The organism is Rheinheimera salexigens (assembly GCF_001752395.1).
Lineage (GTDB): Bacteria > Pseudomonadota > Gammaproteobacteria > Enterobacterales > Alteromonadaceae > Alishewanella > Alishewanella salexigens.
The window spans coordinates 2,352,138-2,409,808 of record NZ_MKEK01000001.1 but is presented as its reverse complement, the minus strand read 5'-3'; the positions used below and the strand labels follow the sequence as shown (position 1 = coordinate 2,409,808).

Here is a 57,671-nt window from a genome sequence, read left to right as displayed (position 1 = left end):
AGCTCGGCAAAAGGGCGGCTTTGACCAAAAGCAAACAAATTACCTGCCACAACGTTAAAGTTGGCGCTGGTATCACCCCAAAAACGTGCTATGGCTATCTTTTGCCGCTCAATGCGCTGCAACAGGGCGTCCCGCCCGATCTGAACCTGAGCCAGTTGCGCCTTTGCCCTCATGATTTCAGCATCTGACAAGGCACCGCTGGCGGCACGTTTTTCAGCGCTTTGCAGCAGGGCTTCTGAGAGCTCTACTGCCTCTTCTGTCAGTGTCAATTCCTGCTGGCTGGCTAGCAGATTAATGTAGTTGCGGGTAAGTTCGGCCAGCACATCGAGGGTTTGCGCTTGTTGCTGCCAATCAAGAGTATTGAGCCTGGCGTCTACTACCGCAGCGCGCCACTGAGCTTTGTTATCCAGCTCTATCACGGAAGATAAGGCGACTGTCAGCTCAGCACCGGCCAGCCCTCTGGCCTCTCCGGTGCCCGCAACGTTCTCAAGCTCTACACCGAGTTGATAACCGGGTTTAAGGCTTTGCACATCACGCTCTGCCAGCAGTCGCTGTTGGGTAAATTTAAACTGATGCAGCTGCGGGTTGTGTTGCAGTGTTTTATCTATTGCCTGTTGTAATGTCAGTGCTTGCGGCTCTGCACGTAGCGGAAGCGCGCAAAATACCGCCGCCAGTATTGCTGGCAGCATTAGTCTCATACGCATGGGTATGCTCCTGAAAGTTAATCGTTAATAAAAAAAGATAAACAAGCAGGATCAGATATTTGGCGGCGGCACCGGTGGGCGATAGCTAATGAGGTTTAACCCTGGTTGGGTAGCGGCTATAACACTGTCACGGAAGTTAAGCAGTTCCATGCCCTGAAAAAAAGCGATATAGCAGGTCACATGAGCATGATTACTGTGTTCGTCGGCATCATGCTCAGAGTTATGTGCAACGTTATGTGCAGTGACTTGCTCACTGCTTACGTCGAAAAGGGTATCTGAGTGGCAGTGTTCATGTTGCAGGTCAGTGTAGGCATGGGCATGATCAGGCAAATGCATAACTAACGCATCACAGGCCATCACGGCATGATCCAGCATAATCAGCAACAGTAATAATAAGCCTGATGTACGACCTAACATAAATCCCTCAGTAAGTTAGCGCTATGGTAGCGCTATTGCGACTTAACAACAAGCTACGCTTTTAGCTGTAAAATCCTGCGCGCACCATTGAGTACAACTAATCCAATGATGAACCCTATTACCAGATCCGGATAGCGTGACCCGGTCCAGGTGACTAATAATCCGGCCAAAATCACCCCAGCATTTGCGATAACGTCATTTGCAGAGAAAATCCAACTGGCTTTCATATGCGCGCCGCTTTCTTTTTGTTGATGAATTAACGAAAGACAGATCACATTAGCAACCAAAGCAATAGCGCCCATAATTAACATCAACGTCGACACTGGCTCGTTACCAAACAGGTAGCGCCGTATCACCTCACTGATCACCCCAAAAGCTAAAATTAATTGCAGCCAGCCGGCAAGCTGTGCGGCGTTTAATTGAACCTTGCTACTACGCCCGACTGCGTATAGCGCAACTCCGTATACCGCTGCATCGGCAAACATATCCAGAGAGTCGGCTATTAACCCGGTTGATTGAGCCAGCCAACCGGTCACAAACTCTACTGCAAACATCACCGCGTTAATGCCCAGCAACCATTTTAAAATTAACTCCTCACGCAGCGAACCTGATGCTGTGGATTGTCTGGCCTGCGTTACCTCTTCGGGTTTCACCGGCCCGGTCTTTGTCAGCGATGCGCCCAGCCCTAAGCTGTGCATTTTTGTTGTAATTTCATTGGCATTCACCGTGTGAAAAACGCGAACCTGCCTTTGTCGGATATCAAACTGTAACAGAACACCGGGCTCAACTGTTTCCAGCGCCATACGGATCAAACGCTCTTCGGCAGGGCAGTCCATTTTAGGCACCCTAAATTCACTAAGGTAGGCATATTTTGCATGCTTATCAGGTGCATCAACGGCGCTATTTTCACTGTTGCCCGTTTCGCTACACTTATCATTGGAACAGCATTTTGCATTCATAACCGATAAACCTTGGGTTGATATGAAACCTAGTTTAAACTCTGTAGTTACTATAGAGTCAATAGGCAGTATCGAGATGATCAAGATTGGAGAGCTGGCAAAAATCTCTGGCTGTTCTGTGCAAACCATCCGTCACTATGAAAAGGAGCAGCTTCTTGCGGCGAAATTACGTAGCGATGGTAATTTCCGCCTCTACGATCACGCTGATATCGAGCGGTTGCTATTTATTAAACACTGCCGGAGTTTAGATCTGAGTTTGGCAGAAATTCGTCAGTTACTGAGTTTGAATGACTCGCCAATGTCGCAGTGTGATGATGTTAATCAGATGATTGAACAGCATATCGAGCAGGTAGAACGTCGCATAGCGGATTTAACGCAGCTTAATAAACAACTAAAGGCTTTACGTCTTAGCTGCAACTCGAAGCGCACGGTAGAGCACTGTGGTATTTTAAAACAATTGAATGAAGCCGTTAGTCAAACCAACTAAGTTGTTATCAGCAATAAATAGGTGAGTCTTAATGCACCAGCACAACCATTCACATATCAAAGACGACAGCGACAACCGGATCGCTATGGCTTTTTTTCTTAATGTGGGTTTTACCCTAATTGAGTTTATCGGCGGTTGGTTAACCAACAGCACAGCAATTATGGCAGATGCAGTGCATGACCTGGGTGATAGCTTATCTATTGGCAGTGCATGGCTGTTGAACCGGCTTGGCCGAAAGTCTGCAAACCGACAATTTACTTACGGCTACCGCAGATTGTCATTGTTTGGCGCCTTAATTAACGGCTTGGTATTGATTGCCGGATCGGTTTGGGTACTGACTGAGGCAATACCGAGGCTGGCTAACCCGGTAATGCCAGTGACAGAGGGAATGCTGGCTTTAGCTGTGCTGGGTGTTGCAGTCAATGGCTTTGCCGCTTACCGCTTGAGCAAAGGAAATACACTGAATGAAAAAGTGCTGAATTGGCATTTGCTTGAAGACGTTCTTGGGTGGGTTGCAGTTTTGATTGTGGCTATTGTGCTGCAATTTGTGGATTGGCCTATCCTTGACCCTTTGCTTTCTATTGGTTTCACCTTATTTATTTTGGTTAATGTTTTACGAAACCTCAGCACAACTGCGCGTTTATTTCTGCAAGCCGCGCCAGATAGCAAATTGCAAAATGAAATCCAAGATACTTTGCTGAAAATTGATGAGTTAGACAGCATTCATCACCTGCATCTCTGGTCGCTTGATGGTGAACATCATGTACTCACCGCACATGTGGTAACCAATGCCAGCAAGGCATTTACTGCAAACCATTATGCCGATATTAAGCTGCGTATTGCTAACGCATTGGAGCAGTTTGATTTAGCACATACCACGATAGAACTGGAGTTAACACAAGAACATTGTCGGGATGAATTCCCGGATAAGGTACAGTGAAGTGACCGTCATTACAACGTTAGGTTTATTTATCATTACTGCAATAGCAGAAATTGTCGGTTGCTATTTGCCTTACTTGTGGCTGAAAAAAGGAGCTTCAGCCTGGGTGCTGTTACCTGCTGCAATCAGTCTGGCATTATTTGCCTGGTTGTTAACGCTTCACCCAACGGCTGCTGGACGTGTTTACGCGGCTTATGGCGGAGTATACGTAACAATAGCAATAGTCTGGTTGTGGGGAGTAGATGGCATTCAACCACACCGCTGGGATCTGACTGGCGTGGTGCTAATGCTCGCAGGCATGGCAGTGATCATGTTTGCGCCGAGATAAACAATTTGTTTTGAGCACGGTATTACGAAAAGAAAGACTTAGGTACTTTTATCATTTATAGCAATGGTTTTTCTGTTCTTGATTAAGAATTTTTCAGAATACATTGTGTATCAAATGTTAGTCGCCCACAAAAATGGTTACAGCAGTGCCTGATTTACCTATTTTTTTACAAGGTGTACGCTTTGTTACTATTTCAGTTAAAAAGCTGCACTTTAATCACTATTAAAGTGCAAAATGCTCTAATTCATTTCAAAAATATGAGCTCAAAGAATCATCAGTATTTCGCTCGTTCACAGTTATTAAGGAATTATTTTGCAGCAAGAAATTCTAGCCGTTTTGCTAGCGGTACTGCCCGCGAGTTTAGGTTATTGGGCAAAGGTGAGAACTGAATCATTAGCTTGCCGCAGGTTAATTTTGTCTTACCTGTTAGAAATCAGACATACGTTGATGTGTACTAGTTTGACTGCCGATAAATTATCAAAAGGCTTCGATAGTGCTTTGGAGAAAATTTTTGCAAAGTATCGCCAAGTTGATGATGAACCAATTATAGATGAAGCATTGGGAAAACTAAGGCCAATTGCTTATAAAATGTTCAATGATACAGTATGCGGTATGCGACCAAGCTTTGATGATGCATTTCTAGCTGAGTTTAATTCAACGCTTAGAGAATTTCGAAAAGAAGAACCACTTCTCGCTTTTCAATTGAAAGGCTGGGAAAAGGAGCAGACCTACCTTCAGATTAAACAGAATTATGCTAATACATTCAGCAATCTAGATGAAATGCAAGGTGCAACATCTTTTAAGCAGTTTTTAGAGAAAACGTTGACTGAAGATGAGGATAAAAGTCTTATCGAAAGTGTTCGTCTACTTGACGGTTTAATTAGCAAAATCGCAAGATCGTCAGGAATACTTACTCTCGTAAAGATTTCTTTTTATCTATACAAGCGTCCTGTAGTAGCCTTCTCAGTAAATGAAGCTGATTTCCTTAATGAGATGTCACCGATTTTAGATAAGCTGGGTGAGTTAATAGAGCAACATCTGGCGAATAATCATGACCGGTAACTACTGCTATCCATGAATAATTGGCAAGCAATCGACGAAGTGATGATGCATCTCTCTGATAGGCTCCATGGCTTCCTCATATCCTGCAAGAATTGACAGCATTTGCATATTTATAGCAGCAACGGCGTTGCAGTTTCGAAGAGAATCATAGATAACCTTGGGTTCATAACCTACGCCATTGCTGACAAGAGCTGCAAGACCACTGTGTGTAAAGCTATTAAACGCAGAATTGTTAATGCCTCTAAAGTCATTCAACTGACCGAGGATATGCTTTGGTGCTTCTGAATTATCAAGCGCTTTAAGCATATCTGCTATTAGTGGCGTTTCTAGCTTCTTGATTTGGTCTGGACCAACTTTACCTGCAGTTGCAAGTTTATTAAACCAAGCCTCAGTATTAGCGTACATGAGCCAAAATCCACGTATCAGGCTTTCGTATTGAGGGCGCATCAATGCAAAGCCCGATGATGTAAAGCCGTCAGCAATTAACTTAAGAGAAGAGAGACCATGTTCAAATGATAAAATGCCAGACTGAAAGGCCATTTGCCATTTAAGGTCCGGCATCGCTCCAAGATGTTGTAACTGCTCAACATGCTCGGCCATATAATCATACATTTCAAAGCAGCGCGGCAGCAGTGCTTCTAGTTCTTTTTCGTACAAAACTGTTCCTTAGTGCCTCAAAGCCAAAATTGAGCGGGAGCGCCAGAAGGCGGCAATCTGCCATGAATTGTTAGCTGTTTTAGTGTTAGGGTCAATAAAGGTTTTATGTGGTTTACCACCATGCTCAAGCATTAGCGAATATAGTTCTCCCTCATCTAACTCTGCGGCTAACATTAACGGGGTATAACCTTTGGCCGGGCTGTTGTGCTCTGCATTGACATCTGAGCCTTGTCTTATTAGTAGTCTTGCAATGTCTCTAAGTTCTTCGATGTTGGTATGCTTGCATACTCGCTCAATCATCAAATCGGCCATCAATTCTGATATTTCTTTGTAGAACTGCGTTTTTCTATGTTCAGATAATTGTGCCTGTAACTCCGAGAGGCTAAAGCCAAAATCTCCAGCTGACAACCTCCTACCCACGTCTATGAGTTCTGGCGTTATCGGGTGTTGCAACATGATTTCCCGGAATCTATTCGGATTTTTTTTAATGCCGACCAGTTTAACAATCTCATTTAGTGCAGTTTGGTTATCCGCTAAACCACGCCTACTAACATCCGCACCTAACTCTAAAATCTTACTTACTATTTCGAACTTGCCCGTTCTGACAGCTTGTATTAGTGCGAGGTGCTTTTGCTTTTCCGTTTTTTGATTTACTGTGCCTGGAGTCATCGGATTTTTGATTATCGCGTCGTAATAGCGCCTATCAAGAGACATATAGGGTACTTCGAGTAAATCGAGTTTATGGAGTGACAGCAGTAATGGTGTATCGCCAACCTTGGAGCAGACATTTACGTCAGTACCTTGCTGAAGAAGTTGGTTAACTGAAGATAAATCATCCATCATGATGAAATAATTAATTTGAGGCATTCTTCGCTGCCATGTACTGCCAACGTTGATTTTCTTGTCTGGATACCTTAAATCAGGCTTAAGCTCGCTATTAAGGTCTAGCATCAATGGACCATAGTTTGCTGTGAATGAATAAGAGACGCCTGGAAACAAAGTGCGAGGTAAGAACATCTGAGCAAACCCTTTTCGCCACATATCAACTTCCCACTTTTCCACAGTGTCTTTAAAGCGTAATTGTTTTTGCCCGGATTCGACCTCAGCTGAGGTAATGTCATAGCCGAACAGCACCTGAGCTGCTTTAAGCTTTTTAAGAAATACGTTATCGGGATTCTCTGCGGCACTTGTAACCAACAAGCTCTCATTTACTACTTGCTCAATGTACGCCCCGCCGCAGCATAGCAAAGCATCAAATGCTTTTTCATAGAGCTCTTTTGCAGGTTCTAAGTGACCTGACAGAACTAAAAATCTTGCTTCAAACCACTTGAGCAATCCCTCGCCACCCTTTGGAATTAGGGATGTAGGGATGTTTTTACAGACTTGTAGTTGTTTGGCGGCAGATTCAAAGTCATCTAATGTTTTCTGCCGTTTGACCAGAATTTTCTCTAAAGCTGATAGCACTTTTCGAAAACTAACAAATGCCGAGAAATAACGATTTGGCTGTCTATTCATCTTTGCTTGCAAATCGAAGCTGCCAGAAACGTGTATGTCGATGGCGCCTTTAATAAGTCGTTTGCCCCAACTTTTTTTCTTAAGTGCGTCAATGAATCGGGCTGTCAACAATAGTGGTAATGCATAAGATTGACTGCCTAGAGGGATTATCGCTCTCAGACTTTGGTTATCAGGAAGATGCTTTCCTGTGCGCCAATTTCTGATTTTATCTTTGTCTTCTTTGGTTGCCTCTTCAAATTTTTTCCAGTCCAAAAACGTATCACTGCACCACTGCCAAACCTGGTCAAAGGCTGAATGGGAACTCAATAAATCCAGAGCCGAAGGCGCATGATAACGTCTAAACGGGTAGAACACTTTTGTTAGTAAGGGCTCTAGCTGTATAGCGAAAAAATACCGGTTGATAGTAACAAGCGCTCTTTCACGGCTAGAGCCAATGAAAAATCCACAACCCGCCATTTTTTGACAGTATGTACTGATAACTGAATTTATCGTGTGTTTAGTAAATTCAGCAAAACCATTCAGATCGCTTTGGGCTAAGCCTTCATAAAATACGCTATTTATTAGTTCACTGATTTGAACGGGGTGAAGAACTGCTTCTCTAACTTTATCATCCAAGGACTTTGTTGATTTAGTATTTCGAATGCCAAAACAGCCAGCTGTTTCTCGAATGATTTCAACGGGTGTTGGTAGAATGAATCCCTTTGTCATACAGCCTCCGTGGCGCAGTAACGTCTAATATCGCGTTTAAAGTTATCCAAGGCTCTCTTGTCACTTGGTGAGCTTGGTACTACAACTCTTTTACCTGAAGGGGCTAAAAGCTTTGAATGCTTCTTTCCGTGGATAAAAGTACAGCCCGCTTTGCAAAGTTGCTTAATATACACATTAAAGTCTTTATTTGAGGTAAATTTTTTCATAGTCTAACCCTGAAGCGGGGGAAAGTTCCCCCGCTGATATGCACTAACGCTTTGCCGGTACTGGAACTGCAATGCCACGACCTTTACCAGATGGATTGCCGGTAGTGCTTGGCCAATTGCCGCCATTGCCAGGTTGGTTTGATACTGGGCGAGATGAACCTTGTTTACTCATTGCTTTTTCCTCAGTTAAGCCCTGAATTGGGCATAACCAAAAATACAATCTTGCTTACTAGATTACGGCAGTGTAGTTGGCGGGATTTTTTTAAATTTCACAAGTCATTGAATTTTATATTAAAAGAAGTTAATGCAAATAGGCGGTAGTGTTAGTGAATTTACATTGCACCAAAAAGCTTTTTGAACAACTGAGCATTTCACGTTTTGAGGCGGGCGAAACGAGTGCCTCGACCCAGGCGAATCCTTTGCTTAATTGGCATGCCAATATAGTTACCATTCAGCGTAAACAAAACTTGGTGTTTATAAACGATGCTACCCGGTACGCGGTGTTTATACCCTGTGTGATCAAAAGTGATCTGAACCGCTTACCCATTCTGTTTCAAGACGTTTTCATAAACAGTCTGATGAAAGCTGGATTGTCGAGTGAGCTTGTGGAAAAGGCCGCGCTATATTTACACGATTCGGAAGTGAGTCTGGATACAGAGTGCAGTCGCTCAGTACAAGGAACAATGAGGTTAATGGTCAGTGATGTAGAGATAACACTCGATTACAGAGGCCAGAAGATCAGTGATTTACTGCCATATTCAACATCAGTAATGCTATCTGACCGTCCATGCACAATCAAAGGTGTAAAGGGTGCTATTTGGCCAATCAGAGAAAAGGACAATTTACTAAGAGGCCTTCCAAGCATACAGGCGGTTGAATGAGCATAATAAATAGCATTGATGATGAGTTGCTAAACTCCGACCTGAAGCTTGACGGAAAACTACTAGATTTTCTGTCATGGGCTTATTCAGATTTATGCGACGACGTTAATAAAGGTATTTTTGCTGAGTGGTTGGTAGCAAAAATTTTAGGTATAAAAAGTCCCAGACGCTATTTATGGGCAAATAGTGATTTGGAAACAAGTAGCGGTGTTCGAATCGAAGTTAAAGCCAGCGCATATTGGCAGTCCTGGAAGGCACTTAATCCCGATGGGAGCCTAAAAGACTTATCAAAAGTCATCATCCAACCTGACAATAAAATTAGGTTTGGTGGATTAGTAGCAAGAGATACGATTGATAACAGCAAACAAGAATTTGGCTCATTGAAGTCCGATTATTACTGTTTCTGTTTTCACACTGAAAAGAACTACAAAGCATGGAATGCAATGGATATTTCAAAGTGGGAGTTTTATCTCGTAGCTGCTGAAGATATCAAGACAAAGAGCGTTAGTTTGAAGTGGCTCAGAGAAAACGGATATGGTTCTTATTCACCAGCGCAATTACGCAGTCATTGGGACACCCTGCAATCTTAGTAAGATTAATACACAGCACTACCTAAAGTTGCAATCATGTAAACTTTAACTAATATAGTGACAGCCTGCACAAAATTAACTAAGTTAGATACGCGAGAAGAACTTTGGCTCTAAGTCAGTGCAAATTCTGCACTTTAATGAGTATTAAAGTGCAGATTTAAGAAATGCCCTTATAGCAGCCGACATATTGACTCGCGTTAAAGTGCGTGTCGACCCGCCGAATAAGCCTCAGCTCCTATTTAGGTGTGTCACCATTTAATAAGGATGTATATAAATTGTCTCAATATCTAAAGTTAGGCGATGACCAATCTCCAGTGCAGTTGGATCCACATGGTGACAATGGTGCTTTTAAAGTTATGGGTGACTGTGTTTGGTCAAAAGCTGAAGATGAAATTACCCCAGACTTTTTACGCTCAAGAATAGAACCTTGGTTAACCGCTCTCTTTCAATCAGAACACCTTAATTTACTTCTCGGAGCAGGTCTTAGCACTGCGGTTCAACAGTCGGCAACAGAACAACCTCCAAAGGGTATGGGGTGGATTACTGATCTTAAAGTATGTAAAGCTGAGATTGATAGTTATGTTAATGCATCAGCCAAAGCGTCAGGAAGACAAGCCGGAAATATTGAAGATCAAATTCGCTCAATCAATGAGTTGATTAAGGGGTTAGAAATATTAACTGCGCCCAATTTACCTTTGCCACTACCACCTCCTGGTAGCCCCCCATATCGAAATTTTAATAATGAATTGGTAGCAATAAAAGAAGAGTTATCAAGGTGTTTGAAGTCGTTTTCTGACTCAGTTAGCAACGGTGAAAAATCAATCCGTGATGCAATACCTGAAAAAAAAATTAAAACATTTAATTATTTAGTTAGTTTCTTGATGAGTTTTTCAAGCAGAACTGCAACACGTGATAGATTACATATTTTCACAACTAATTATGATCGGATAATTGAAACGGGTGCCGAATTAGCAGGACTTAGATTAGTTGATCGATTTGTCGGTAGTATTGCGCCAATCTTCAGGTCATCACGTTTAGAGGTTGATTATCATTACAACCCACCTGGTATACGTGGTGAGCCAAGATATTTAGAAGGTGTCGCTCGTTTCACTAAACTTCATGGTTCATTAGACTGGTATGCAAACGAAGGAACTATAAGACGTTTTGGGCTCCCTTTTGGAGCGGCTTCTGTCGAACCATTTTTACAAGTCGAAGGTGCAGGTAAAGCTAACTACCAACAGTTGATGATTTATCCAAATTCAGTCAAGGATCGTGAAACTTCAGAATACCCCTATGTAGAGTTGTTTAGAGATTTAGCATCAGCAACGTGCCGTCCAAATAGCACCCTGATAACCTATGGCTACAGTTTTGGTGATGAGCATATAAATCGAGTTCTTACGGATATGCTAACAATACCCTCAACGCATATCGTAATTATTGCCTATGGCGATCCACTTGGAAGAATCATGAACTTTGTAAAAGATAGCGGACGTCAGGCTCAGATATCTTTATTACTGGGAGATCATTTCGGAGACCTAAAAACACTAGTGGACTACTACCTTCCTAAAGCAGCAATAGATCGCACTTCAATTCGTATGGCTGAGCTTCTGAAATCAAGAGGTTTATATCCAGCAGCAATTCAAAGCAAAATTGGTGGTGAAGAATGAGCTCACTACCCATTGAGCAAGGTGAGCAATTAAGAGTTGGTACTGTCGATTTTGTTTCACCAAACGAAATTAGAGCAGTTCTTGATATCGATTCACCAGATTCTGTTGCCTTAAATGCAGGAACGCCAAGAAACTTCCCAAGAGTAAATAGTTATGTATTAGTATCTTGTGATAATGGTTATTTGGTTGGGCAAATTGAGTGGCTTGCCGTTGAGCGTTCGCCTTATCCTAAGCAAAGGGATATCCAGGATTTTGGTTTAGTTAATCTACCTTTTCCACAGAAAAAAATCAGTATAAATCCTGTTGGAACTCTCAAGCGAGTTTCAAAAAAAGGTGTTGATTATTTTAAGTTTCAACGAGGCTCTGAATCATTTCCTTCAATTGGTTCTGCTATCTTGCTGCCGACGGATTTTCAGCTTAAATCTATTGTTGAGTCTGGTAATAATCGAAGAGTTATCATCGGGCAAAGTCCGCTTGCAAATAATGCTAACATCGCAGTAGATCCAGATCGATTATTTGGTAGGCATATTGCTGTGCTTGGCAATACTGGTAGTGGCAAATCCTGTTCAGTTGCAGGGCTTATTCAATGGTCCTTGGAAGCTGCAATGGAGTCAGAAACTAGACCAAATGCAAGATTTATTGTGCTCGATCCAAATGGTGAATATACCCGAGCTTTAGGTCCTTCAACAAAATTTAAAGGCCGAGTATTTAAAGTGGAAGCTGGCCAAGGCGAAAATCAACTGCAAGTACCTTCTTGGTTTTGGAACAGTGCAGAATGGGCATCATTCACGCAAGCAAGCCCTAAGGCGCAGCTGCCATTACTAAAGCGTTCGTTGAGGGCCATGAGAAATGAAGAGTTTGAATTACATACGAATTTGGATTTAGAGGTTAAAAAATATCTTGGTACTATACTTGTATCTTTGAGAGCTGATAAGTCTAAAGGCTCTACATCACTTAATGATTTTCCGGGTGCAAAAAACCTTTTAGCTAAAATAGATGTTTGGCGGCAAAGTCTTGAAGATTACCAAGCAAGTTTAGCTGTTCAGCACCCAAATTTAGACCAACTAATTATTGATATTCAAAGTTATTGTAATGATAGAAGCGGGAGATATCCTAATTACAATGCGACAGTGGCCGAAATAGATACCCTTATTAATGGAATAGTAAGTTCATTTCTTAGCTTTGGGGGCAATGAAGGTGAGCTTCTTCCTAAGAGTGAGGATATACCGGTACCTTTTGAGGGAGAAAATTTAGTAGCATATTTAGAAGCTTTAGCTCAAGAAAACGGTAGTGAGCAGTATGTAGAGTATTTAGTTGCTAGAATACGCACCATGCTCTCTGATACAAGAATGAAGCCAATTACTAATGATGCTGAGCAGAGAGTGGATTTAGCTAAGTGGTTAGAAAATTATATAGGTAAAAATGGAGCTGGTGAGAGTGACAGCTGTGTTTCGATTATTGACCTATCTTTAGTGCCAACAGAAATCACCCATCTTGTTACTGCTGTCATTTCTAGAATTATATTTGAGTCATTGCAACGCTATAGGCGACTATATAATAAATCCTTACCTACGGTACTTGTAGCTGAGGAGGCACATACATTTATTAAGCGCTATCGTGATGATTCTGAAAATCAGGATGTTGCAGCAGTTTGTTGTCAAGTATTTGAGAAAATAGCTCGTGAGGGAAGAAAGTTTGGCCTTGGTATGGTGATTTCTTCGCAGCGACCTTCGGAGTTGTCACCTACGGTTTTATCTCAATGCAATACTTTTCTGCTACATAGGATTAGTAATGATAGAGATCAAGAGCAAGTGCATAAAATGGTTCCAGATAATTTACGTGGACTACTCCGTGAGTTGCCGTCCTTGCCATCTCAACATGCGATTCTAATGGGCTGGGCATCTGAGCTTCCAGTCCTTGTTAAAATGAAGAATTTGACGAAAGAGCAACAACCACACTCTGACGATCCTGATTTTTGGGATGTTTGGATAAGAAAAGATGAAGATGGTTTGGTAGTTGAACGAAATGCTGATTGGGATGAAGTTGTTAGGGAGTGGCAGCAAAGCTAACCAGCCACTGCGCTAGGAATTTCTCACGCAATATTCCGCTGAGTGGAGTGCCAACGGCCGCTTCACGCACGCTCAAAGCTGTACGCATTAGCTATCAGATATTGCATATATAATGATCTATGCAGTGTTTATTCATATTTGTATCTGATTGCGTAGATTAGCAGTTCAGATGCTGAGTTTGTATCTATAATGGGTTCGAAAAAACACTTTAATAAGTGTTAAAGTGCAAATGAAAAAATAAAAAGCTTTGCATAACACAAAACAAAGGAATACTTATGTCTAACAGCAAAGAGTATGAAGAAGGCTTTTTATCAATTAAATATTCCAACCCATATAAAATAGGTACGCAAGCGTTTAATGATTTCGAGCGAGGTTGGGTCCAACGGTTGAAGCGAAATTTACCTGTAGAGCTCACCTTGAAAGCAGATGAACCAATTTACTCACAAAAAAGTCGAGAAGGTAAGGCTAGCGTATTACCGATAGAAAGTGACAAGCGTACTTTTAAATCACTACTTAAAAAATACGGTCTTAACTAAACAATATTCTATTTGAACGTGTTGTAGATCCCTAGACATGAATAAAACTCACAAAGTTGATGACCCACTCAAGCCCTTCGAACAGATTACATTGCCAGATCCAAGGCAGAAGTTCTTCACAGGTAGTTTAAGTGATCGCCATGGAATCCTTCGCAAAATTAATCTACACGATGGTGTCCCAATTGAAGTGCGGCAATCGTTTGAAACCGCAAAATTTTATAATTGTATACATGGTTTGTTTATAGATTCCATCAGGTATCAGAACTGATGGCGCACATTACACTAGAAATGGCATTGAGAAGTAAGTTTCTAATAGAGAATCCTCGTAGCAAGACTCCAACATTTGGTGAACTATTAAAGCTAGATGCCAAAAATAAGTGGATTGAAGATGAGAGGTTCCCAAGTTTGCTTGCAAAAGAGAAGCAGCATGCTTGGGACATGAAAAATTTTAAAGCAGCTCATGTGCATGATTTTCAGGAGCAGCCAGAAATGACATGTATTGAGCCTAATGAAACTGATATAAAAGAGGCGTTAGCTAAATTAGATTTAGTAACTGGGGTTACTAGTACGGCCAACAAATTACGTAATAATCTTGCCCATGGGGCTACTACGCTCCACCCACACAGCATATCAATACTTAAAACAGTATCAGAAGTAATAAACCAATTGTTTGAGGGGCTCTAAAATCAGGACATCCATGTCCGTTTAGCGTTATCTTGTATGACAGCTTAGACAGCAGTAATAACATCCATCGAATGTATTGTTAGGGTACTGACGCTTAGCTTCTTTTACAGCTGATTGACAAGTATCGTGATAACCCAAGTCAACTCTATTCTCTATATTTGGTAAGTACTTACATGTGTTCTCATTGTGAACTTCATGCTCACCAGTAGTTTGAGCATTTTTATTAAAAATATATTTGGGCATGATAGGCTCCTAAATTGTAGTAGCAAAATAAAGCCCCTAATGAAGAGGCTTTGGGTTTTGATCAGTTAGGTGTTGATCGGTAATGCTCACGAACCTTGCTACCATCACTTCTGGTATGCGCTGGGACATGAACTTTCTTTTTACCTTGTTGGGTCTTAGCCATGCTAATCACCTTCCATTTTGAAAGTTAATGTAAGGCTGCTACAATTTAGATCCTGTCAAAAGGGTAACAGCCGCCGATGGTTGATACTAAAACTTATGGCTGACTGAACCTCAGCCATAAGTTTATCTTAAAACACTAAATGTAGTGCTTTCCGCATTAATCAATCACAAGATAGTGTGTTCCTAAAATTAAATCAAGGCAAGTGTACTTTTTTAGAATAGTAAAATTTGTCAAGTGGTTTTGGTGGGTGATCACTTACTAGTTAACATATGTTCCTGATAGTGTATGTCGAAAACAAGTAAGGTTTAGCTAAAGTAGTGATCACTAACTCCTAGTCATTAAAGACTGGTATGCATTCCACGCTCTTCAAAAGAAATATAGCTAGCAGTAGATGTGCATGCCCTGAGTATTCGTTAGCGAGCAGTGGAGCAATTACTGGTTCGAAAGAAAAGCGGTGATCATCGAATGATTTTCGCTCAATATTCGTAACCAGTAAGCGCATACCCTGAAACACTATTAAGTGTAATAGACAGGGTGTGAAAGACTATAATTTGCTCGAAGCAGTCCAACAGAAGTAGTGAGAGCATACAGGCAATAAACTTCACACAGCGATGATTACGACAGATGAGTTTATTAAAGGTTTTTTATTATTGTTATTAACTACCTAAAGAAAAATATTATATTGGTTTTATTACCAATAAACATCAACTTAACTAATTTATAGATTATCTAATAAAGCTTCAAACGCGCTTCCATCTTGCCGTGTAATGTTTGGAACGTAACGACTATAACGTTCAAATAGCATCTTAGTTGAGCTGTGGCCTAATTGTTTAGCAATCCATTCAGGGTTTTCACCTGCTGCAAGCCAAAGAGTTGCTGCTGTATGCCGAGTTTCGTATGCGCGCCTGGGTTGCAAGCCTAATAGCTCTAGTGTTGGTCGCCAGACTCGCTTTGTAATATTACGATGATCTAGCGTATTACCATTGCCATTACAAAATACATATTCATTGTCGCGGGTAATTAGCTTTTGTGCCTGCAGCGCGTTATAAACAACTGAAGACATATGAACAGCACGATATGAGCCGCTATTTTTAGGCGTTTCCAACCTGCCATTTACTATCGTTTCATGAACGATAATTTGCCTACGATCAAAGTCGACATATTTCCATTTTAGGCCATCAATTTCGCCTGTTCTAAGTCCAGTAAAAAACCTGACATTATAATAGTTACGAAAGTCAGCTCTTACTCCTGCTAGAAATATGCGAACTTCTTGTAGTGTTAATGGATTAATAAGGGGTTTATCAATTTTTAATGGTTTGATATCTTGATAGGGGTTAGTAAACTCAAACCGTTTCGCTGCTTCTACCATAACTCGATGTAACTGAGTCATAATATGGTTTATCCAATCATTCGAAATTCGTTTACCCGAACTTTGGGGTTTTGTTAAAGTTGCTCGGAACTTGATTATGTCTGTTCGACTAATTTCATCAAGCCTTTGAGAGCCGAAGTAATCTAATAAATAATTATCATAAATACTCTTAACATTTTCGGCATAGCTAGTTTTCCAAACACCTTCATTTTCTGCCAGCCACTCAACAGAAAAAGTGCTAAAAAGAGGGCACTCGCTATACAACTGAGTATTTTGCTGTGAATGAGAGGCGGCAGTTTCCATCTTAGCTTTAATTGTTTTATCAATTAAAGTAAATGAGCTTGCCCTTGAACTACCAGGAAAGTAGTCAGAATAGATAAAGCTTCCTAATCGAATAGCCGCATCTATATCTATTAATAATTTCGCTAATTTAGCACGGTTACTCTTAGTGTCAGTAAGCGCGGTTTGCTCTCTACAACGAATACCTTGATAGCGAAAATCAAGCACCAGTTTTCCAGTTCGAACCGATATATTAGCCATGACACAGTCTCCCTGCAGCCATAGGAATTAATTGTCGTGGCCTAACAGTGTGAGAAAACAACTCCTTTTCAATTGCTTCCCAAATATAGAAAATCTTACGGCCTCCAAAAGGTCTGATATAGTGTATGCCTTCTAAAAATACAGTATCGCGAAGTACTCTGTTAATGTAACCTGAGCTAAACTGTATTTTTGTTGATAAATCTTTAGTGGTGAGTAGTGTTTTTGACATAACATATACCTCCAAATGTTCCCAGCAAGAACATTATTACAGGTTTACTTGGTTCTGTCAAAGAACATTTGTATTTTAAGGGGGAGCCTATTAATGATCCTGTTTAGGATAAAAGAATTAATCTCAAAAAAAGAGAAAGAAGAGAATCGTAAAATTACGCTTAACGAAGTATCAGAGAAAACAGGTGTTAATAGAACGTCACTTTCAAAAATGCAAAATCCACATATGAAACATTCTACAACCACTCAAGCCATAGATGCTTTGTGTATATATTTTAATTGCAAAGTAGAAGATGTGATGGTGCATGTGCCTGATAATGAGATTAAGTAATTATAGTACGATCTAAAAATTTTCTTCATATGTGGCCGCTAAGCGGCCATTTTTTATAAAAAATTAAAGTTGTGACAAACTTAGGTAGTGGTCATAAACATTTTAAATGTGGCGCGTCTATAATTTTATTGTGGTCACATATTGGTCACAAAACATGTTTTCTGCATAATACAAGAAACTTTTAACTGTTGCTCAAGCTAGCTTCTTGTTTGAAGTTTTAATTAACCAAGATAAATAATCAATAATATACAGTACGTTAAAAGCAAAAAAGCCGCTTTAATAAGCGGCTTTTTGTTTGAATTTATTGGTGCGTCCTAGTGGACTCGAACCACCGACCCCTACCATGTCAAGGTAGTGCTCTAACCAGCTGAGCTAAGGACGCACTCTGTGTTGCAGCGTAAGCTGGCAACCGCGGCTATGTTAGGGTGCTGCTGCGTTTATGGCAAGTGTTTTTGTTTAACTTTGGCTTGTTTGGTGTATTTTTAAGCATTAAGGCTTTAATTTTCGGTTGCTTGTAGTTTTATTGGACAGCTGTTGTTGAGCTGCTGCCACCAAGTAACGTGCTGTGTTAGCTGCTGGCGCATCTGTAGATGGCTGGCTACAAAGCGTTGCTCTAACATTGGCGTTATTGGGCTGTCGTTATATAAGTTATTGATTAGCGGCATTAGTTGCTGTTGATAATCGTTAAGCTGGCCAATATAGGGCTGTATTTTAGCGATGTAATATTTTTGAAATACATTGCTTAAAATAGAGAGTTGCTCAGTTTCGCGTTGATTGGCGCATAGAGAATCGGCAGATATAGGCTGTAAAAGGTTATTGATTTGCTGTAACTGATGCGCGCTTATGCGCAGGCTATATTGTAATCGACCAATAAAATTATAGTGATATAACTGCTGTAATTGCTGTTCAATATTAATGTCACTGGCCGCAGCCCAATTTTTGTCTGCAATATAGTCTGTGAGTTGGTTTAGGGTGGTTAAAGCTTGCCACGTTTCAGTAAAACCAGCCGCTTGTAATGGCAGCGTTTTCGCTGTGCCTATAAGCTCTTTGCGCAAAGCACTGTCGGTAAGTAACATGTTTTGTACTGATACATTAATATCGGCTTGTTTAGCTTTATAAGCGTCCTGCAAGGTTTGTTGCAGTGCAGTGTCTTGCCATGACTGGCTTAAACAGTTTTCAAGTGCGCTTAATAAGCGCAGTTCGTAATGTAATAACTTACTAGGGCTGTAAAGTCGGCCTAAACTGCTGTTGCGCTCACCGATTAATTGATCTAAGCCACATTGTCTGGTGGCATAGGCATCGGATAAATCAAGGCGAATATCAGTGGGTGTTTGCTTTAAATCACGTATAGCAATTAACGGTTGTACTGGCTTTAACCCTGTTGATTCAGCATCTAGATTTAATACCCGCTCTATTCTCTGCTGGTAATCTTTTAAAGCTTGTTCACCGCTGTTATCGCTACAGGCAACTACACTAATTAGCAGCAGTGGCAGTAGCAATGCCTTCATTCTCTAACCTTTTTAATGTTTTAATTAAGGTATAAGCCATTAATACAGCAGCAACGGTTAAGCCCGCGATAATGCCTATCCAAAAACCATGCGGTCCCATTGCCGGTACTATCCAATCGGTTAACCCTAATATAGCGCCTAAACCAAAACCGATAGGCCAATAGGAGATTAAGGTAATAAAAAACACTGGTTTAGTATGCTTTAAGCCCCGTAAAGCACAAGCCGAGACGACTTGAATAGCGTCAGATAGTTGATAAAAACAGGCCATTATAAGCAGGGAGCCTGCCAGAGATATAACGGTTGGATTTGGTGAGTAAAGGCCGGCAATTTTATAGCGAAATAAAAAGGTGCAAGTAACAATAACGAATGACATGGTCATAGCTAAAATAACAGCGGTAGAAATGGCTTTTTTTAATTCATTAAGGTTTCTCTGGCCTACTAAGTGGCCGACCCGAATAGTGGTCGCCATACCTAAGCTCAGCGGCAACATAAAGACGATAGCACTGTAGTTTTGGGCAATTTGTTGGCCGGCAACCATGATAGGGCCTAAGTGGACTATGGCTAGTGGGATACAGGCAAAGAGGGTGACTTCAAAGAAAAGCGAAAAGGCGATGGGCGTGCCAATAGTAATAATTTGCCAACAATCTTTTAGGTTAACACGGTAGCTTTCTGGGTGCTGGCGATATTTGCGAGCAGCTTTATTAAACCAACCATAAATCATCATAGCGCTAAACATAGCGACAAAGACCAAGGCGGTTGCAACACCACAACCGGCTCCGCCCATGGCAGGCATGCCCAACTTACCGTAAATAAAAATATAGTTGGCAGGAATATTCACTAAAATGCCCACAAAGCTAATCCACATGCTGGCTTTAGTGTTGCCCACGCCTTCAAAAAAGCTGCGCATTACCATATAGCCTGCAGCAGGAAACAAACCAAAGCTGACATAATATAAGTAGTCTAATGACTTTTGTCGCAACTCGGCTTCCATTTGCAACAGATCAATGGGGATATAAACGAAAAGCATGACTACAAATAACACCGCAGCTAGACTCATGGCTAAATACATGGCTTGAACAGTAAAATGAGTAACAGGTTTGTGCTGATTATTGCCATAATATTGCGCCACTATCGGCGTTAGCGCTAAGATTAATCCTTGCATGGTTAACACAACAGGCAGCCACAAACCCGATGCGACGGCAATGGCTGCCATATCTACAGCACTGTATCGTCCCGCCATAACGGTATCGACAAAATACATTAACGTCTGTGTTAGTTGGGCTAATACAATAGGGCCGGAGAGTTTTAAGATGGTTCTGGCTTCAAACCGAGAAAACGGTAACATAGTGACTTTGCTTAAGGCTTATAATAGCGCGCAATGTAGCACAATTGAGGGTATATGTTTACTGGAATAGTTCAAACTAAAGCTTTGGTTACAGAAATTAACGACCAAGAGCAGTTTCGTCGGCTTACGCTGAGTGTGGATGCAAAATTTTTAGCCCAGCTAACGCGTGGGGCTAGTATCGCTATTAATGGCGTGTGTTTAACGGCAACCGATTTTGACTCTGGTGCCGGTTGGGTGTGTTTTGATGTTATTGCTGAAACCTTAGCTAAAACTAACTTAGGCCAAGTTAAGCCAGAGCAAAAAGTTAACTTTGAGCGATCATTAACATTTGGTAGTGAAATAGGTGGCCATATTGTTTCGGGTCATATTCAAACCACGGCAACCTTAGTTGAGTTAGTTAAAGACAGTCATAACTGCTTTATGCGCTTAGCGGTTGCAGCTGAATTTATGCCGTATATTTTAAGCAAAGGTTTTATTGCTGTAGAAGGCTGTAGCTTAACAGTGGGAGAAGTGCACGCTGATGGTTTTAATCTGCATTTAATTCCAGAAACCTTAGCCATTACCACGCTGGGCGATATGCAATTAGGCGATAGCATTAATATCGAGTTAGATCAGCAAACCCAAACCATTATAAAAACGGTTGAGCGCATTATGGCTCAGCGTTATTTACAGGTTTAGCACGGTTAACCTGTTCGCAGTTTGCGGTTACATTTGAAACGAGCTATTTTTTAGCAATACTATTATAAGGTATTAATAGTTGTAAGGTATTAATAGTATTGCTCGTCATCAGCATCGATAAAGACTTGAATACTACGATGCTGCTCGTCTTTATGCACTTTTACATGAATAGGATTGCAGCAGTTAGTGCAATCCTCAATATAATCTTGGTCGATATCGGTTACTTCAATGGTTAACTGCATATGATAGCCACAAAATGGGCAATCGATGCTGCGATTTAACATCAGTATTCTCCTATCGTTGCTAGTTACGCTTTATTCGCACCGCCTAAACTACGGCCACCATCAACGGCTATAATTTGCCCGGTGATATAAGGTGCTTGCACTAAAAATAGCAGTGTTTGCGCAATATCCATTGGATCACCTAAACGATTTAGCGGTACTTGTTGTAAAATGGCAGCTTTATCGTGTTCAGTTAATTCTAGCGCATTGTCGCTGGGCCATAAAATTGCCCCTGGTGCTATACCGTTAACTCTAATTGTAGGCGCAAGTTCGCGCGCTAGCGACTTTGTCATCATTTTTAATGCCGCTTTTGCCATACAATATATACTGTGATCTTGCAGCGGTTTTTCGGCATGAATGTCCACCATGTTAACAATAACGCCTTGGCGTTTGGTTAACTCTGGCACTAGCGCTTGGCATAAGAAGTAGGGCGCTTTGACATTACTGCCAAATAAGTCATGCCAATGTTCTTGTGTAGCCTGGGCAATGGGGGTGGGATAAAAGCTGGAAGCATTATTAACTAATACATCTAAACGACCAAAACATACCAAACTTTGTTCGGCTAATGCCGTAATTTGTTTTTGATCAAGTAAGTTTACGCTGACGACTTTAGCGCTATTGGCACGTTGTTGATTTAAATTATCTGCAAGCTCATTAGCCGCATTTACCGAGTGATTACAGTGAATAATAACCCGATAGCCGGCATGATGCAGAGTCTCAACCATTTTGCGGCCGAGTCTTTTGGCACTGCCTGTGACTAGCGCAACAGGTTGCTGATTGTTTTGCATAAAATTGATCCATAGAAAGAGTGAATATTGCTTTAACAAATGCACGAGTGCGCTAATTAGTAAGTAGAATTAGAAAAATAGCTGTTTAATTACTTGCTGAGCTTGAACTAAATAGGCACCACGAAATAGATTAGCATGATTCAGAATATGGTACAGATTATAAAGTTCTTTACGCTGTTCGAAATTAGGATCAAGTGGCAGTAACGCATGATAATGGTTATAAAAGGCATCCGGGAAACGACCAAACAGTTGGCTATAAGCAATATCCGTTTCACGGTCGCCATAATAACAAGCGGGATCAAATAGCCAAGCTTCGTCAGCAGAAAAACCAACATTGCCGCGCCATAAATCACCATGCAGCAAACTTGGTGCCGGTTGATAGCCTTGTAAGCGTTGCCGGGTTTTTTCAACGATGGCGTCTACGTTACCAAAGCCGAACCCTTGCTCTACCAGTAACTGTAATTGCCAGCCAATGCGTTGCTCAGAAAAGAAACTGCTCCAATTGTTTTGCCATTTATTAGGTTGCAGAGTGTGACCTATATAGTTATCCCAATCAAAACCAAACATAGCTTGATCAAGCTGTTGATGCATATGGGCTATTTGCGTGGCTAATTGTTGCCAGTGGCTATCGGTGGGTTCAGTTAGCTTAAGGTAGTCTAAAATTAAAAACGCATTATCTAAGGTTTGGCCATAGCAAATTACGTTAGGCACGCTAAGGGCTTTGTGCTGGCGCAAGGTCTTTAAGCTTAAAGCTTCCTCTTTAAAGTGCTTAAAATAAGGGCGTTGATTAATTTTGGCGAAATAATGCTTAGTTTCACCTTGCAGTTTATAAATACGATTTAACTCAGAACCGGCTAATTGTTGTTTATCGACGAATATAAAGGGCTGCTCAACTTCATCATTAATCTGCTGAATAATTTGCTGCCACATAGTTAGCCCTCATACATTCCATTAAATTTAAGTATGGTCAACAATGTTAAAAACATCTATATAACCGCAATAAAACTCAACATTGTGTATACGCAGCAAAAAATTTAAAACGGGATTAAATACCAGTTAATCTAGCGGCTCACTGGCAAATATTGGCAAGTTGTGCTACTATGCGGCTTCTCCAATTCAACTGTTTTCAGTTAATATGCCCGGTTTATCTAATGGCTTTTTGTATAAGCCATCAATTGATTTACTGCATAGTAGCTGTTTTATTTTTCAACAAGTGACCCTTGGTTCGGGCCACCACTGTATTAAGGATGTAGCATGCCAGTTATTACCCTGCCTGATGGCAGCCAGCGCTCGTTTGATCACGCCGTTTCCGTTTTAGATGTTGCCACAGATATAGGTCCAGGTTTAGCTAAAGCCACTATTGCCGGTAAGGTAAATGGTCAATTAGTTGATGCTTGCGAGATGATCACCGCTGATGCTACGTTAAGTATTATTACCGCTAAAGATCAAGAGGGTGTTGAGATTATCCGCCACTCTTGTGCTCACTTATTAGGCCACGCGATTAAACAACTTTGGCCTAACGTTAAAATGGCGATTGGCCCAGTAATTGATAAGGGCTTTTATTACGATATCGATTTAGACCGCGCACTGACAGCTGAAGATTTAGCCGCGCTGGAACAGCGGATGAAAGAGCTGGCTAAAACCGAATATGAAGTGGTGAAGCACAAAGTAAGCTGGCAAGAAGCGTACGATACGTTTAAAGCCCGTGGTGAAAGCTATAAGCTAGAAATTCTTGAGCAAAATGTTAGTCGTGACGATCAGCCTGGTTTGTATCATCACCAAGAATATATTGATATGTGTCGTGGCCCCCATGTACCCAACATGCGTTTTTGCCAACACTTTAAACTAATGAAATTTGCCGGCGCTTACTGGCGTGGCGATTCAAAAAATAAAATGCTGCAGCGTGTCTATGGCACGGCTTGGGCAGATAAAAAACAATTAGCATCGTATTTACTGCAATTAGAAGAAGCAGAAAAACGCGACCACCGTAAAATTGGTAAAGCCTTAAACTTATTTCACTGGCAAGAAGAAGCGCCAGGCATGGTGTTTTGGCATAATGATGGCTGGACTATCTTTACTGAGCTAGAGCGCTATGTGCGTGAAAAGTTACGCTCGTTTGATTACGAAGAAGTAAAAGGGCCATTAATGATGGACCGCTCTTTGTGGGAAAAATCTGGCCACTGGGATAAGTTTGCCGGCGGCATGTTTACCACAGAATCAGAAAAGCGTGAATATGCCATTAAGCCCATGAATTGCCCAGGGCATGTGCAAATTTTTAATCAAGGCTTAAAGTCTTACCGTGACTTGCCGTTACGTATGGCTGAGTTTGGCTGTTGTCACCGTAACGAACCATCAGGCTCTTTGCATGGCTTAATGCGCGTTCGTGGATTTACTCAAGATGATGCCCATATCTTCTGTACAGAAGAACAAATTGAAGCTGAAGTGGGTGGCTGTATTGATATGGTGTACGAAACCTATAAAACATTTGGTTTTGACAACATAGTGGTGAAATTATCAACCCGACCGGAAAAACGTGTGGGTTCAGATGAGATTTGGGATAAATCAGAACTAGCCTTAGCTAAAGTGTTAAACGATAAAGGCATTGAGTTTGAGTACTTGCATGGTGAAGGGGCTTTTTATGGTCCAAAGATTGAATTTACTTTACATGACTGCTTAGACAGAGCATGGCAATGTGGTACTGTGCAACTCGATTTCTCTATGCCAGCACGTTTAGGCGCAACTTATATTGCCGAAAGTGGCGAAAGACAAGTGCCTGTAATGATTCACCGTGCTATTTTAGGATCATTAGAGCGTTTTATTGGTATACTGATTGAAGAGTATGCAGGTCAATTCCCAACGTGGTTAGCGCCAAAACAGGTTGCGGTGTTGAATATTACTGACAATCAAGCCGAATATGTGCAAGATTTAGTCAAAAAGTTAAAAAATCATGGAATAAGAGTCATAAGTGACTTGAGAAATGAGAAGATAGGCTTTAAAATTCGCGAGCATACGCTTAAGCGTATTCCATATCTTGCTGTCGTAGGCGACAAGGAAATGGAATCCGGTGAAATAGCACTGAGAACGCGAAAAGGCGAAGACTTAGGTAAAATGACAATTCAAGCTTTTGTTGATAAAATAACAGCGGAAATTGCAGACCGAGTCTGACACATTAGTGTCACATAAGAATAAATTCTGGAGGAATATACTATTAAAGTAGGAAAGAAAACATTACCGGCCAACCGTCCTAATAGGATAAATGAAGAAATTAATCTGCCAGAAGTGCGATTAATTGGTATGGAAGGTGAACAGCTGGGTGTCGTAACAACGACTGAGGCAATTCGGTTAGCTGAAGAAGCTGCTGCTGATTTAGTAGAAATTAGCCCGACAGCTGAGCCGCCAGTCTGTAAGTTGATGGACTACGGTAAATTCCTGTTCGAAAAGAGTAAAGCTCTTAAAGAACAAAAGAAGAAGCAAAAACAGATCCAGATTAAGGAAATAAAATTCCGGCCTGGAACTGATGAAGGCGATTACCAGGTAAAACTACGCAACCTGCGTCGCTTCATAGAAGAGGGTGACAAAGCTAAAGTAACGCTACGCTATCGTGGTCGTGAAATGGCGCATACTGAAATAGGCATTGAAATGTTAAATCGAATTAAAGAAGATTTAACTGACATAGCTGTGTGCGAATCTTTCCCTTCACGGGTGGAAGGTCGTCAAATGGTCATGATGCTAGCCCCAAATAAGAAGTAATAGGTGCATTCAAGTATAAGTTAATGCTTTTACCTAAGCTTTTGCTTTAGTAATGGTATTAATTTATCGCCTTATTATTCGTTATCATTTAACAATGCGAGTTTTTAAACTATGCCAAAGATGAAAACCAATAAAGGTGCCGCGAAACGTTTCAAAAAAACGGGTTCAGGTGGCTTTAAACGTAAGCAATCACACCTTCGCCACATTTTGACGAAGAAGTCTTCTAAGCGTAAGCGTCAGTTAGGTCCAAAAACCTTAGTCGCTAAAGTTGACATCGCGAGCGTTGCTCGTTGCATGCCGTACGCATAATAATTAGGAGTCTGACATGCCAAGAGTAAAACGTGGTGTAACGGCGCGCGCGCGCCATAAAAAGGTGTTAAACCAGGCTAAAGGCTACTACGGTGCCCGCAGTCGTGTTTATCGTGTTGCTTTTCAAGCTGTAATCAAAGCTGGCCAATATGCTTACCGTGACCGTCGTCAGCGTAAGCGTCAGTTCCGTCAATTGTGGATTGCGCGTATCAACGCTGCATCTCGCATGAACGGTTTAACATACAGTCGCTTCATTGCTGGCTTGAAAAAAGCTTCAATTGAAATCGATCGTAAGATTTTAGCTGACATCGCTGTATACGACAAAGTGGCATTTACTGCACTAGTTGGTAAAGCGAAGCACGCTCTAGCTTAATAAGTTTTAAGCTAATAAAAAGGCACCCTAGGGTGCCTTTTTTAATGCGTATTGCTTTAATGCATATTGATAGATTAGCTTAATATTACTTTTTGTAATGTCTGCTAATAAAAACCGGTTTAATTGCTGGCGGCAGAAAACTGCAGTACAACTCGGTTATTTCTAAATAACTGCAATTTTTTACCATTTATTTCTGCACGATCTGCATTTTGTAGGTTTTCCATAAAACGCTGCTCTTCGCTATTACCCGTGGCACACATTTTTCGCGTACTAGCCACTGACTGTACGGTTAATTGGCTGGCTTGCTGCTGATACTTGCCACTAAAGTTATTACAACCAGAGAAGCCATATACAGTGTCATCTGCTGCAAACACTACTTTAATTTTTAATTGAGGGGGTATTTTAGCATTGGCAAATTTGTCGGCACGCCAGACAATGCCTTTATAATTATCGGGCGTGACTTCTTTGGCACAGTTTGCACCAGGCCAAAATTGATCAAATGAATCAATAAACAATTTGTTTGCATGCTCATCTTGGCCTTTACGGCCAACAAGGGTAGCAATAACGGCTTGTTGTTTTAGTTTATGGTTTTGCTGATACTGGCGCATTACCGGTAAATGATGCTGGGTATTGGCAACGGTAAAGCTTTCACCAGTATTACAGCTAGTAAAAGTGGCAATGTTATTACTAAGCTGATAACTACCTAACATGGCTTGGCGAGTGTCTAACTTACGAAACTCGGTGTCACGTTGTAGTTGGTATAAGTTATTATTGCGGATTGGCTGACCATTTAAGCCAAGCATAACTATGCTGTCAGCGGCAGTAAAATGAAAACCCGGTAAATTTTCTTGCTGGTTTACAAGGTGCAAGTTACGGTTATCTAATAACCAAATACCTTTAACGATATTGACATAGTTGCGTTCAAGATATTCTTGACGCGCTTCAAAACGACCATCGCGAAATAAATTAATGTGGTAACTAATACCTGGGCAGTCGGCACAAGGTAATACACCAATAAATGACATATCATTATTGATGGTGATAAGTTCAGGTTCACTTTGGGATTCTGTGGTTGTCGCGATAGGAGCAGAAGAATCGACAACAGGCGCTGCTTGCGTATCAGGTTTTACCTGTACTGTATCAGAATTACTTACCGGAGCAGGAGAAATCCGATCTGCTGATGGCGGTAAAGGTGTACAAGCGGATAATAATAGCGCACTGAATAATAAACGCTTTTTCATCTGAAATTCCTGAATTAAATTTTGCTCATTATATCGGAAATAAATTGAGGTATTAACTGTTAATTGTCTATTCGGTAATAGAACTGATAATTAATCGCAACTTATCTGCACTTGCTTGTGGATATTGCTGCATAAAGCAATGATCGCCCTCAACTTGTTGAATTGTTACTGCTGAATTACGCTTTTGCCATTTTGTAACTGCAGTCGTTATAAAGCTATAGCTGTGCTTAGCATAGAGCACAAACACCTCAGGGCAAGGTTTGGCGAGTTGTTGCCAAAGTTGTTTGGGATAAGAAGCAAAAATATCAGCTTCGCGTTCGGGTAAGCATTTTAAACTTAAGCCTTCTGCTGAGGGTTTAAGCGCATGATCAATATAAGCAGCAAGAGATTCGGGCTGCCAGTGTTTAAACATGCCTCTATTTTTAAAATATTTTACTGCGGCTTCACGATCAGGCCAATGCTGGCGGCGGCGTAGTGCGGCTTTAGCTAAAGGGTTTTTATGATATAGTTTTATGCCATTTAAGGTTGCCATCACAGTAATCATGGCCGGGGTGAATAAAACTGGATCAAGTAAAATAATGGCTTTAAATGGGCTAGGTTGCTGGCTGTTAATCAGGGCGGTAAGTACTCCACCAAAACTGTGGCCGACGCCATAGACAGCGACGTTAGGATATAAGTCAGCATGGGCTAACCATGCATCTTTGGCTAATTCGGCACTTAAATTCCAACCAACAAAACTACCACCATGATCACTATCACCATGGCCTTGAGCATCGGATAAAAACAAATCAAAATCAGCAGTCAGCAGCTGCAACATGGGTTGGTACATAGCACTACAAAAACCGTTACCATGTAATATATGTAAAACCGGTTTGCCACTTGGTTCGCTACGATAGCCCCGTAAGGTGAAACCCATTCGGGTGGTATAAGACCAAGGCGTTAATTGCATGAAAATAGTTCCTTAAACAACACAGTGTTTTAACCCGTACAGCAGCTTTTGCAGTTCTGTTTTTCAATAAGCCCAGAAATTTAAAAGATATAGCCTGCTAAATATGTGAAAAATAGGCCCAGTTAGTAAACTTAGTTATTAAGCTTAGTAATTTAGCTTAATTATTAGGCTTAGACTTAGTATTAGGTTTAGTTAGTAGGCCCAATTATCAAGTGCTAACAAGTACTATTAAGTACTATTAAGTGTTATTTAGTGCCAAATAACTTATCACCGGCGTCGCCAAGTCCGGGTAAAATATAACCTTGCTGGTTTAAGCCATCATCAATAGCGGCTGTATATAAAGCAACATCTGGATGGGCTTTTTGCAAAGCGGCGATACCTTCTGGCGCAGCAACCAGTACTAAGGCTTTTATGTGTTTAGCGGCATGCTGTTTTAATAAGTCGACAGTAGCGATAAGCGAGCCACCGGTTGCCAACATAGGATCAATAACAATAGCAATGCGCTGATCAAGATCTGCGGCTAACTTATTAAAATAAGGCACAGGTTGTAATGTTTCTTCATCACGGTAAATACCCACAACACTAATGCGAGCGCTGGGCAGTAATTCTAAAACACCATCTAACATGCCTAAACCGGCACGTAAAATAGGTACTACTGTCACTTTTTTACCCTGAATACGCTGAACTTCAATCGGACCATTCCAACTCTCAATGCTAACGGTTTCAGTATCAAAATCTTTAGTGGCCTCATAAGTGAGTAAACTGCCTAACTCACTGGCTAATTGTCTAAATTGTCTGGTACTGATATCTGCAGCCCGTAACAGGCCAATTTTATGTTGAACAAGTGGGTGATTTACTTCAACCAATTTCATGATTTTGTTATCCTCGAGATAATATTGCCAGCTGTTAATATTATCGCTAGTAAATAGTGTTAAGGCTAATGCATTATAAACACATAGACAAATTATAACTGTAAACATAACCCTATACATAAACAGGATATTAAAATGCGAATTAACATGCTTAGCTGGCTAGTAGCCTTATATTTGTTAATTGGTGGAGGCGGAATGGCAGCAGCAAATCAACTAGAGTTAGCCCGATTATTTGCAGATCCTGCATTAAGTGGTACAACACCGCGTTCATTAACGATGGCACCAGACGGTAGCCGTGTCACCTATTTAAAAGGCAAGCCTGATGACGCCGACCGCTTAGATTTATGGGAATACCATATTAAAGATGCTGAGCATCGTTTGTTGGTTGATGCTGATAGTTTAGTGTCAGGTGATGAAGTGTTATCTGATGAAGAAAAAGCCCGCCGCGAAAGAATGCGTTTATTCGCTACCGGCATTATTAGCTACAGCTGGTCAAAAAATAGCGACGCATTGTTATTTCCATTAAATGGTGACTTATATTATTACCAACTAAGTAATGCTAAAGCGAAAAAGCTAACCGATACTGCTGAGTTTGAAACCGACGCTACTATTTCACCCACCGGCAAAAAGGTGGCGTTTATTCGCCAGCAAAATCTATTTATCTTAGATATTGCCAGTGGTAAAGAAACCCAGCTGACTAAAGATGGTGGCGGGGTGATTAAAAACGGTATGGCCGAGTTTGTGGCTCAAGAAGAAATGGACCGGATGACCGGCTATTGGTGGTCACCAGATGACAGCAAAATAGCTTTTACCCGTATAGATGAAAGTGGCGTAGCTGAAGTGGTACGTAATGAAATTTATGCGGATGAAATTAAACTGTTTAACCAGCGCTATCCTTATACAGGCACAGCGAATGTGAAAATTCAGTTGGCAGTGATTGATCTTAACTCAGCGAAAACTAGCTGGATCTCGCATGGTGCTAACGACGATATTTATATTCCACGGGTACAGTGGAGTGATAGCAGCCGTTATTTAAGCTACCAATGGCAAGATAGGCAGCAACAGCAGTTAGAATTGCGCTTAGTTGATTTAGCCAAACAAGATAAACAACAAGTGTTATTAACTGAACAGAGTGATACTTGGCTTAATTTACACCAAGATTTGCACTTCTTAAAAAATAATACAGGCTTTATATGGGCATCAGAACGAGATGGTTTTAAACATCTTTATTATTATGACTTTAGCGGTAAATTAGTCCGACAGTTAACTAAAGGTCAATGGCCAGTTGACGAAATAGCGGCCATTGATGAAGCCAAAGCGGTAGTATATTTTACCGGTCGCAAAGATTCGCCATTAGAGCGTCATTTATATCAAGTAAGTTTAAACGGCGGTGAGATTCAGCGGCTAACGGCAGAAAACTATGACCATGCTGTTGTTATGGCCAAGCAAGGCACTAGCTTTATTGATAGCTTTTCCAATGTTAGTACACCAAATAAAGTGGCACTTAGAGCCTTAGATGGCAAAGTGCTAACCTGGCTAGCGCAAAATGAGTTAACTGAGCAGCACCCATTAACGCCTTACCATCAGCAATTAGTGGCACCACGATTTGGTACTATCGCAGCAGAAGATGGCCAGACATTACATTATCGTTTATTTGCGCCTAAGCAATTTGAGCAAGGTAAAAAGTATCCAGTGATTGTTAGTGTTTATGGTGGCCCTCGCGCACAGCGGGTAACCAATAGCTGGAGTGCGCGTGATCTGTATTTACACTATTTAGTTCAGCAAGGTTATTTAGTGTTTCAATTAGATAATCGTGGTTCATATAATCGCGGCAAAGCGTTTGAAGATCCTATCTATAAAAACTTAGCGAGTGTAGAAGTAACAGACCAAATTGCAGGGGTTAAATATTTACGCAGCTTACCTTATGTTGATAGTAAGCGAGTGGGTATTTATGGCCATAGCTATGGCGGTTATATGGCGATTATGGCTATGTTTAAAGCCAGTGATTACTTTGCTGCCGGTGTGTCTGGCGCGCCAGTTACCGACTGGGCACTATACGACACCCATTATACTGAACGCTATTTAGGCCATCCCACTGATAATGCTAAGGGCTACCAGCAAAGTTCGGTATTTCCGTATGCTGATGGCTTAAAAGGCGCGTTATTAATCTACCATGGCATGGCTGATGATAATGTGTTGTTCACCCACAGCACTAAGTTGTATAAGCAGTTGCAAGATAAAGGTTTAAGTTTTGAAATGATGAACTACCCTGGCAGCAAACATTCTATGTTTGGCCAGCCGGTACAAACTCATTTACATCAAACCATTACTGAGTTTTTTAATAAGCAATTTATGCAGTAGTTTTAGTAGATTAAATTAGTCTGTAACTAAACTGGTTGCAGACTGATTTAGTCCTTGGTTTGAATATAGTAATGGTTTGTGGCGCGAGGATTAAGATAAGTAGCAATATGGGAGGGTATAGATTGAATTTTCAATACTTGCATTATGCTTAAATTATCGTTTTCAAGGCTAATTATAGGTGCATCTAAGCGCGGTATATCGTCATCATACGCCATAACGTAAGGGCAAAGTAAGTTATCAGTATTCACTGACATAACAATAGCAACTCTGTCATCAGATAATTTCACAATAGTGCCAGGAGGATAAACACCCATCATTTTAATCATGGTAGAGAGTTCGCGTTGAGCCAATTTGCTGCTCATGTTTTTAAACATATACGCGAATGCATGGTGAGGCGTTCGAGCCTGACTAAGCAATGGCGGATTACATAAACCATCAAATATATTTACTATCGTCACTATGCGCGCGAGAGGGTTAATATCTTCGAGCTTTAAGCCTTTAGGGTAACCACTGCCATCTACAAACTCATGATGCTGTTCAATAATAGGCCATGCCATTAGTGGGAAATTATCGACTAAGCTGACTAAATCTATACCAAATTTAGTATGCATCTTTAATAAATTTTGCTCAGGGCTGCTTAATGCAGTGGGTTTACGTAAAATCCAAGTTGGAATTTTAAGTTTGCCGATATCATGAAATAACGCACCTATACCCACGATTTTAATTTGTTCTGCAGTTAGTTGCATGCTTTTGGCTAGCATCATAGATAACATGGCAACATTCAAAGAATGATAATACAATTTTTCTTGATCTTTATTGCCATTAACAATCAAATGTAAAACGGTTGCTTGTTTCTGTAATAAAGTGTCGGCTATTTCTTCAATCAATATACCAGCATCACTTATAGCTTGTAACGGGCGAGAGTTAATTAGCTGCATTAAGTTTTTTATCTGCAATAGCGACTGGTTAAACGCTTTTTCGCTACGTTGAATATGTCTTCGTTCTGCTTGAGCTTGTTCTCTTCGTTGTTGTTTCTCATGCTGCAGCTGTATTTCAGCTTCGCTAGCCATTAAATTAAAAGTGGCACTTTCATCGCTGACTAGCTGGATCAAAGCAGGTTGCTTTTGACTTCTGCTTGCAGAAAAATAAATAAATTCCACATCTAAATTTTGAATAATATTTAGTTGTTCTGCGGTTTCAATCAACATATTTTCTGAAATCAGTGGATGCGTTTTCCAATTACCGGTTAGTGTAATTGCATAACCTAATTCAACGTGTGCTGGCTTAATTTTTTGCGCAGTCAAAATATAGTCCTATTAAGAAATTTCAATCGGTTTGATTACCCATTCTAAACACTAATACTAAGAATACCAGTGAGTTAACATTTATTATTAATATGTATTACGGATAGTTATTAATGTGTTTTCATAACAAATTTTATTGTTTAGATACTGACGGTATACACCATAGAATATTCTTGACACTAGCCTGATTCAAACGTACATTTAAAACACCTGTTTAAATCGCGATGGTTATGATGTCCAGTAAGCAAAGTACTCAGCAAAAAATACTTGATGCGGCGCAAAGTTTGTTTGCCGAAACTGGATTTAATGGCACTTCGCTTCGGCAAATTACCAGTTTAGCTGAAGTAAACTTAGCAGCAGTTAATTACCATTTTGGTTCAAAAAAAGAGTTGATTCAGGCTGTATTACAGCGTTACTTAGTGACATTAATGCCAAGGTTAGACTCAGAGTTTTCTGCGTTATTAGCTGCAGAGTCTCCGGCACCTTTGGATAAAGTATTGTCGGTGTTTGTAAGGCCACTATTAGAGTTAAATCAAGTGTATCCAAATGGCACGCGATTATTTTTGCAATTGCTTGGCCGAGGCTATACTGATGTTCAAGGTCATTTGCGCTGGTTTTTTAACCAGAATTATGGCCGAGTGTTAAGTCAATTAACCAAGCTAATGCAACAAGCTTGTCCAAATTTACCACCCAGTGAGTTATTTTGGCGGTTACACTTTTCACTGGGTACTATTGTATTTACTATGGCGTCTAATGAGGCATTAACCGAGATTGCTGAAGCAGATTATAAAGAAGTAATTGACATAGAAGGGGTGATTTTACGATTACTACCTTATTTAACAGCAGCTATCGCTGCGCCAAGTCCGATTGTTGCTCAAGACACTCAAGTTACTCAAATAAGTTAAGCCTCACCAATACTGGCGAGCGAAGGAAGGTAATATGGTTTTTTTAATAATTTTATTAGTTGTATTAGCAATAATTTTTGGTGTACCTGACATACGCCGAAATTTAATTACGAAACCTATTTTTACTGTGTTTAAACGCATTTTGCCGCCGTTATCTGATACTGAGCGCGAAGCGATGGAAGCTGGAGACGTATGGTGGGATGGTGAACTGTTTAAAGGTAATCCAGATTGGAAAACCCTACATAGCTATCCTAAAGCCGAGTTAACGCCTACCGAACAAGCTTTTATGGATAATCAGGTTGAAACCTTATTAGCCATGCTTGATGACTATAAAATAGTCCAAGAAGATCGCGATTTACCAACCGAAGTGTGGGATTTTATTAAACGCGAAGGTTTTTTCGCGATGATAATTCCAAGGGCTTACGGTGGTCGAGAATTCTCAGCTATTGCTAACTCAACCATAGTATCTCGTATTGCCACGCGGAGCATATCTGCTGCTGTAACCATTATGGTACCAAACTCTTTAGGCCCAGGTGAGTTGTTAATGCACTATGGTACTGAAGAACAAAAACAGCGTTGGTTACCAACTTTAGCAGATGGTACCGACGTCCCATGCTTTGCTTTAACCGGTCCAGAGGCGGGTTCAGATGCGGGTGCGATCCCAGATTTGGGTATTGTCTGTAAGGGTGAGTATAACGGTGAACAAGTATTAGGCATTCGTTTAAATTGGGATAAACGTTATATCACCTTAGCGCCCATTGCGACGGTTTTAGGTTTAGCGTTTAAATTACATGATCCAGATGCATTACTGGGTGATAAATCAGATATAGGTATTACTTGCGCATTAATTCCTACCGACCATCCTGGCGTAGAAATTGGCGATCGCCATTTCCCAATGAATTTAGCCTTTATGAATGGTACCACTTACGGTAAAGACGTATTTATACCACTAGATTGGATTATTGGTGGGCCTGAATATGCCGGTCGTGGCTGGCGTATGCTGGTTGAATGTTTATCTGCAGGACGCGGTATCAGCTTACCAGCATTAGCAACGGCGACAGGGCATTTAGCCACCCGGATGACCAGTGCATATTGTTTTGTACGGCAACAGTTTGGCTTATCAATTGGTAAGTTTGAAGGTGTGCAAGAAGCAATGGCACGCATCGGTGGTTTAACCTATAGCTTAGAAGCAATGCGAGTAATGACCGCAGGCTCTATTGATATGAACTTAAGCCCAAGTGTTGTAACAGCCATAGCCAAGTACCATATGACAGAAATGTCGCGGGTGATAATGAATGATGCTTTTGATATTCATGCCGGACGCGCTATTCAACTAGGGCCTAAAAACTATTTAGGCCATGGCTATATGGGAATACCAGTCGCCATTACGGTCGAAGGCGCGAATATTTTAACCCGCAACCTGATGATTTTTGGTCAAGGCGCTACGCGTTGCCATCCATATGTATTAGCGGAATTAGAAGCTGCGGCCAACCCAGATGAAGCGCAAGGTTTAAAGCAATTTGATGGTTTATTAATTAAGCATATAGGTTTTGCACTAGGTAATACTTTTGGTGCATTGTGGCAAGGTTTAACAGCAGGAGCATTTAATACTGCACCTGTATCGGGTGAAACAGCTGCTTATTATAAGCAATTAAGCCGTATGAGCCGTGGTTTAGCCTTAAGTGCTGACTTCTCTATGCTAATTTTAGGTGGCGAGCTTAAGCGTAGAGAAATGTTATCTGCTCGCTTAGGTGATGTTTTAAGCCAGCTGTATATAGCGTCTGCAGTATTAAAGTTCTATGAAGATAATGGTCGTCAGCAATGCGACTTACCTTTTGTCCGTTACAGCATTCAGTTGGCATTATTTGAAATAGGCCGTGCATTTGATGGTTTCTTTGCTAACTTCCCTAATCGGTTTGTTGCAAACTTACTGCGTACGTTAATCTTTCCATTTGGTATCGGTTATAAAATGCCAGAAGATCAGGTTGCGATAGATATTTGTAATGCGCTTTCTAAACCTGGCGTGCTGCGTGACCGTTTAACCCATTTATGTTACGTCGGTGATACCGAGCAAGATCCAACGGGGTTAATGGAACAAGCTTTTGTCGCTATGTATCAAGCACAGCCCTTGATGAAAAAGCTGCATCAAGCGCAACGTGAGGGCCAGTTAGCCCGTAAACAGCCTTTAGAAGACACAATAGAGCAAGCACTTGCTGCTAATATTATTACTGCTAGTGAAGCAGAGCAATTGCAGAAAATGAACGTTTTACGTTTTGATGCTATTAGTGTGGATAGTTTTAAAGCCGAGCAATTAGCGGCATTAGGCATACATAGTAAAAACGATTAATGATTAAATAGACTAAAAACGCCAGCTTTTGCTGGCGTTTTTTATTGCTAAGTAAACAAAAATCAATAACCTAGTAAATAATGTGTTGATATTAAATAATATTAAACCAATAAGATTAAGAATGGGGTAAATTAATCTACACTTATCCTAATATTTAGTCAGGTGGGAATAATATGGAAAACGTGACGTTAGCTAAGAACTTCGATCAATATTTTGAAATTAAATTTGCTAACACTAAAGAGTTACGAGAAGAATCTTATCGAATTCGACATTCTGTATATTGTGAGGAGCTGGGTTGGGAGCCTCTGCAGGAAAACGGTTTAGAAAGCGACGAATGTGATGAATACTCATTTGCATTGTTGTTATTACATAAGCGCACAGGGCAGTATGCAGGAACTGCACGTTTAGTGATTACTCCACCACATAGTCCAGATAAAAAACTGCCTTTTGAAAAGCATTGTTTAGACACGCTTAGGCGGGATCGGGTGAATATGGCAGATTATCCTCAAGGTAGTTATAGTGAAATTTCGCGCTTGGCAGTACCTGAGTCATTTCGCCGTCGTGCGGGTGAGAAAAACACACCTTTTGTGGTTAATGATGTCAGCTTAGATGCGGATGTTTTTTCCGCTGACGAACGGAGAAACTTCCCAAATATTGCTATTGGTTTATATTTAAGTATTATCGCATTAGCTGAAATGTGTTCGCATTTAGCGATGTTTGTTGTGGTAGAGCCGCGCTTAAGCAGACGATTAAACCGGATTGGATTTTTATTTGAGCAAGCGGGTGATGAACATGATTATCACGGTAATAGAGCATTGTTTTATTTACCCAGAGAAAAGTTCACCTCAAACCTTAACCCCGAGATATTAGAACTTTACTACTTGTTAGAACAACAACTAAAACAACAGATGTTCTTACTGCCTTATCTTATTAGATAACAGGATTATTAATTATGACCAGCGCCTCGTTTGACTACTCAAAAGCTTTTTCTAGAAATATAGGCTGGACGTTACCGCAAGAGCAACAGTTGTTACGGCAAAAGAAAGTAGCGATAGCCGGTTGTGGTGGTGTTGGTTGCATTCACACTCTTACCCTTGCTCGTTTAGGCATTAGCCGTTTTTCTCTGTCTGATTTTGATCAGTTTGGTATTGAGAACTTTAATCGCCAAGTGGGTGCAACAATGCAATCGCTAGGGAAAAATAAACTAGATGTCACAAGCGATATGTTGCGGGATATTAATCCTGAAGCAGAGATTAGCAGTTTTCCTGAAGGGATTTCGGCCGATAATGTAGAGCAGTTCTTACAAGGCGTAGATTTATATATTGATAGTTTAGATTTTTTTGCCATTGATGCCCGTAGAGCTGTTTTTGCTGCCTGTGAAAGGTTGGGGATCCCAGCAATCACAGCGGCCCCGCTGGGAATGGGAACTGCATTTTTATGTTTTATGCCTGGGCAAATGAGTTTTGAACAGTACTTTGGAATGGAGGGGGCTTCACAATCTGAACAATACTTACGTTTCTACTTAGGCTTAGCCCCAGCATCGTTACAAAGTGCCTATTTAGTTAAACCTGATACGGTAAATCTACAACAGAAGCGCGGCCCTTCCACTATTATCGGCTGTACCTTAAGTGCCGGTGTAGCTGCAGCCTATGCAGTTAAAATATTACTTAATCGTGGTGATTTAATTTGTGCACCTAAAGGCATGCAGGTAGATGGCTACCGTAATATGGTGCGTAAAACTTGGATGCCATTTGGCCATAAAAATCCGTGGTTTAAATTAAAGTTGATGATAGCAAAGCGTAAATTAGGTATCGAATAAGTTAAAGTTTGAATTAAATATTTATAAACCATAATAAAAAACCCTGCATTTGCAGGGTTTTAGTTTTATCTGGATAAGATAATTAATGTTAAGCGTTAGACTTGTTTTTACGTTGACGGCGACCTACACCGGCTAAACCTAACAAACCTAAACCTAACATGGTCAGTGAAGCTGGCTCTGGAACCGAAGCGGTCATAGAACCATCTAAAGTAGCCTGACGAATGGCATTAGTACCTACTAACAATAATTGGTCGTTAGTTGGAATAGGTGGGTTAACGTTAGTATCAAGCACAACTCGTGCATAGTTACCACTAGCTATACCAGCTGAGGCATCAACAAAGGTACCACTACCGTTATCTATCCACAGGAAACCGGCTTCAGCATAGGTGATATCAAAGTACAAGTTCAAGTTTGCAGCCATAATATCTGAACCCGTTACTGAAAAGGTTAATATTAACCGGTCATTGGTATCATCATTTAAATCGTTAAAGAAGATATCAATGGTACCTGATGTATATTGTGGACCACCGGCTGCAGTTAATGTACCGTTTAAAGTATATACCATTTGCATATCCCAAGTTTGCAAATAGCCTTCATTGTCACTACCTAGAGGTGGAACCAATGGACTTAATGCATCGATATCACATTGACCTGCAGGGCAATTAGGTAAAACCAGATTTACATTTGATACACCATCTAATGCAGTACCAGAGGCAGGTAAACCTAAGCCAGTTAAGGTTGGGATATCGTTGGTGTCAAAAAAGGCACCAAAGATACTACCATCGCTATAATCATAAATAGATGTCGCAAGTAGCTGACTAAAACCAAACTCATTGAAGGCGGCAGTTCTAGTATTCGCATCCGGTGTGCCTACACCGCGACCCATGTCGTAACTATTAGTGCCTAAATCAATATACATATCAGATGCAACAGCAACTGAGCTAAACAACAATGCTGCAGCGGTTATTGAGGCAAGTTTGAAATTTTTCATAACCTTATTCCTTGTCGTATTGTTAATGGATTAATCACCAAAGTGATTCACCATTTATATAATGCATTAAGGATGCCATTATTAATCTGATATTTTTTATTGTTATTTATTAAAGGGTTATTTTGACTGGGAAGGTTTGTGAATAAACTGTATAACTTAGATGTAAAATATGCTGACACTTAGTTTGCCAGCCAAACCATGAAAAGGTTTGACTGGCTTATTGCTTATAGTTTCTGAGTTAAAGTAAGTTTGCGTTGGGTTAGGCGAGGCTCATCGCTGTTAACACTTTGCAGTAACTTAGCCGCTTGGGATTTATCATCAGTTAAAATTAAAGCTTCTGCGTAGTTAAGCTTCGCTTCGTCATAGTCTGGTTTAAGCTGAAGTGCTTTTTCGAAGAAAGGTATGGCGTCACTAGCTCGGTTTAATTTTACTAATATTGAACCGTATGTATCATTAACATTGGGGTTTTCTCCGGCTTGCTGCAGGGCTTTTTCAGCATAAGTAAGGGCATCTTTGGGTTTGTTATTATTTAATAATAACCAGGCGTAATTATTGAGCAAAATAAGATTATCCGGCGACTTAGTTAGCAATCGCTGATAAATATCCATGGCGCTCTTAGGGTCACTTTGAATTAATAACGCGGCATAAAAGGCATCAACACTGTCGTTAGTACCATGCGTTTTCATATGGTTTTCTATAAATTCAACACCTTGGCGTAATGAATAATCTTTACTGTAGTTGTCGGCAATCAACATTGCGGTGCTATGTTCAGGTGCAGCTTCATAACTCTTTAAAAAATCATTTAACCCAGCGCTACGCTGACCATTATTAAGTTGAACTTTACCTTTAGTAATTAAAATGTCTGGCCTAGATTTTAACGACTCCGGTAGCTGATTTAAAAGCTCTAAAGCAGTATCAAACTGTTTATTCTCTGTCAGTAGTTTTAACTTGGTTAATAATAACATCTCGTTATCAGGTTTACGGAACAACTGTTGGTCGATAACTTTAATTGCCTCACCAAAGTTATTTTGTTTACGTAATATTTCTACGTAGGTCATGGCTGCTCGGATATCATTAGGATTTAACTGTAACCATTTTTGCGCAGTGCGGCTAGCTTCACGCGGGTTGTTTTGTCTTAAATAGCTGTCTGCCAACATTATCCAATGGGCAGGGGGCAATTGTTGAGCTGTATCAATGGCTGAGAGTAGTTTTAATGTTTCGTCAAAACGTTTATTTAGATAATGGTAACGGGCTAAGAAAATACGTAATGGATAATTATCGGCTGATTTTTCTAATACCGACTCTGCATGTTTTAGTGCATCCGATTCTTTGTTAAGTTGTCGGCTAATGTAAAAAGACTGAGTTATAGCTGGTAAGTACGCTGGGTGTGTTTTAAGTAGCTGATTAAGCACGGTATCTGCTTTTTGATACTCTTTATTATAAGCCATAACTGATGCCAGCAGTAAATTGGCTAAGGCATTGTCTGGGTCAAGTGCTAAGGATTGTTTAATGCTAGCTTCAGCTTCGGGCATTTTTTGTTGTAAAACAGCTGAATATGCCTTCATATTGTGCCCAGCAATAGCAGTTTCCGGTTTTTTTAGCCATTCGTCTACTAACGCATCCACTTTGGCATATTCTTGCATGCGTAAATAACTGCTGGCTAATACAAGCCTAGTTCTATCTTGACTCGGGTCCATCTGCAATGCTAACTCTAAATCATTAAGCCCAGCGGCTTCTTGACCTTTAATACCCAGCTTTAGCGTGCCAAGTGTGGTTAATGATTCTAGATCGTCGTATCCGGCATTTTCATATTTGGCAATCAATTGCTGGGCGACATCGCTTGAACCTTGTTTAACTAAATTAAAAGCGGTAGAAGCCACTAACTTAAGATCGTTAGCCGCAATGTCGGAGCCTTGCAATAACTCACCGGCGTCAACGGTATTACCGGCTTTTAGCTGCAAGCCAATATACAATTTTTTAGCGTCAGGAAAGGCATCAAGTTGTTGCTCAATGGCAGTTAAATGGTGTAACGCCTGACTTTCTTGATCTAATTGATAGGCAGATAGGGCCGCTATCACTCGAGCAGGAGCAGAGCGATAGCCGTTTTTAATGGCCTTTTCGATATGCTCTTTGGCCGATATAAAGTTTTTAGCTTCAAACTCCGTTATCGCTTTAAGGTAATTTGCATAAGCATGTTCTGGGAATGCGCTAAGTATCATATCAATATGCACTGCAGATTCTGCTAGTTTTTGCTGTTTAATTTTAGCTTGCGCTGCAAGTAAGTGCGCCCGCAAGTTCTGGGGTTGTACACTGAGCAATTCAGTTAATAGTGTTTCTGCTTTATCGAATTGTTGTAATAGCAAATGTAGATTGGCTCTTAGGTTAAGAGCTTCTTGATATATTGGGCTAGAAGCGGGTACAGCGTTCGATTTTTCAAGCGCGTCTTGATATTGACCCGCGGGAATCAACATGTTGCTTTGAGCAAAGCTAACAATATCGGCATATTCTGTCACTGCCAGTTCATTAAATAAGGTTAAGGCTTTATCGGTTGCGCCTAATTCTAATTCAGATAATGCGCGGATTGTTTTGACATAGCTATTTAGCGGTTCAGTTAGTACGGTATCGTCTTCAGTATACAGCGACAGTACTTCTTCATGCAGATTACTGAGATAGCTAGCTCTGACGAGATCAAGGGCAATTTGCTCAGGCGGAATGCCACTTTCCTTCGCTCGTAATAACTCTTTTTGCGCAGATATAACATTGCCTGATTCTAAATACAGATTACCCAATGCCAGACGATACTGGCTATTTTCAGGCTCTTGTTGTATTGCCGACTTTAATTCAATGATTGCCGCATTATATTGTTTAAGCTCAATATATTTTTGGGCGTCGCTATAGTGCTCGGTTGCTTCTTTTCCGCCACACGCTGTTAGTAATGACAGCATAATTGCAGCGGCAATAGTGGTTTTTTTCATTGTTACACTCCTTGTAGCCAATTGTTTTTTCTATTTAGTTTGAATAGATAGAACTAACCAAAAATACCCCGAGTATCTATGACAACTTTGCTGGCAACATCTGCTAAATGCAATGTTTTAAACTGTTTATGATCTACCAGTACCAGCAATATATTGGCCTTTTCTAATGCTTGAGGTAAAGACGTTAACGCGTTATCAAACGCTGAATATTTTTTCGGTAATTTTTTAATATTGGGTTCAACTAATACAATCTCACCAATATTGTCATTAAGCAAATGCAAGGCAATATCTAATGCTGGGCTTTCCCTAAGGTCGTCAATATCAGCTTTAAAAGCTAAACCTAAACAAGCAATTACTGGCTTTTTAAACTGATCGGCAGCTTGCTTAACTTTGTTTATAACATAGTGTGGTTTACTATCGTTGATTTCGCGAGCTTTACGGATAATTTGTGCCTGTTCCGGTGCTGAATCAACAATAAACCAAGGGTCAACCGCGATACAATGACCACCAACACCCGGACCTGGGGATAAAATGTTAACTCGGGGATGACGGTTGGCTAGCTTGATAAGCTCCCAAACATTAATTTTTAAATGATCACAAATCATGGATAGCTCATTGGCAAAGGCGATATTAACGTCACGGAATGAGTTTTCGGTTAACTTAGCCATTTCAGCTGTACGAGCATTGGTTTTAATACAATCACCGCGAACAAAAAGGCTATATAAGTCGATAGCACGTTGGGCACAGCGATCGGTAATGCCACCGATAATGCGGTCATTACTCACTAACTCTTGTAACACCCGACCCGGTAATACTCGTTCAGGACAATGGGCAATAAACACATCAGCATGGTCCATATCTTGATGCGGCATCACTAAATCAGGGCGTAACTCGGCTAGCCACTGTGAAATTTTATCAGTTGTACCTACCGGTGATGTAGACTCTAAAATAATTAAATTGCCTTTCTCAATCACAGGAGCGATGGTTTTCAATGCGATTTCGATAAAGCTTAGGTCGGGCACTTTGCCTTCTTTAAAGGGGGTTGGCACTGCAATTAAAAAAGCTTCGGCTGGTTCGGGAATTAACGATGCCCGCAATTTACCCGTGGTAACAGCAGCTTGAACTAGCATGTCTAAATCAGGTTCGACGATATGAACTTTACCCTGATTAATCGTATTAACGGCATGTTCTGATACATCGATACCTATTACTTCTACCCCGCGTGAAGCGATAACAGCTGCTGTTGGTAAGCCTATATAACCTAAGCCAATAACGGATACGCGTGAAAAATTATGCATAAAATGTCCTTTGCTACACAGTGTCAGCTTAAGTTTATAGACTAATAACCACTAAAATTATTAAGCAGCCTGTTTTTGTTGAATAAATGAATATAATTGACCAAAACTTTCAAATACTTCCGCAGAAATTTCATCATCATCAATTTGAATGCCGAGTTGTTCTTCTAGTTCAGTAATAACGGTAATTACTGCCATAGAGTCAAATTCTGGTATGGCACCTAAGAGTAAGGTGTCATCCTCAAATTGAGTATCAATTTGTAGTACAGATCGCAAAATATCGGCGAGTAATTGCTGATGCGGCATAATATAGTTCCTTAAGTGACTAAATACGTTCCCTGATTTGCAAGTTAGCGCTCTATTCAGCTAAAGTAAAACTGAGCGAATAAATTTTAATCGGTTTTATTGCAAATCTAATTTATTATTGCACATAAAGGGAATAAATGTGAAAGGTCTAACGGACGCCATGACCAAAAATATCCACGATTATATACTGCACTCAGCTGCCAAGTATCCTGATCATCCTGCCCTGTATTACAAAGCAAGCAGCTTAACCTATTCTGAATTAACCACAGCGCTAACTAAAACGGCTGTTTTATTGCAACAACTTGATCTTAAAAGGTTTGATCGAGTGGCTATTTATTTACCTAAGCAATTTGAAACGGTAAGCGCTATCTTTGGTTGTTCTATGGCGGGTGGCGTATTTGTGCCGATAAATGCGGGTTTAAAAGCGCAACAAGTCAGTTATATTTTACAAGATTGTAATGTTAGAATTTTAGTTACCAGCCAAGACCGCTTAAAAGGTTTAGCTGATGAGTTAATGCATTGTGCGGATCTCCATACGGTATTATTAACCGATGCCGATGACAACCCACCCACTAGACTTGGCCATCTTCAAGTGCTTTCTTATCATAGTGCACCAGCCGAAATGGTCGAGAGTTTAAGCAGCCGAGCACTAACCGATGCTGATATGGCAGCTATTTTATATACCTCAGGAAGTACCGGTAAACCTAAAGGGGTGGTGTTGTCACATCGCAATATGCTATTGGGGGCGCAAAGTGTGGCGTCTTACTTACATAATGTGCAGCACGATGTCATTTTAGCCTTACTTCCGTTAAGTTTTGATTATGGTTTAAGCCAACTGACTACCGCATTTTTAACCGGCGCTAGTGTGGTGTTATTAGACTTTTTTTTGGTGCAAGATGTGGTGCGTGCGGTAGAGCGACATAAAGTGACCGCAATAGCGGCTGTACCACCATTATGGTCACAACTGGCTAAAGCTAAATGGCATGATGGTAGTGCTATTTCTGTTCGTTATATTACCAATTCTGGTGGAGCAATGCCGCAAACATTGCTAGCCCAGTTGCAGCAAATTTTTAAACAAGCTGAGCCTTATTTAATGTATGGGCTAACGGAGGCCTTTCGCTCCACTTACTTAGATCCTAGAGAATTAGCCAATCGTCCGGGCTCAATGGGTAAAGCGATTCCAAATGCCGAAATTGTGGTAGTGCGTGAAGATGGCAGTTTATGTGGGTCTAATGAGCCAGGTGAATTAGTCCATCGAGGGCCTTTAGTCAGTCTTGGTTATTGGAATGCGCCTGAAAAAACTGCCGAGCGATTTAAGTTTGATCCGGTGGCACCTAAAGGTATTCAACTGCCGCCACGCGCGGTATGGTCTGGCGATACCGTGCGCTTTGATAGTGAAGGCTATTTATATTTTATTGGCCGTCGCGATGAGATGATTAAAAGCTCAGGCTATCGGATCAGTCCAACCGAAGTTGAAGAAGCCGTATATCAATTAAGCAATGAGCTAACCGATGTTGCTGCATTAGGGATTGAACATGCAGAACTCGGCCAAGCTATTTTAGTCATTTTTGCTTGCCAGCAAGGTGCGGATATAAACACTGCTGAATGGTTATTACAATTAAAAAGAATCTTACCTAATTATATGTTACCTAAGCAGTTAATTCAGTTACAACAGATGCCAAAAAATGCTAATGGCAAAATAGATCGTAATACATTAGCAGGCCAATATCGCGATTACTTTCAGCAGATAAACAATAAACAGCTAAGCAAAAGCATTAACGATACTAGTAGCAGTGGAGAAGGTAATAATGCTAACTAAAGTTGCACCTAAACATCAGGTAATGGATCAGTTTGCTGCTGTTGATGGTCAGATCCATGTTGCGGGTTTTACCATGATGCAAATTAGCGCCATGTTAGATAAAAAAGTGTTTTATGTTTATTCACGCGATGTTATTGCCGCACAAGTGGAAAAATTTCGCCAACAAATACCACCAAGAATTAAATTACACTTTGCCGTAAAAGCAAATCCAAATCCTGCAGTCGTCAATTTCTTAAAGCCCTTAGTGGATGGGTTTGATGTTGCGTCACAAAAAGAATTGTTAATTGCTGTGCAATCCGGTATGTCGGTGGCGGATATTAGTTTTGCCGGACCAGGCAAAACTGACGCGGAGCTACTTAGTGCTATTACCCTAGGAGCCACTATTAACTGTGAATCAATAACCGAATTAGCGCGCATAGAGGCACTGGGTATAGCTGCTGGCATAACGCCTAATGTGGCACTACGAGTAAACCCAGCGTTTGAGCTTAAAGCGTCAGGCATGAAAATGGCTGGTGGTGCCAAGCCGTTTGGTATTGATGAAGAATTAATCAGCGAAGTATTAGCAAATTGTGCAAAAAGAGCCTTTAAATTACGTGGGTTTCATATTTTTTGTGGCTCACAAAATTTAAAACCTGAGGCACTTATTGAAGCACACCAGCAAACCTTTGCTTTAGCGGTGAAACTAATAGCAGCCAGTCCATACCCAATTGAGTCGGTTAACTTGGGGGGGGATTTGGTGTACCTTATTTTGCCGGAGAGCAACGGTTAAATTTAGTACCCGTGGCTGAGTCATTACAGCATTTGTTACAGCAATATCAAGCTGAGCTTGCTGATGTTGAATTAGTAATAGAATTGGGACGTTTTCTGGTAGCAGAAGCCGGTTTGTATGCTTGCCAAGTCATAGATAAAAAACAATCGCGTGGTACTACTTATTTAGTCTGTAATGGTGGTTTACATCATAATTTGGCTAATTCAGGTAATTTTGGCCAAGTTATACGCAAAAACTATCCAGTAGCAATAGCGAATAAACTAGGTGCTGTTGAAACTGAAATAGTCACAGCAGTAGGGCCTTTATGTACGCCATTAGATATTTTGGTAGATAAGATGGAGTTACCCAAAGCGGTTGTTGGTGACTGGCTAGTAGTGTATCAAGCCGGTGCGTATGGCCCAACTGCTAGTCCACAGGATTTTTTAGGTCATGGCGCAGTGCAAGAAATTTTACTTTAAAGACGGATAGCAAAAGATACAGTGCTTATGCTTGTTAATCATTATAAATATGACATAAATCGTGACAGTTGCCAGTTAACAGCGAGTCTAAAATAAGATTGCCAAAAGCGGGTCTATAATGGGCTGGTTCCCAAAAGTATGGGCTGTCTTCTGCATCACGACTTTGGGTTGAAACAACTTCATTGACTAGATGAGAGCGGATTGCATAATCAAAAAGCATTAATTGATGCTGAGCCGCTAATGAAGCCAGCTCTTGCTTCCATACAATAAAATGGCTGTCTAATTTGTGTTGCTTTATTTTATCTAAGTACGGTTTTTGGTAGGGATTAATCAACAAAAAAACTGTTATATTGTTTTGTTTTAGCAAATCAAGAAAGTTGTCTAGCTTATTAAGATGGTAGCTATTTTTTGCAAAAACCAACTGTTTATTACTTAGACTGTTATCCAGCTCTTCTGCTTTTTGTTGATATAGCGCACCAAAACCTTCTGCCGCAACGTGAAACTGATATAATTTACCATCATTAAATCCAAATCGATTTAATGCATTTACATTATTACTTTGCAAAGTCACTGTGCTGATACTGTCTACAATGGCGGTTAACGAAAATAATAGACTCATTCTTTCTGCATAATAGTGACGCTTTTCGGTTAATGATTTTGCGTTATCATCGCTAGTTAACCGCCACCGCCAACTTGAATTATCAACCTGGGTATTAATATGATTGGCGCGAGAGGTAAAGTCTAAAAAATCTAGCGCGATAACAATCTGCTTAATGCTGTCATTGTTTGCTATTGCATGTTTGGCATAATCGTATTGCATGGTAATGCCAGCACCAGGTAGCCCCATATTGTAAACAGGTTTATCCTGATAAAATGGATGCTCAAATGGCATACCTAACTCAATGCGTGAGTTACCTATCAACAAAGTATAAGGTGCAGCATGCATCACCTGATACGGTTTTACTGTTCTACCTTTGTCGGCTGCAGCAATTTTACGAGGAAAGGTATCACTGCTGTGTAGGTAGATCCCGTAAGGGTCAAGCCAATAACTGAATGCAATGAGTAAAAATAAGCCTGTGCTAATAAATACCAGAACAAGTTTTAAATAATGCTTCATGGCTTTTTCCATTAAAAGTTGAAGTATAAAAATTCACTGACACGTCCTAATGTTGATATGGCAAGGATAAATAACACACTGATAAACAATGCCCATATTGTTGTTGCTTGCCATTGTATTGTGCAATTAGCGTTTTTAACATTTTTGCGAGTCTGTTCAGGTAACTGGTTATAAAACAATTGCAGCACATTAGGGGCCAATAGTGATAAAGCCATTAATGCTATGATCCAAAACCAGGTTTTAACAAATACTAAACCGCCGCCAAGAGATGAGGTGACATGTAATTGCTCAAAGATAGGCGTTAAAAATTCAAGTTGGGTCATAAGACCTGCAGGTAAACTAATCCCCTGTAATGCAGCCATTGCGGTTAGCATATTTAGTGCGCCATCAATGCTTTGAGCCCTAAAGAACACCCAACCAACCACCACTGCTAAAAATGTAATAAACCAAGCTACGGGCTTAAACCAGCGTTCTTTAATAAAGCTTAGGTATTTGTTATGAAAGTGACTATAGCTATTGTTAACGACGAGATAGCTGCCATGCAAAGCGCCCCAGATCAGAAAGTTCCAGCCAGCACCATGCCACAAACCGCCGAGCACCATGGTTATTATTAGGTTGCTATACCTGCGGACAAAACCAAGCCGGTTACCTCCTAGACTAATGTACAAATAGTCACGCAAAAAGCGTGATAGGGTAATATGCCAGCGCCGCCAAAAATCAACGATGTTGAGGGCTTTGTAGGGTGAATTAAAGTTTAACGGTAAGGCGATACCAAATAAAAGAGCTAAGCCAATGGCCATATCTGAATAGCCTGAAAAATCGAAATACAATTGAAAGGTGTAAGCGAACGCGCCACCCCAAGCGGTAAAAAAATCTAATGTTATGCCACTATCTGCCTGATTAAAAATGGGATTTGCATAAACAGCAATGCCATCAGCTAATACGGTTTTTTTAAATAAACCAATAGTGAAAATACTAAAACCAACAGCAAAATGGCGCGCGCTAAGTTGTAAGCGTTGGCGAAACTGCGGCATCATCTCACTGTGGTGGACAATAGGGCCAGCAATAAGCTGAGGGAAAAAACAAACAAACAATAAGTAGTTACTAAAACTATGCTCTATAACTTGGTGTCGGTGCACATCCACTAGATACGCTATTTGCTGGAAAGTAAAAAAGGAAATAGCCAAAGGCAGTAGCACTTGCTCCAACTGCCATTCATAACCTGTAAAAGCGGCTATATTGTTGACAAAAAAGGCACTGTATTTATAGTAACCTATAGTCATAAGGTTCAAGCTGACGCCCACAGTAATAAGCCAAGTTTTACGATATAGATAAATGGCTTTAGCGATATAGAAATTGCAAATTACCGACGCGCCCAGTAGCAGTAAATAAACTGGTTTCCACCATGCATAAAAAAATAATGAGGCAATAATCAGCAAAAATAAGCCACTTTTTACCGATAAATGGGTGCGTAGTAAGTGATATAGGATCAGAGTAAGGGGAAGGAATAAAAACAAAAACTCTGCAGAGTTAAATAACATTAACGTAATCCTTTACTATGTTGTCGCCTTAATAACTAGCATACTCAGTGCAGTCTGGCAACTACGTACAGTGATCGCTTATAAACCTTCCGACTGTACGTTATTTGTATCACGGTATAATGATAAGCCATCGATCCGGCTCATAATCTCCTGTTCAAGCTGTTTAAATTTATCTCCATTATAACCGCCTAACTGTTGTTGCACTTGCTGTTCGGTTAACCCTTCTGGTAATCCTTTAATTGACGGCATTATTACCGTTTCAAATTGCTCACTGCTAAAGTGATTTAATTGTACGGGACTGATAGTGTTTATTCGCGCCGCAAACTGGGTACCCGCGCGATCGGCTGCTAAATCGGCAAAACTAAACCCCGAGCCATTGCCTCCAGCATCCATAATTTCTTTTAAATTACCCACTTGTTGTGAGAGTTCAGTCGTGCCCAGCATTTGTAATACGGCAGAATATAAAAAGTGTAAGCTAAGATCGCGGCGGCCATGTATTAGCATGGCCGGCATTCTCGGTATTTGGCGGGTGGTTAAATTTGGGTTGGCATAATGAATAAACCGTTTATTTGCAAAAGCCACCGCTAAAGCCCATAACGCATCATGATAAGCCGAGTCTAATGAAGTGTGTTCCGCTCGCTCAGTGGCAATAAGTAATAATTGATGGCTAAAAAAAGCTAATCTGCGCTCTGCTGGGAATCGCTTGTGTAAAGCCTGTAATTGTAATAAATAAAACTCAATATCTGCTGCTTTAGCTTGGTTTGTATTAAGTAGATTAAGAGGTTGATACAATTTTGGCTGCAACTTTAAGCTTATAGGCCCTAAATTTTTAGCAAAAAAACTTAAGCTATTATTTTTTAATTCACCCTTGGCAAATAAATCTAGTAATTGCTGATCGGCAGGGGATGTTACAGCAAAGCGAACCAGTTGATAAAATAGCTTATTAGCTAACCAGCTGGGTAGATATAATTTGCCGAGTTGGCAGTGATTAATTGCAAAGCCGCTACTATATGGGGTGAATAAGCATGACAATTTGATACTACGTTTAAACCAAGCGATGGGTAACAGAATATTGCCGTGTAAAGAAACACCAAAAGGATTAATCGCGCCACTAAACTCAGCACTAGGTATAGCATAGCTGGCCACACTCATAAAGGCATCTAGTTGCTGCTGATTAATCGTTAACGCTATATTGCCGTCACGGCGGGCTAAGTTTTTAATTGTTCTCGAGACAAGTTGTTGCGCTGTATTCACATCTTGGGTAGAAACATGTTGTTGTTGTTGTTGTTGTTGTTGTTGTTGCGAAGAAGTTATTAAGAAAAAAACGGCTAAGCAATTACTAATGAGCAAACAGACAATAACAATTAGTACTTTAAATAACTTAGCAGACATTTATTACTCGATACTAAACAGAAGACGCAAGCCGATAAACACGTTTTGATATTGCACTTGCAGCGAAATAAAACCAGCTTAGTATGCTTAACATTGCTATATAAGCCAAGCTATAGCGTATTAGCAATTGTACTGGATCGGCATATTGGCTGCGATCAGTACTTAATAAAAACTGTAAGGCTGAATACACTTGCTGGTATTTAACAATAACACTTTCGGTAGCAATATTAATTAACCACCACGATAACGGTAAGCTTAAAGCCAAGCTGATAAACAGCCATACTAAGCTTTTTGTCCTTACCGACAACTTGCTAAAAACAGACTGATAAGCCAGATTTGCCAAGGCAGCAGCACTACTAAAAACTAAAACTAGCCAGAAGGTGAGCGCGAATAAACTGCTGACGCTGCCACCATCTGCTAATAACTCAACAATATTATCGGTAGCGGCAAGGAAGACGACTGCCCAGTACCAAAATGCTGCAAAGCCGAAATTGCCGCCTAACCATAAAATAGCAGCAGATATTTTCTGCTTACAGTGAATAAATTGGTTTGCAGCCAAACAGTTAAACTGAATTAAACTAAAAAACCAATAAAACGAAGTAACAACTCTACAAAGGGAGGAAGAGCCAGAATCGGCGAGCCCAGGATGTCATATAAAGACTCTGTCGGTACCGTAAAATATAATATACCAAATATTATGCTGCTTTGAAGTAAGCAGATTATAGGGCTGTATAATATAAACTGAGCAAATTGTGGGAAGGTGAAAGCGCTAGGCGTGAACAATACATAACACATCAGGATAATACCCAAAATGGCGCTGCTATTATCTGTCAGAAGCTCTCTGACGTTATAAGGCACAGCGGAAAAGGTGCTAAGGTAATATAATGCCAGTAGCGATAAAGCAAAGTGAGCAAACAGCAGCCAGTTAAGCGGGGATGACTCTTTTCGTAGAAATTACTGCAGTGGTTTTAGCTGGTTCTTTGGTTGTTAGTGGTACAGTTTGCTTAGCGGCTACGGTAATGGTTGAGTCTGATTTAGCCGTTAACCCAGCCGCTGTAGTTGGAGCTGTTCTGGCGTGTTCTGGTAGCGTGTTAAACCAAAAGCGATAACAATATCGGGTTAATAAAAAACCGCTAACGGCGCCAATTATAGCCAATAGTACATCGGTTAAGTCGACAGTTTTGCCCGGTAATGCAAGTTGCATAGCTTCTGTGATAAAGGCTAACAGTATTGTATAGCAACTCGAGACAGTTAAGAGTAAGCGCTTCTGCCAAGTTTGTTGAGCAGCGTTATAGCTAAAAGCCCATAAAGCACCCAATGGCGCGAATAGCAATACTTTTTGCAGTAGAGCAGTAATAGCGCGGTACTCAGTCCCAAAATATAATGATTCTAATAATACTTGATTGCGACTGTGCATTAATTTTTGATTGATCTGTGCCCAATCAAAATCAAAATTATACGGATACCAAAATACCAATAAAATAATCAGACTATAAGCCGCAATTGAAAACGCTAACCACAGAGAAAGCTTATTTCGATTGCTAAGGGAGTATTCTGCATTATCGCTTGGCAGTTTAATCAGCTGATAGTGCTGCAATAAACTTACAAAGTTACAGCTTAACCATGCCGCAAAAAAGGCGAGAATAACATCGGTGAGATCTGTGACTCGGCTATAGACAAACAGTTGAAAAAACTCAATTAAGCACGCTAAAGCAATTAGCTTGATATAAATAGACGCTCGGCTGTGCTGTTGCAAATATAGCAATATCGCTATGGGACACCACAGTAATACATCGCTAAAAATGGCATAAAAAACTTCAATAAAAGAGCCATGATATGCCGAAAAAGGCAGCAAGATAATCCGGCCATCTCGCCACTTCTTATACAGTTCAATAGGGCTTATGGTTAAATCGAGAGGTAAAATATTATACAGCGCGAAAAATGCGATATAGGCCATTAATAAATACTTCAGCAAAGAGCGTTGGCTACCTTGCATTAAAGCAACCGTATGCAAGTAATGGAGTATGCGTTGACCAAAAACGTAAAACAACATAATGCCAATCAAAGCACCAAAGGACTCTGCAATAATATCGTTAATGGATACTGTGCGTTGTGGAAAATATAACTGAGTAAACTCAATAGCTAAAGCTAATGCTAAACAGATTATCCATAAAAATAGGGCAGGCAAAACTGTTGATTTTTTAGAACGAGAAGGTAAAAAACAGGCCGCTAATAAAAAGGCAAAGGGAATAAAAAGTAATATATTTGCCACCCAGTCAGCCCGAGAGTTGATGCCTAACTGCAGATAGCGAATATTGCTAAATTGATCTATAGCAACATTTAGCGACAATGGACGAAACTGCCATGGCACTAGGCTGCCATAGATAACAAAGGTTAAATAACCTAATAGCGCTAAAAGTAGCCAGCGCTGCAGCGAACTGTATTCTGTTTGTGGCTGCATAAAGCGTCCTACGCTGTGATTTACTTAGTGGTAACGCTTTGTATAGCGATTACTTACTTTGTAAAGCTCTTACGAAATCACTACATGCCTGCTCAACTTGGTTACGCCATTGAGTGGTTGAGAACGTGTGATTGGCATTAGCCAGGTGTAACTGTTTAGCGCGATTAAAACATTTTTGCCATGCTGAATCATGCTGACATAAATGTAAAAATTCTTGTGCCGTTAAATCCTGACCACTACTAATGAGTAAGGTATCAAGCTGGGTGGCTTGCCAACCTTTTAGCATATGGTTGACATAGTTAGTCTCGTTAAACTCAGCTGTATGAATTGGATTAAGTGTAGGTGGCTGTTTGCTACTGTGCCATGTTTGGCGTAAATCAGTGAATGTGCGCTGGAAAGCTAAGCCGCCGGAAAAGACTTTTCGCCAAAAACTGCGGCTGATTAGCCGCTTTAAATAATAATGTTTTAACAGGGTTTCAGCATGACTATGTTGTTGTCTAACCCAAGGGTTGAGTAAAATAAGCCCAGCTATCCGCGGGTCGGGTTGATTCATTTTCAGTAATATAGCACTAGCAGCATCACAAAGCCCCCATAACACTACCTGCTGCAATTGGGGTAACTGCTGAAACATAGCGTCAATACCGGCATTAATATCGGTAGTTTGTTGATAAAAACTTTGTTTTTGGCCGCTACTATCCCCCATACCGGTGCTATCAAGCCGCATTGATGGAATATGTTGCGAGGCTAAATGCCGGCTTAATTTAACGAATTGGCGATGGCTGCCAACCCGATATTGCGGCCCTCCAACGATTATAAGCACGCCAATATTCGCAGCTGCTGGGTTGCCAGTTGTAGAGTGTAAAATAGCGCTTAAGGTACTATTAGCGGATTGAATTTCTAAATACTGCTCAGGCATTATTGCTCGGCTCCAACTAATTGTTGCACGGTCAGCGCAATTAACTCATCGGCCGATGCCAGTTCAGTGGTTTGCCAAAAAGCATCTGCTTTAATTTGTTTAAAATTTAAGGAGTATTTACTTACTAAATTCTCTCGCATGTTCTGTACGGGTATAGCGATGTTATCTAGCATGGAGAGTTCAAACCAACTTAGCTGCGCCTTAGTTAATACAGAGGGCAGGGTTGCATTAATGTGCTGCACACTTTTATAAAAAGCTAAGTTAATCGGGTAACCAGCAATTTCGATAATATCACCTTGTTCTAGCTGCTGTTCAATTTGCTTTTGCGAAACCTTATCGCCATTGGCCATGGCTTCGGCTACTTTAATCCGACAAAATTGTTGCCAAAAACGAGCAGGGTCAAACATAGGTTGCCACAGCACCACTTGTTTAATGGGTAAGGGTAATTTGTAATGATTTAGTAAGTCGAATAACTGTAATGTACCAAAGCGCAGGCTAATAAAACTAATGGTTAAAAAACCCCAATTGGCTATTTGTTGTATTAATAATTCTAAATCTGCTCGCCAAAGCGTTATGCTGGCCTGATCTAAATCACCTTCACTATCGCCTGTACCATAGTTATCTAACATAAAACCATACTGATTTTGTTCAGCTAACTTATTAAATAATTGCTTAAATATATGTCGTGATTTATTCATTTCTTCGGCAAAGGGTGGCAATACAATCACTGCGTGTTGCATAACGGGTGTGGGTGAAAACAACAGAAAATTCTGTCCAGCAGTGAATTTAAAAAAGCCACTTAAGCTGGGTATAGTGGCTAATGAGGGCATTAAACCAGTTATATCTTCAAGTAGAGTATTAGGAATAATAACAGACCTACTTTTGTGCTCCACGGTACGCTCCTGCGATGTAATGTTGCTTCCAGCAATAAGGTTATTTAATAGTAGCGTGCTAGACTTAACTAGCCAAGTATTTGTATTTGTTTAGCCATTTACTCACGGTTGTTTGCTTTTTGAGCTAGTGTTAGCATTGTAAATATTGAAATCAGGAGAAGGCATACATGGATGTAAAATTTGCCCCAGTCTTGGCAAATGCAAATAATTTTCCTGTTGCAACAATCAGGGCGACGCCAGCATTTTGCCTGACAGATTTTCGCCAGTTAAAGCAATCTACGGATTTTTCGCATTGTATTTACACTCGCAATGGTCGAGCGGCTATCGGTCTTGCTGCTCAGCAACTGATGCATAGTGATCAACCAAATATCGTGTTATTACCTGCTTATCATTGTCCTGCTTTAGTCGAACCTTTTCTTTGGCTTGGTTATGAAGTACGTTTTTATCCTGTGTTATCTGATTTAAGCGTCGATGAAGTTATTTTTGGCCAGTTTTTAACCAAAGATGTGTCACATTGTCTGTTAGTCAGTTTTTTTGGTTTTCAGCAAAATTCCAAGCAATTAATAACTTTGGCAGCACAAGCTGGAAAAATTGTTATTGAAGATTGCGCGCATGGTTTAGTCGACTTTTTACAACAATTAGATCAACCCGATCCTGCCGTTGCGGCGCGAATTTGTAGTATTAATAAAATATTACCGACCATTGAGGGCGGTTTACTGTATTTACAGCAACCGATAAAGATAAAACCGAAATATTGTAGTTGGTTAGAGGAAGCTAAAGGTCTCGCATTTTTATTAAAAGTCCCGCAATTCATACACTCCTTAAAATCGAAAAAAACGCCATCAAACTTAAGCGAAAAACAACCGCAAGCTGTTGCTAGCCAGTTTAAATATTTTAATCCAGAAGATTTATCTTCAGCCAGTTTTCGTCATACTAAAATGATTTTACAAGCCAGTAACTTTGCGAAAATAAAAACAAAACGATTAGCTAATTATAATTATTTGGCCAGTGGGTTAGCAGAAGTTAGTGCAGGCCATTGTTTATATGTAGCAGCGGGTACTGAAGCGCCTTATGTTCTGCCGTTTTTGCTAAATGATGCTAATGATTTTCAGCGTTTACGGATGCAAAAAATTCAAGTGTTACGCTGGGAAGAAGTGGCATATAGCCAATGCAAAGTGAGTAATGATTACCGTAGCCGATTAATTCAGCTGCCCTGTCATCATAAATTAAAACAGACCGAGTTAGATTATATTATTAATGCTATGCGAAATTTGGTGAGCCACTAATGAAAGTCAATATTTACGCTGTATCTGAATTTGAAAATTTTAGTTTAGAGTGGAACAAGCTAAATCAACAGACTCATCAGCAAGCTATTTTAACGGCTGACTTTATTCAGTGTTTAATTCAACACTTTTTTATCGGCACAGAGCAGTTTGTAGTTGTAAATAAATCTAATAAAATTGTTTTTATAGGCTTTTTTCAGCGTGTAGGCTTGGGACGTTGGCAAACAGTAATGCCTTCGCAAGCACCTCTTGGCCTATGGCTCAGTTCTGATGGACGCATTGGCGAAAAGTTACTAGCAAGCATTGCAACAGCCTTACCAGGTGTAGTGTTACAACTTGACTTGCTGCAAGCAGACTCACGTTACTTAACAGTAGAGCCTAATATTCAGCAGCTGCATTATATTGAAACGGGTAATAAGCCAATACCAGAGCATTATGATGATTTTTTTAAAACCATAGGTAAAAACTTACGCCAAAATTGCAACAAAGCTTATAACCGTGCTGAGCGTCAGAATGATAGCTTTAGCACCCAAGTGCTAACCGGTCCTGATGAGATTGTGGAGGGGGTAAAGCAGTACGGTGACATTGAAAGCGCTAGTTGGAAAGCTGAGCTTGGAACCGCTATTAGTGCTGATAATGAGCAGGGTAAATTTTATCAAGACATGATGGGGCAGCTAGCACAGCGTAATGCAGCTTGTGTGTGGTATTTTTTAGTTTCAGGCCAAGTAGCTGCAGTTGATCTGTGTGTTATTCACAACGGTAATCTTATTATTTTAAAAACCACCTTTGATGAAAAATTCGCCCAGTATTCACCCGCGTTATTATTAAAAATGCAGATGTTAAAATATTATGCCGAGCATCCAGAATTAAAGATAATAAATATTGAATTTTACGGTAAGGCGATGGATTGGCATAAACGGTTAAATTCTGAGCTTAGGCCGATTGTGCATTTAAGTTGGCAGCGCAGCAAATTGTTGCAGTGGGTAGTAAGTAAATTAAAACATTATAAAAATAATAAACCACGGCAACTACAGTCAGAATAAGTTAGCGCTAGCAATATAATATTGTCGATAACTTGAATATTAAAGATACGACCTGACCAGCCTTAAATGAAATCGTAGTGGTGTTTTATCCCAAGGGGTAAAGCGCTTTAGCTTATAGTGGGACGTGTCTGCCGTTGAAATGCCCCAGTCTGTTGCCACTGCACTGGCAAAACCGTTTTGGTTCACTAAGTCGATTGTAGTGTCGTCAAAATCAATACCTTCAACCCCATTGGGGTAAGCAAAGTGTTGTACAGGTCTATCTATCCATTTTTCAAGTTGTTGTTTAGACTGGATAATT

53 protein-coding genes, 1 tRNA gene and 1 pseudogene (2 of these 55 cut by a window edge) are annotated in these 57,671 nt (G+C 40.5%); 25 read left to right on the top strand and 30 right to left on the bottom strand.

Annotation, left to right across the window (positions count from 1 at the left end; translation table 11 throughout):
- The 3 genes in view from BI198_RS10965 to BI198_RS10955 are tightly spaced (at most 53 nt apart) and all read right to left on the bottom strand, a layout consistent with a single transcriptional unit that may run on beyond the window.
- Positions 1 to 704, bottom strand: the 5' portion of a protein-coding gene (locus BI198_RS10965) for a TolC family protein (protein WP_026349569.1). The gene continues 541 nt to the left of window position 1, outside the view; the window shows 704 of its 1,245 coding nt (coding positions 1–704); its start codon is at positions 702 to 704; its stop codon lies off the left edge, out of view.
- A gap of 51 nt (positions 705 to 755) precedes the next feature.
- Complete coding sequence (locus BI198_RS10960) at positions 756 to 1,121, bottom strand: cobalt transporter (protein ID WP_070049597.1); 366 nt, start codon at positions 1,119 to 1,121, stop codon at positions 756 to 758.
- Between the two features lie 53 nt (positions 1,122 to 1,174).
- Positions 1,175 to 2,080 carry a cation transporter gene (locus BI198_RS10955; RefSeq protein WP_019677902.1) on the bottom strand — a complete coding sequence of 302 codons (906 nt, stop codon included), beginning with the start codon at positions 2,078 to 2,080 and terminating at the stop codon, positions 1,175 to 1,177.
- 76 nt (positions 2,081 to 2,156) lie between these two features.
- Here BI198_RS10955 and cadR point away from each other — a divergent pair, with 76 nt between their 5' ends.
- From cadR to BI198_RS10935, 4 genes are all read left to right on the top strand, one after another.
- Positions 2,157 to 2,567 (top strand): Cd(II)/Pb(II)-responsive transcriptional regulator, encoded by a 411-nt coding sequence (gene cadR, locus BI198_RS10950; protein ID WP_425289089.1) that lies wholly within the window; start codon positions 2,157 to 2,159, stop codon positions 2,565 to 2,567.
- A gap of 31 nt (positions 2,568 to 2,598) precedes the next feature.
- Entirely contained in the window at positions 2,599 to 3,507 is a 909-nt protein-coding gene (locus tag BI198_RS10945) for a cation diffusion facilitator family transporter (protein ID WP_070049596.1), read from the top strand.
- Complete coding sequence (locus BI198_RS10940) at positions 3,482 to 3,835, top strand: YnfA family protein (RefSeq protein WP_449421103.1); 354 nt, start codon at positions 3,482 to 3,484, stop codon at positions 3,833 to 3,835. Before BI198_RS10945 ends, BI198_RS10940 begins: the two co-directional genes overlap by 26 nt.
- 312 nt (positions 3,836 to 4,147) lie before the next feature.
- Entirely contained in the window at positions 4,148 to 4,897 is a 750-nt protein-coding gene (locus BI198_RS10935; protein ID WP_070049594.1) for a hypothetical protein, read from the top strand.
- Positions 4,898 to 4,903: 6 nt separating this feature from the next.
- On the opposite strand, the gene BI198_RS10930 is transcribed toward BI198_RS10935, so the two are convergent.
- The 4 genes from BI198_RS10930 to BI198_RS16355 are packed head-to-tail and all read right to left on the bottom strand — an operon-like array spanning position 4,904 to position 8,155.
- The gene (locus BI198_RS10930) at positions 4,904 to 5,554 is read right to left on the bottom strand and encodes a DUF6988 family protein (RefSeq protein ID WP_070049593.1); all 651 of its coding nucleotides are present in this window, start codon (positions 5,552 to 5,554) and stop codon (positions 4,904 to 4,906) included.
- A 9-nt stretch (positions 5,555 to 5,563) separates the two neighbouring features.
- Positions 5,564 to 7,777 (bottom strand): ankyrin repeat domain-containing protein, encoded by a 2,214-nt coding sequence (locus tag BI198_RS10925; RefSeq protein WP_070049592.1) that lies wholly within the window; start codon positions 7,775 to 7,777, stop codon positions 5,564 to 5,566.
- Complete coding sequence (locus BI198_RS10920) at positions 7,774 to 7,983, bottom strand: hypothetical protein (protein ID WP_070049591.1); 210 nt, start codon at positions 7,981 to 7,983, stop codon at positions 7,774 to 7,776. Before BI198_RS10920 ends, BI198_RS10925 begins: the two co-directional genes overlap by 4 nt.
- Positions 7,984 to 8,026: 43 nt before the next feature.
- The gene (locus tag BI198_RS16355; RefSeq protein ID WP_268793903.1) at positions 8,027 to 8,155 is read right to left on the bottom strand and encodes a hypothetical protein; all 129 of its coding nucleotides are present in this window, start codon (positions 8,153 to 8,155) and stop codon (positions 8,027 to 8,029) included.
- Between the two features lie 148 nt (positions 8,156 to 8,303).
- Between BI198_RS16355 and BI198_RS16495 the strand changes: the two genes are divergently transcribed.
- The 6 genes from BI198_RS16495 (at position 8,304) to BI198_RS10890 (ending at position 14,410) form a co-directional block, all read left to right on the top strand.
- Positions 8,304 to 8,864, top strand: coding sequence for a DUF6933 domain-containing protein (locus tag BI198_RS16495; protein ID WP_132581488.1), 561 nt, complete (start codon positions 8,304 to 8,306; stop codon positions 8,862 to 8,864).
- Positions 8,861 to 9,454 (top strand): hypothetical protein, encoded by a 594-nt coding sequence (locus BI198_RS10910; RefSeq protein ID WP_070049589.1) that lies wholly within the window; start codon positions 8,861 to 8,863, stop codon positions 9,452 to 9,454. The genes BI198_RS16495 and BI198_RS10910 overlap by 4 nt, the downstream gene beginning before the upstream one ends.
- 275 nt (positions 9,455 to 9,729) lie before the next feature.
- On the top strand, positions 9,730 to 11,121 hold the full coding sequence (locus BI198_RS10905) for an SIR2 family protein (protein WP_070049588.1): 1,392 nt from the start codon (positions 9,730 to 9,732) through the stop codon (positions 11,119 to 11,121).
- Positions 11,118 to 13,190 carry an ATP-binding protein gene (locus BI198_RS10900; RefSeq protein ID WP_070049587.1) on the top strand — a complete coding sequence of 691 codons (2,073 nt, stop codon included), beginning with the start codon at positions 11,118 to 11,120 and terminating at the stop codon, positions 13,188 to 13,190. The genes BI198_RS10905 and BI198_RS10900 overlap by 4 nt, the downstream gene beginning before the upstream one ends.
- Before the next feature lie 275 nt (positions 13,191 to 13,465).
- Positions 13,466 to 13,726, top strand: a complete 261-nt coding sequence (locus tag BI198_RS10895) for a hypothetical protein (protein ID WP_070049586.1) — start codon at positions 13,466 to 13,468, stop codon at positions 13,724 to 13,726.
- A 267-nt stretch (positions 13,727 to 13,993) separates the two neighbouring features.
- On the top strand, positions 13,994 to 14,410 hold the full coding sequence (locus BI198_RS10890) for a hypothetical protein (RefSeq protein WP_070049585.1): 417 nt from the start codon (positions 13,994 to 13,996) through the stop codon (positions 14,408 to 14,410).
- A 1,124-nt stretch (positions 14,411 to 15,534) separates the two neighbouring features.
- Here BI198_RS10890 and BI198_RS10885 read toward each other — a convergent pair.
- Positions 15,535 to 16,725 (bottom strand): Arm DNA-binding domain-containing protein, encoded by a 1,191-nt coding sequence (locus BI198_RS10885; RefSeq protein WP_070049584.1) that lies wholly within the window; start codon positions 16,723 to 16,725, stop codon positions 15,535 to 15,537.
- Between the two features lie 322 nt (positions 16,726 to 17,047).
- Here BI198_RS10885 and BI198_RS10875 point away from each other — a divergent pair, with 322 nt between their 5' ends.
- On the top strand, positions 17,048 to 17,284 hold the full coding sequence (locus tag BI198_RS10875) for a helix-turn-helix domain-containing protein (RefSeq protein ID WP_070049582.1): 237 nt from the start codon (positions 17,048 to 17,050) through the stop codon (positions 17,282 to 17,284).
- Between the two features lie 305 nt (positions 17,285 to 17,589).
- On the opposite strand, the gene BI198_RS10870 is transcribed toward BI198_RS10875, so the two are convergent.
- The 3 genes from BI198_RS10870 to BI198_RS10860 form a co-directional block, all read right to left on the bottom strand.
- Positions 17,590 to 17,666 (bottom strand) — tRNA-Val (locus BI198_RS10870).
- A 115-nt stretch (positions 17,667 to 17,781) separates the two neighbouring features.
- Positions 17,782 to 18,792, bottom strand: coding sequence for a DUF3080 family protein (locus BI198_RS10865; RefSeq protein WP_070049581.1), 1,011 nt, complete (start codon positions 18,790 to 18,792; stop codon positions 17,782 to 17,784).
- Positions 18,758 to 20,137, bottom strand: a complete 1,380-nt coding sequence (locus BI198_RS10860; RefSeq protein ID WP_070049580.1) for an MATE family efflux transporter — start codon at positions 20,135 to 20,137, stop codon at positions 18,758 to 18,760. Before BI198_RS10860 ends, BI198_RS10865 begins: the two co-directional genes overlap by 35 nt.
- 54 nt (positions 20,138 to 20,191) lie before the next feature.
- On the opposite strand from BI198_RS10860, the gene BI198_RS10855 reads away from it, so the two are divergent.
- Complete coding sequence (locus BI198_RS10855; protein WP_070049579.1) at positions 20,192 to 20,815, top strand: riboflavin synthase; 624 nt, start codon at positions 20,192 to 20,194, stop codon at positions 20,813 to 20,815.
- An 89-nt stretch (positions 20,816 to 20,904) separates the two neighbouring features.
- Here BI198_RS10855 and BI198_RS10850 read toward each other — a convergent pair whose 3' ends face one another.
- From BI198_RS10850 to BI198_RS10840, 3 genes are all read right to left on the bottom strand, one after another.
- Positions 20,905 to 21,099 carry a CPXCG motif-containing cysteine-rich protein gene (locus tag BI198_RS10850; protein WP_070049578.1) on the bottom strand — a complete coding sequence of 65 codons (195 nt, stop codon included), beginning with the start codon at positions 21,097 to 21,099 and terminating at the stop codon, positions 20,905 to 20,907.
- A 23-nt stretch (positions 21,100 to 21,122) separates the two neighbouring features.
- Complete coding sequence (locus BI198_RS10845; protein ID WP_070049577.1) at positions 21,123 to 21,884, bottom strand: pteridine reductase; 762 nt, start codon at positions 21,882 to 21,884, stop codon at positions 21,123 to 21,125.
- A 69-nt stretch (positions 21,885 to 21,953) separates the two neighbouring features.
- The gene (locus BI198_RS10840) at positions 21,954 to 22,814 is read right to left on the bottom strand and encodes a fructosamine kinase family protein (RefSeq protein ID WP_070049576.1); all 861 of its coding nucleotides are present in this window, start codon (positions 22,812 to 22,814) and stop codon (positions 21,954 to 21,956) included.
- Positions 22,815 to 23,138: 324 nt separating this feature from the next.
- Here BI198_RS10840 and thrS point away from each other — a divergent pair, with 324 nt between their 5' ends.
- The 4 genes from thrS (at position 23,139) to rplT (ending at position 26,316) form a co-directional block, all read left to right on the top strand.
- On the top strand, positions 23,139 to 25,049 hold the full coding sequence (gene thrS, locus BI198_RS10835) for a threonine--tRNA ligase (RefSeq protein WP_070049575.1): 1,911 nt from the start codon (positions 23,139 to 23,141) through the stop codon (positions 25,047 to 25,049).
- A 24-nt stretch (positions 25,050 to 25,073) separates the two neighbouring features.
- The gene (gene infC / locus BI198_RS10830) at positions 25,074 to 25,634 is read left to right on the top strand and encodes a translation initiation factor IF-3 (RefSeq protein ID WP_449421115.1); all 561 of its coding nucleotides are present in this window, start codon (positions 25,074 to 25,076) and stop codon (positions 25,632 to 25,634) included.
- Between the two features lie 111 nt (positions 25,635 to 25,745).
- Positions 25,746 to 25,943, top strand: coding sequence for a 50S ribosomal protein L35 (gene rpmI, locus BI198_RS10825; RefSeq protein ID WP_070049573.1), 198 nt, complete (start codon positions 25,746 to 25,748; stop codon positions 25,941 to 25,943).
- A 16-nt stretch (positions 25,944 to 25,959) separates the two neighbouring features.
- Positions 25,960 to 26,316 (top strand): 50S ribosomal protein L20, encoded by a 357-nt coding sequence (gene rplT / locus BI198_RS10820; protein ID WP_070049572.1) that lies wholly within the window; start codon positions 25,960 to 25,962, stop codon positions 26,314 to 26,316.
- 119 nt (positions 26,317 to 26,435) lie between these two features.
- Here the strand turns inward: rplT and BI198_RS10815 are convergent, their stop codons facing one another.
- The 3 genes from BI198_RS10815 to upp form a co-directional block, all read right to left on the bottom strand.
- Positions 26,436 to 27,557 carry an META domain-containing protein gene (locus BI198_RS10815; protein WP_070049571.1) on the bottom strand — a complete coding sequence of 374 codons (1,122 nt, stop codon included), beginning with the start codon at positions 27,555 to 27,557 and terminating at the stop codon, positions 26,436 to 26,438.
- Positions 27,558 to 27,624: 67 nt separating this feature from the next.
- On the bottom strand, positions 27,625 to 28,506 hold the full coding sequence (locus BI198_RS10810; RefSeq protein WP_070049570.1) for an alpha/beta hydrolase: 882 nt from the start codon (positions 28,504 to 28,506) through the stop codon (positions 27,625 to 27,627).
- 245 nt (positions 28,507 to 28,751) lie between these two features.
- Complete coding sequence (gene upp / locus BI198_RS10805) at positions 28,752 to 29,378, bottom strand: uracil phosphoribosyltransferase (RefSeq protein WP_070049569.1); 627 nt, start codon at positions 29,376 to 29,378, stop codon at positions 28,752 to 28,754.
- Between the two features lie 135 nt (positions 29,379 to 29,513).
- On the opposite strand from upp, the gene BI198_RS10800 reads away from it, so the two are divergent.
- Positions 29,514 to 31,739: a S9 family peptidase gene (locus BI198_RS10800; RefSeq protein ID WP_235605312.1), complete on the top strand. Its 2,226-nt coding sequence runs from the start codon at positions 29,514 to 29,516 to the stop codon at positions 31,737 to 31,739.
- 47 nt (positions 31,740 to 31,786) lie between these two features.
- Here the strand turns inward: BI198_RS10800 and BI198_RS10795 are convergent, their stop codons facing one another.
- Positions 31,787 to 33,043: an HD-GYP domain-containing protein gene (locus BI198_RS10795; RefSeq protein ID WP_070049568.1), complete on the bottom strand. Its 1,257-nt coding sequence runs from the start codon at positions 33,041 to 33,043 to the stop codon at positions 31,787 to 31,789.
- Positions 33,044 to 33,273: 230 nt separating this feature from the next.
- Between BI198_RS10795 and BI198_RS10790 the strand changes: the two genes are divergently transcribed.
- The 4 genes from BI198_RS10790 to BI198_RS10775 all read left to right on the top strand — a co-directional run bounded on the left by BI198_RS10790 (position 33,274) and on the right by BI198_RS10775 (position 38,114).
- Positions 33,274 to 33,948: a TetR/AcrR family transcriptional regulator gene (locus BI198_RS10790; protein ID WP_235605311.1), complete on the top strand. Its 675-nt coding sequence runs from the start codon at positions 33,274 to 33,276 to the stop codon at positions 33,946 to 33,948.
- 34 nt (positions 33,949 to 33,982) lie between these two features.
- Complete coding sequence (locus BI198_RS10785) at positions 33,983 to 36,295, top strand: acyl-CoA dehydrogenase (RefSeq protein ID WP_070049566.1); 2,313 nt, start codon at positions 33,983 to 33,985, stop codon at positions 36,293 to 36,295.
- Between the two features lie 173 nt (positions 36,296 to 36,468).
- On the top strand, positions 36,469 to 37,233 hold the full coding sequence (locus BI198_RS10780; protein ID WP_070049565.1) for a PEP-CTERM/exosortase system-associated acyltransferase: 765 nt from the start codon (positions 36,469 to 36,471) through the stop codon (positions 37,231 to 37,233).
- A gap of 14 nt (positions 37,234 to 37,247) precedes the next feature.
- Entirely contained in the window at positions 37,248 to 38,114 is an 867-nt protein-coding gene (locus tag BI198_RS10775) for a ThiF family adenylyltransferase (RefSeq protein WP_070049564.1), read from the top strand.
- An 88-nt stretch (positions 38,115 to 38,202) separates the two neighbouring features.
- Here BI198_RS10775 and BI198_RS16100 read toward each other — a convergent pair whose 3' ends face one another.
- The 4 genes from BI198_RS16100 to BI198_RS10755 all read right to left on the bottom strand — a co-directional run bounded on the left by BI198_RS16100 (position 38,203) and on the right by BI198_RS10755 (position 43,681).
- The gene (locus tag BI198_RS16100) at positions 38,203 to 39,105 is read right to left on the bottom strand and encodes a PEP-CTERM sorting domain-containing protein (RefSeq protein WP_070049563.1); all 903 of its coding nucleotides are present in this window, start codon (positions 39,103 to 39,105) and stop codon (positions 38,203 to 38,205) included.
- Positions 39,106 to 39,329: 224 nt separating this feature from the next.
- Entirely contained in the window at positions 39,330 to 42,080 is a 2,751-nt protein-coding gene (gene prsT, locus BI198_RS10765) for an XrtA/PEP-CTERM system TPR-repeat protein PrsT (RefSeq protein ID WP_070049562.1), read from the bottom strand.
- 53 nt (positions 42,081 to 42,133) lie between these two features.
- Positions 42,134 to 43,378 (bottom strand): UDP-N-acetyl-D-mannosamine dehydrogenase, encoded by a 1,245-nt coding sequence (gene wecC / locus BI198_RS10760; protein WP_070049561.1) that lies wholly within the window; start codon positions 43,376 to 43,378, stop codon positions 42,134 to 42,136.
- Positions 43,379 to 43,438: 60 nt separating this feature from the next.
- Complete coding sequence (locus tag BI198_RS10755; protein WP_070049560.1) at positions 43,439 to 43,681, bottom strand: acyl carrier protein; 243 nt, start codon at positions 43,679 to 43,681, stop codon at positions 43,439 to 43,441.
- 160 nt (positions 43,682 to 43,841) lie between these two features.
- Here BI198_RS10755 and BI198_RS10750 point away from each other — a divergent pair, with 160 nt between their 5' ends.
- Together BI198_RS10750 and BI198_RS16490 are read left to right on the top strand one after the other, a co-directional pair.
- Complete coding sequence (locus BI198_RS10750) at positions 43,842 to 45,500, top strand: acyl-CoA ligase (AMP-forming), exosortase A system-associated (protein WP_083256602.1); 1,659 nt, start codon at positions 43,842 to 43,844, stop codon at positions 45,498 to 45,500.
- Positions 45,490 to 46,727, top strand: a pseudogene (locus BI198_RS16490) (pyridoxal-dependent decarboxylase, exosortase A system-associated). Before BI198_RS10750 ends, BI198_RS16490 begins: the two are co-directional and overlap by 11 nt.
- Positions 46,728 to 46,761: 34 nt before the next feature.
- Here the strand turns inward: BI198_RS16490 and BI198_RS10740 are convergent.
- The 7 genes from BI198_RS10740 to BI198_RS10710 all read right to left on the bottom strand — a co-directional run bounded on the left by BI198_RS10740 (position 46,762) and on the right by BI198_RS10710 (position 55,047).
- Entirely contained in the window at positions 46,762 to 47,844 is a 1,083-nt protein-coding gene (locus BI198_RS10740) for a hypothetical protein (RefSeq protein ID WP_141728869.1), read from the bottom strand.
- Between the two features lie 11 nt (positions 47,845 to 47,855).
- Positions 47,856 to 49,385 (bottom strand): MBOAT family O-acyltransferase, encoded by a 1,530-nt coding sequence (locus tag BI198_RS10735; protein ID WP_070049558.1) that lies wholly within the window; start codon positions 49,383 to 49,385, stop codon positions 47,856 to 47,858.
- A gap of 78 nt (positions 49,386 to 49,463) precedes the next feature.
- Positions 49,464 to 50,777: a hypothetical protein gene (locus BI198_RS10730; RefSeq protein WP_070049557.1), complete on the bottom strand. Its 1,314-nt coding sequence runs from the start codon at positions 50,775 to 50,777 to the stop codon at positions 49,464 to 49,466.
- Between the two features lie 13 nt (positions 50,778 to 50,790).
- Positions 50,791 to 51,336 (bottom strand): hypothetical protein, encoded by a 546-nt coding sequence (locus BI198_RS10725; protein ID WP_070049556.1) that lies wholly within the window; start codon positions 51,334 to 51,336, stop codon positions 50,791 to 50,793.
- A 366-nt stretch (positions 51,337 to 51,702) separates the two neighbouring features.
- Positions 51,703 to 53,238, bottom strand: coding sequence for a VanZ family protein (locus tag BI198_RS10720; protein WP_070049555.1), 1,536 nt, complete (start codon positions 53,236 to 53,238; stop codon positions 51,703 to 51,705).
- 49 nt (positions 53,239 to 53,287) lie between these two features.
- Complete coding sequence (locus BI198_RS10715; protein WP_070049554.1) at positions 53,288 to 54,154, bottom strand: hydrolase 1, exosortase A system-associated; 867 nt, start codon at positions 54,152 to 54,154, stop codon at positions 53,288 to 53,290.
- A complete protein-coding gene (locus BI198_RS10710) occupies positions 54,154 to 55,047 on the bottom strand; it encodes an alpha/beta hydrolase family protein (RefSeq protein ID WP_235605309.1) in 894 nt (297 codons plus the stop codon). Before BI198_RS10710 ends, BI198_RS10715 begins: the two co-directional genes overlap by 1 nt.
- Positions 55,048 to 55,214: 167 nt before the next feature.
- Between BI198_RS10710 and BI198_RS10705 the strand changes: the two genes are divergently transcribed.
- A complete protein-coding gene (locus BI198_RS10705; RefSeq protein WP_070049553.1) occupies positions 55,215 to 56,333 on the top strand; it encodes a DegT/DnrJ/EryC1/StrS family aminotransferase in 1,119 nt (372 codons plus the stop codon).
- Entirely contained in the window at positions 56,333 to 57,373 is a 1,041-nt protein-coding gene (locus tag BI198_RS10700; protein ID WP_070049552.1) for a GNAT family N-acetyltransferase, read from the top strand. The genes BI198_RS10705 and BI198_RS10700 overlap by 1 nt, the downstream gene beginning before the upstream one ends.
- 39 nt (positions 57,374 to 57,412) lie before the next feature.
- Here BI198_RS10700 and BI198_RS10695 read toward each other — a convergent pair whose 3' ends face one another.
- On the bottom strand, positions 57,413 to 57,671 hold the end of the coding sequence (locus tag BI198_RS10695; RefSeq protein ID WP_083256601.1) for a polysaccharide deacetylase family protein. 671 nt of this gene lie beyond the right edge of the window; the window shows 259 of its 930 coding nt (coding positions 672–930); its start codon lies beyond the right edge, outside the window; it ends in the stop codon at positions 57,413 to 57,415.

Bases quoted from the DNA above. Each gene is read 5' to 3' on its own strand.
- BI198_RS10960 (WP_070049597.1), bottom strand. From the start codon at position 1,121: ATGTTAGGTCGTACATCAGGCTTATTATTACTGTTGCTGATTATGCTG.
- BI198_RS10955 (WP_019677902.1), bottom strand. From the start codon at position 2,080: ATGAATGCAAAATGCTGTTCCAATGATAAGTGTAGCGAAACGGGCAAC.
- cadR (WP_425289089.1), top strand. From the start codon at position 2,157: ATGATCAAGATTGGAGAGCTGGCAAAAATCTCTGGCTGTTCTGTGCAA.
- BI198_RS10945 (WP_070049596.1), top strand. From the start codon at position 2,599: ATGCACCAGCACAACCATTCACATATCAAAGACGACAGCGACAACCGG.
- BI198_RS10940 (WP_449421103.1), top strand. From the start codon at position 3,482: ATGAATTCCCGGATAAGGTACAGTGAAGTGACCGTCATTACAACGTTA.
- BI198_RS10925 (WP_070049592.1), bottom strand. From the start codon at position 7,777: ATGACAAAGGGATTCATTCTACCAACACCCGTTGAAATCATTCGAGAA.
- BI198_RS10920 (WP_070049591.1), bottom strand. From the start codon at position 7,983: ATGAAAAAATTTACCTCAAATAAAGACTTTAATGTGTATATTAAGCAA.
- BI198_RS16355 (WP_268793903.1), bottom strand. From the start codon at position 8,155: ATGAGTAAACAAGGTTCATCTCGCCCAGTATCAAACCAACCTGGCAAT.
- BI198_RS10910 (WP_070049589.1), top strand. From the start codon at position 8,861: ATGAGCATAATAAATAGCATTGATGATGAGTTGCTAAACTCCGACCTG.
- BI198_RS10900 (WP_070049587.1), top strand. From the start codon at position 11,118: ATGAGCTCACTACCCATTGAGCAAGGTGAGCAATTAAGAGTTGGTACT.
- BI198_RS10895 (WP_070049586.1), top strand. From the start codon at position 13,466: ATGTCTAACAGCAAAGAGTATGAAGAAGGCTTTTTATCAATTAAATAT.
- BI198_RS10890 (WP_070049585.1), top strand. From the start codon at position 13,994: ATGGCGCACATTACACTAGAAATGGCATTGAGAAGTAAGTTTCTAATA.
- BI198_RS10885 (WP_070049584.1), bottom strand. From the start codon at position 16,725: ATGGCTAATATATCGGTTCGAACTGGAAAACTGGTGCTTGATTTTCGC.
- BI198_RS10875 (WP_070049582.1), top strand. From the start codon at position 17,048: ATGATCCTGTTTAGGATAAAAGAATTAATCTCAAAAAAAGAGAAAGAA.
- BI198_RS10865 (WP_070049581.1), bottom strand. From the start codon at position 18,792: ATGAAGGCATTGCTACTGCCACTGCTGCTAATTAGTGTAGTTGCCTGT.
- BI198_RS10860 (WP_070049580.1), bottom strand. From the start codon at position 20,137: ATGTTACCGTTTTCTCGGTTTGAAGCCAGAACCATCTTAAAACTCTCC.
- BI198_RS10855 (WP_070049579.1), top strand. From the start codon at position 20,192: ATGTTTACTGGAATAGTTCAAACTAAAGCTTTGGTTACAGAAATTAAC.
- BI198_RS10850 (WP_070049578.1), bottom strand. From the start codon at position 21,099: ATGTTAAATCGCAGCATCGATTGCCCATTTTGTGGCTATCATATGCAG.
- BI198_RS10845 (WP_070049577.1), bottom strand. From the start codon at position 21,884: ATGCAAAACAATCAGCAACCTGTTGCGCTAGTCACAGGCAGTGCCAAA.
- BI198_RS10840 (WP_070049576.1), bottom strand. From the start codon at position 22,814: ATGTGGCAGCAAATTATTCAGCAGATTAATGATGAAGTTGAGCAGCCC.
- thrS (WP_070049575.1), top strand. From the start codon at position 23,139: ATGCCAGTTATTACCCTGCCTGATGGCAGCCAGCGCTCGTTTGATCAC.
- rpmI (WP_070049573.1), top strand. From the start codon at position 25,746: ATGCCAAAGATGAAAACCAATAAAGGTGCCGCGAAACGTTTCAAAAAA.
- rplT (WP_070049572.1), top strand. From the start codon at position 25,960: ATGCCAAGAGTAAAACGTGGTGTAACGGCGCGCGCGCGCCATAAAAAG.
- BI198_RS10815 (WP_070049571.1), bottom strand. From the start codon at position 27,557: ATGAAAAAGCGTTTATTATTCAGTGCGCTATTATTATCCGCTTGTACA.
- BI198_RS10810 (WP_070049570.1), bottom strand. From the start codon at position 28,506: ATGCAATTAACGCCTTGGTCTTATACCACCCGAATGGGTTTCACCTTA.
- upp (WP_070049569.1), bottom strand. From the start codon at position 29,378: ATGAAATTGGTTGAAGTAAATCACCCACTTGTTCAACATAAAATTGGC.
- BI198_RS10800 (WP_235605312.1), top strand. From the start codon at position 29,514: ATGCGAATTAACATGCTTAGCTGGCTAGTAGCCTTATATTTGTTAATT.
- BI198_RS10790 (WP_235605311.1), top strand. From the start codon at position 33,274: ATGATGTCCAGTAAGCAAAGTACTCAGCAAAAAATACTTGATGCGGCG.
- BI198_RS10785 (WP_070049566.1), top strand. From the start codon at position 33,983: ATGGTTTTTTTAATAATTTTATTAGTTGTATTAGCAATAATTTTTGGT.
- BI198_RS10780 (WP_070049565.1), top strand. From the start codon at position 36,469: ATGGAAAACGTGACGTTAGCTAAGAACTTCGATCAATATTTTGAAATT.
- BI198_RS10775 (WP_070049564.1), top strand. From the start codon at position 37,248: ATGACCAGCGCCTCGTTTGACTACTCAAAAGCTTTTTCTAGAAATATA.
- BI198_RS16100 (WP_070049563.1), bottom strand. From the start codon at position 39,105: ATGAAAAATTTCAAACTTGCCTCAATAACCGCTGCAGCATTGTTGTTT.
- prsT (WP_070049562.1), bottom strand. From the start codon at position 42,080: ATGAAAAAAACCACTATTGCCGCTGCAATTATGCTGTCATTACTAACA.
- wecC (WP_070049561.1), bottom strand. From the start codon at position 43,378: ATGCATAATTTTTCACGCGTATCCGTTATTGGCTTAGGTTATATAGGC.
- BI198_RS10755 (WP_070049560.1), bottom strand. From the start codon at position 43,681: ATGCCGCATCAGCAATTACTCGCCGATATTTTGCGATCTGTACTACAA.
- BI198_RS10750 (WP_083256602.1), top strand. From the start codon at position 43,842: ATGACCAAAAATATCCACGATTATATACTGCACTCAGCTGCCAAGTAT.
- BI198_RS10740 (WP_141728869.1), bottom strand. From the start codon at position 47,844: ATGAAGCATTATTTAAAACTTGTTCTGGTATTTATTAGCACAGGCTTA.
- BI198_RS10735 (WP_070049558.1), bottom strand. From the start codon at position 49,385: ATGTTATTTAACTCTGCAGAGTTTTTGTTTTTATTCCTTCCCCTTACT.
- BI198_RS10730 (WP_070049557.1), bottom strand. From the start codon at position 50,777: ATGTCTGCTAAGTTATTTAAAGTACTAATTGTTATTGTCTGTTTGCTC.
- BI198_RS10720 (WP_070049555.1), bottom strand. From the start codon at position 53,238: ATGCAGCCACAAACAGAATACAGTTCGCTGCAGCGCTGGCTACTTTTA.
- BI198_RS10715 (WP_070049554.1), bottom strand. From the start codon at position 54,154: ATGCCTGAGCAGTATTTAGAAATTCAATCCGCTAATAGTACCTTAAGC.
- BI198_RS10705 (WP_070049553.1), top strand. From the start codon at position 55,215: ATGGATGTAAAATTTGCCCCAGTCTTGGCAAATGCAAATAATTTTCCT.
- BI198_RS10700 (WP_070049552.1), top strand. From the start codon at position 56,333: ATGAAAGTCAATATTTACGCTGTATCTGAATTTGAAAATTTTAGTTTA.